The sequence below is a fragment of the Paenibacillus enshidis genome (genome assembly GCF_042136365.1).
Lineage (GTDB): Bacteria > Bacillota > Bacilli > Paenibacillales > Paenibacillaceae > Paenibacillus > Paenibacillus enshidis.
Window position 1 is genome coordinate 1 of record NZ_JBHHMI010000031.1, and the last position, 52,825, is coordinate 52,825.

The following is a 52,825-nucleotide window of genomic DNA, read 5'->3' on the forward strand; positions in this document are numbered from 1 at the left end:
GGGTACGTGAGCACCTGAAATGTTTCCGCAGGAAACATGCTTCGGAAGCATCCGCTTAGGCCCGGCTGAATTCAAGAGTCGATGTCGAGTCCGCTTCCTGACTTCCTTCGTGATCAAAAGATGACTTTTTGAACAACCTCTAAAAGAAAGAGGATGAAGCAGCAGGGTAATCCCCTATGATTCATCCTCTTTTTCACTTTCCATTCCGTTAGCCCAGTACGATCCGGTCATCGGCCAGCTTCTCACCGCTGATGCGCTCGAACTCGCCGAGCAGCCGTTCCACGGTCAGCTCCTTTTTCTGCTGCTCGTTCACATCGAGGATAATACGTCCCTTATCCATCATAATCAGCCGGTTGCCGAGGCGAATCGCCTGCTCCATATTGTGCGTGACCATTAGGGTTGTCAGTTCCATCTCGCGCACAATACTTTCCGTCAGCGTGGTGATCAGTTCCGCGCGGGCCGGGTCCAACGCAGCCGTGTGCTCGTCCAGCAGCAGAATCTGCGGCCGTGTGAAGGTGGCCATCAGCAGACTTAGCGCCTGCCGTTCTCCGCCCGAGAGCAGCCCTACCTTGGCGCCGAGCCGATTCTCCAGACCGATACCAAGACGCTGCAGCTGCTCCCTGAACAGCTTGCGCTTAGGGGCGGTGATGCCGAAACCGAAACCGCGCGCTTTGCCGCGTGTATAAGCCATCGCTAAATTTTCCTCGATGGACATGTTTGGCGCAGTGCCGGCCATCGGGTCCTGGAACACCCGTCCGATCCAGCGGCTGCGCTTGAATTCCGGCAGCTGGCTTATATTTTGGCCGTCAATGCGGACCTCGCCTGTATCCGGCTTCATCACACCCGAAATAATATTCATCAGCGTGGACTTACCAGCCCCGTTGCTGCCGATGACCGTCACGAAATCTCCGGGTTTCAATTGCAGATTGGCGCCGATGAGCGCTATTTTTTCGTCCACTGTGCCTGGATTGAACAACTTGGACACATTCTTGATATGCAGCATCAGCGTCCGCCTCCTGTGTTAGCATTTGCTGCTCCCAGCAGCTCCGCCGAGCGCTTCTTTGCCATGCTTTTCTGCTTCAGCACCCGCCGCACCGTCGGGAAGACAAGCGCGATAATGACGATAATGGCCGTAATCAGCTTCAGGTCAGACGTTTCGAACCAGTCGATGCGCAGGGCAAAGGTTACAACGATACGATAGACGATCGAGCCGAGAATAACTGCCAGCGTTGCACGGAACACCGTGCGGGCGCCAAAGATAGCTTCCCCTATAATCACCGAAGCCAGACCAATCACGATCATGCCGATGCCCATCGTAATGTCGGCAAAACCCGCCTGTTGGGCGATAAACGCACCCGACAGCGCCACCAGCCCGTTGGACAGGCTGACACCAACAATCGTGGTCGTATCCGTGTTTGCGCCAAAGCTGCGAATCATACGTTTATTATCGCCGGTTGCGCGCAACGCCAGACCCAGATCCGTTTTCATGAACAGATCCAGCAATATTTTGAAAAGAATCACAATCACCAGCATGACAAACGTAATCGACGAAATTTCCCATACCTTTCTGGGCAGCCCGGAAAACACCGTGTCCAGGCCAAGCAAAGAAATATTCGGCTTGCCGCCGAGAATGCGCAGGTTGATGGAATACAGTGCAATCATCATTAGAATCCCGGAAAGCAGTCCGTTAATTTTTCCTTTGGTGTGTAATAGTCCTGTACATGCCCCCGCCACAAGACCGCCCGCAAACGCCGCCAGACAAGCGACCCATGGCGAGGAACCGTTTGATATCATGACCGCTGCGATAGCGGCTCCAGTAGTAAAGCTCCCGTCTACAGTCAAATCGGGAAAATCTAGAATACGGAACGTAATATAAACGCCGAGCGCCATCAGCGCATACAGCAGCCCAAGCATGATCGCCCCGTCAAGCGAATTCCACACAATGGAGACCCCCTTATACAAAAAAAGATAGGGCGAATCTCTAGGAGCCGCCCTGAATTTCGTTACTCACTTTCTGTTTGGCCCGCATGAAAGGCCGTGACCTGTTATTTTTAATTATTCAATAATGTCGTTATCCGGGTCCTGCACCTTGGACTTCATAGAATCCGTCACTTCAATGCCCTGCTCTTTCGCCGCTTTCACGTTCAGGATCAAGTCAAGCTTGTCAGGGAAAGAGACAGGCATGTCCCCAGGGTTGGCTCCATCCTTCAAAATTTGGGCCGCCATTTGGCCTACCTGATACCCGTGATCATAGTATTTGAAGCCAACGGTTACCATGGCCCCCTTCTCAACCGTATCACGGTCACTGGAAAAGAAAGGAATGTCGTTGTCATTGGCCACCTGAATAATCGTATCTACGGCGCTGACCACCGTGTTGTCCAGCGTGATGAAGAACGCATCAGCCTTGCCGACAAGCGAGTCCGCAGCCTGCTTCACCTCGGAGGTGTTGGTTACAGAAGCTTTGACCAGCTTGATGCCGTGAGATGCCAAAGCCTTCTCGGCATTGTCTGCCATCACGACCGCGTTCGGCTCTCCTTCGTTGAGGATGAGGCCGACGGTTTTGACGTCAGGCAGCTCTGAGGCGACAAAATCCATCAGTTGCACGATTGCCTCCGGATTCGTATCCGAGGCTCCTGTAACGTTAGCGCCCGGCTTCTCCAGGTCACCTACGATTTTAGCACCAAGCGGATCAGTAACGGCCGCGAACAGCACCGGCTTGTCCTGAACCTGCTGTACGAGCGCCTGTGCAGGCGGTGTTGCAATGGCGAGCGCGAGGTCACTGTCGCTATCCGCAATCTTCTGGGCAATCGACAGGTTCGTTGTAGCATCCCCTTGCGCATTGTTATAATCCACCGTCAGGTTCTTACCTTCTTCAATACCGGCGTCCTTAAGGCCGGCCAGGAAGCCTCTGCGGGTTTCGTCCAGGGACGGGTGCTCCACAATTTGCGAAATAGCAACCGTATATGCTTTTCCTTCCGCGCTGCCGCCGCTCTGCTCCGTTCCCCCATCCTGTTCTCCGCCGCTGCCGTTATTGCCACAGCCTGCTACCATCAGCAGCACGCCTGCCAGCGTCAGGGACATCCACATCTTTTTCATCTTATCTAACCCCTCTCTTTAATTAACAATATGATTAAACATGATTGATTCGACGCTTCTACGCATCGTTGCTTTTATCAGACAAAGCGACAAATTAAGCAAAATGCTGCCGGGTCCGCCGGCAACATATACAGGCGTTGATTTTTTAATATTAAGCGGTAATGTCACACTCGTCAATTGGTAATAAAGCAAAAAAGCCCTGATCCAGGAAAGAAAACAGCTTCCTTAGCAATCAGGGCGTTTCTAAATATGCGCTTTTCAAATCAATATCCCGTACCTGTCCATTACCAGCCGATGGCCGCGCCATCGCAGCGGGGATCCGTGCCACCGATACGGAAGCCATGGCCATCGATCATAATCGCGTGTGCATGCCCCATGACTCCGGCAAAATCCTCAACCACCTTCACCGTATGCCCGGCAGACCGCAAGCGCCGCTGCACCTCTTCCGCGATCCGGCCCTCCAGCCTCAATTCCTGCGTGTCATCCCCCCACGTTCTGCCCCACACCCAGCGTGGTGCATGTATGGCGGTCTGCGGGTCCATGCCGTAATCGACCATACGTGTGAGCAATGCGATTTGCGTCTGGGGCTGGCCCTCTCCTCCCTGGGTGCCGTACAAAATATACGGCTTCCCGTTCCGGCAGACCATAGCCGGCATCAGCGTATGAAACGTCCGCTTGTCAGGCTCCAGCCTGTTCACATGCGACGGATCAAGGGAAAAGAATGAGCCCCGGTTCTGCAGCAGAATGCCGGTATCTCCCCCAATCACGGCCGAGCCGAATTCAAAATACAGACTCTGGATAAAAGAGACGGCATTGCCCTCTGCATCCACCACTGCCGCATACGCCGTATCATTGCCTACCGGCTCCGTATCCATCGGCAGCGACTGTTCCATATCGATACAAGCCGCCAACTCGGCGGCGTACGACTTGGACAGTAGACGCTCCAGGGGAATGGAGGAAAAGCGCGGGTCTGTCAAGTAATGGTTGCGGTCACGGAAGCTCAGCTTCAGCGCCTCTACAAGCAGATGGTAGTATTCATACGAGCCGTGTTCAATGCTGCGCAAATTAAAATGTTCAAGAATATGAAGCGCCATAATGCCGGCAAAGCCCTGCGAATTGGGCGGAACCTGGTACAGATCAAGACCGCGGTAGCTGCCTTTGATCGGCTCTGCCCATTCCCCCGTATGCCGCGCAAAATCCTCCAGTCTCAGCAGACCGCCCTGTTCCGCCAGTGAACGCACAATCTCCTGGCCAATACCGCCTGTATAAAATGCGTCCCGGCCCTCGTCTGCGAGCTGCTGCAGGCTTCTTCCCAGCGCGGATTGGATAAAGCGGCTGCCCTGCTGCGGGACCTTGCCTCCGGGCAGGTAGATGGCGGCCGTCTGCGGATAAGCCGCCAGCACATCAAGCCGCTCGGCGGTAGTGGCGTGCTGGTCAGGCGACAGCGGGAAGCCCTCCAGCGCATAGCGGATTGCGGGTTCAAGCACCTCCGCCAGCGTCATTGAGCCGTATGCCCGCAGCACAGCATCCCAGCCGTCCACCATGCCTGGCACGGTGATGACGCTGCGGGGGCCCCGCTGCGGGATGGCGGCTTCGCCTGCAAAACACGCAGCGGTGACCCGGCCACCCGAACGGCCGCTTGCATTATAGGCCCTGACCTTTCCTTCCCGACTGTTGTAAGTCAGCCAGAAGGCGTCGCCGCCCAATCCCGTCATATGGGGATAGACAACGGCAAGACAGGCGCTCACCGCCACCGCCGCGTCAAAAGCGTTGCCGCCCTGCTGCAGAATGCGTGATCCGGCCGCGCTTGCCAGATAATGAGGACTGACGACCATCGTCTGTGTGCCTGTGACCGGTGTCATGCTCATAGGCTCCCCCTTACCTCCGGAACCAGCGTGACGACCCAATCCAGCAGGCGGCGGTCCTGTCCCGGGCCCGCGATGACGGAGATACCGACAGGACAGCCCCCCGCCTCGGCGGCGGGAATCGTGATCTGCGGCAGCCCCGCCAGACCGGCAATAGAGGTCAACTGCATTGTTCTGGATCTGCGCTCCTCCAGCTGCGGCCCCTGCTGCCCAAGCGCCGGCGCCGCTCCTGTGGTGGTCGGAATGACCAGCACACCATCCTCCCGCAACAGCTCTGCCAGCGCTTGCCACACCTGCTGGCGGCGTCCTTCTGCCTTCTCAAAGTCCACCCGCTCAATCGTACTGACCCATGAGAAGCGCTGGGCGATATCCGGCCCGAATACGGGCTGCTCGCGTTTAATCCACGAACCGTGCTCCTGCCAAATCTCATAGCCCTGAATCGTTCTGAACATGGTCATCCATTCAGACAGCCCCTCTGGCGCCAACTGCACAGACTCATGACTTCCGCCTGACCCAAGCAGCAAGTTCAGATACGGAGCAAGCGCCTCCGCGCTTTCCCGGTCCGACAGTTCCCAGGCGTCTTCGGCAGTCATGACCCTGCGAAAGCCGGAAGCCCCTGGTGTGGACGACGGCAGCAGCACATCTCCCACGCTCCGCAACATCTCGGGATTACGCGTCATCCAGCCAACGGTATCAAAGCTGACGGCAAGCGGGACCACCCCCTCCACGGTCACGCTCCCGTGCGTCGGGCGCATTCCATATACGCCGCAGTAGGAAGACGGGACACGCACCGATCCCCCGGTATCCGTCCCCAGCGTAAAGTCGGCAAGCCCGGCGGCAACGGCGACCGCCGAACCGCTGGAGGACCCGCCGGGGATGCAGCCGGGAGCTTTGGGGTTCACGGGAGTCCCGTAGTGGGCATTCTCCCCGTTCAGGCTGAACATCAGCTCATCCGTATGCGTCGTGCCTGTCAGCCGTGCCCCCGCCTGCAGCAGCAGGCTCACCGCTTCTGCGTGCGCCTCAGCCGGACCATGCGTCTCCAGCCAGCGCGGATTGCCCGCACCGTTCGTGCAGCCGCGTACTGCAAACACGTCCTTGACCATAAAGCTGCTTCCGCTCAGCGTTCCCTGTCCTGCAGGCTCTACTATCACGGGACTGACGACGGCATTCCATTGATCTTTCATTGGACCCTTCATCCTTTCGCTCCTTCTCCAGGATTTTGTCCAATCATAATGCCTGAATTTGCTGGTGTACATCATATGCATCCATTTTTGGATGTCGTACTAATTCCGGGACGTCAGGTTGTTACCCAAACAGAAATTCCGCTGCCGTATTCACTTTGAAGACTGGCTTCAGCCTTAGACTCAGTCCGCGTCCGCGAATTCCCAAGCAGGATTCCAAACTATTTCCCATATATGGCCGTCAGGGTCCTGAAAATAACCTGAATATCCTCCCCAAAAAGTATCATGTGCAGAAACCTTGATCACCGCGCCCGCTTTCCGCGCTTCTTCCATGATTTGATCCACTTCTTCCTTGCTGCCGACATTATGCCCGATTGTAAACTCACCGGGACTGGCTGCCTGCAGCGAAATCCCGGCATCATGCGCAAGAGACTTGCGCGGCCAGACGGCCAGCTTCACACCTGCTTGCAAATCAAAAAAAGCAACGGCGCCATGCTCAAACTCCTGCCCGATAATCCCCTCTGTCGGTAGTCCTAATCCGTCACGGTAAAATGCTACCGCCCGCTCCAGATCATCCACTCCCAATGTAAATACAGATATGCGTGGTTTCATATACAATCCCCTTTTCATATTTAAAGCAAAGGCTGCGACTCATTCATTCTCTCCAAACAGCTCTCTAATCATTTTCTCCTTATTGTTCAGAAACTCTTTCATAATGATATAGTGATCCGTTTCCTCCAGTGCTTTGATTTCGATACCGTCCGGATGCAAATTATAAATACGGGCTCCCGGATACGCCATCAGAATCGGCGAATGTGTGGAAATGATAAACTGGGAATTCTGCCTGACCAACTCATGAATACGTGCAAGCATGGCCATCTGCCTTAACGGGGATAACGCGGCCTCCGGCTCATCCAGAATGTACAGACCGTTGCCGCCGAAGCGATTCATGAAGGCTGCAAAAAAGGACTCCCCATGCGACTGCTCATGCAGCGATTTTCCTCCGTAGGAGGCTTTAATAGACGGTCCGGCGCACGGTTCTCTGTCCATCTCGTCGATATTCGTCGCCACATTGTAATAGCTCTCTGCCCGGAAAAAGAAGCCGTCACGCGCTCTGCGCGTCCCGCGTACCAGCCGGACATACTCATGCAGCTCTGAATGTGTGGCCTGAGTTGAGAACGAAAAGTTTTTCGTTCCGCCCTCCGCATTGAACCCCCACGCAACAGCGATGGCTTCCAGCAAGGTGGACTTCCCCATTCCGTTCTCGCCTACGATATAAGTGACACCGGGGTCAAATGGCAGCTCTTTCAGATTCCGAATCGGCCCAAGATGAAACGGATACTCTGCAAAAGACGGCACACGGCTTCTATCCAGCCCGATTTTTCTCAGAAAAGGCTCCCGCCCCTGCACATACACTAACTCATCACTCCTAACGGGTTTAATTCTGCCAATCTCTAATTGCTAATTCTATTTTTTCGTCCCAATATGATAATGTATAGATTATACAATAATTTTAAACGCTTACAGCTAGGACTTCAAACTACCGGTTCGACCGGCTACAAGGAGATGATGGATATGGATTTTGATCACAGTCTGGAGAAATACGCAGAATTGGCCGTGCAAGTTGCGGTGAACCAGCAGCCTGGGCAGGAGTTGTGGATTCAGGCGCCCATCCATACCCCTGAGCTTGTCCGGCTCATTAGCCGCAAGGCTTACGAGAAGGGGGCTTCCCAGGTGCATATCGAGTGGGTTGACGAGGCGAGCACCAAGCTGATGTACGAGTTGGCTCCTGAAGAGGGACTGAGTGACTTTCCGCGCTGGAAGGCGCAGGCTTATGAGGAGATTGCGGAGAAAAACGGGGCCTTTCTGTTCATCCAATCCAGCGATCCGGAGCTGCTGCGTTCTGTTGATCCCCGGCGCATCGCCCTTCGTTCAAAGGCTGCGGGCGAAGCCTTGAAGAAGTGGGAGGATTATGAAGTCTCCTACAAAATGACCTGGTCCATTATTGCCGTCCCTTCACTCGCATGGGCACGCAAGGTTTATCCGGAACTGGAACCGGAAGACGCCGTGAACACCCTTTGGCAGGCGATATTCCGCGCCGTACGGATTGACCGCCCGGATCCCGTACAAGCTTGGCATCATCATAATGAATCCCTGCGCAAGCAGAGAGAACGGCTAACCGCCAAGCAGTACAGCAGGCTGCATTACCGTGCTCCCGGCACCGAACTGACGGTTGAGCTGCCGGGCTCCCACATCTGGCGTGGCGGAGCGGCGGATAACGAGCAAGGACATGCTTTCAATCCCAATGTGCCAACCGAGGAGGTATTTGTTACGCCGCATAAAGCAGGGACGAACGGTGTCGTTCGCAGCACCAAGCCATTGAGCTACCGCGGCAGCCTGATCAATAACTTTACACTCCGCTTCGAGCAAGGCCAGGTAGTGGATTTTGAGGCAGAGGAAGGGCACGAGGCATTGAAAAGCATGCTTGACATGGATGAAGGAGCGCGTTATCTGGGAGAAATTGCGCTTGTTCCGCATAGCTCGCCCATTTCCAGCGAAGATCTGATCTTTTATAATACCTTGTACGATGAAAATGCATCCTGCCATCTGGCGCTTGGCCGCGGCTTTGCTTCCTCCCTGGAGTACGGTCGACTGCTTTCCAACGAACAGCTGGAGGCGGCAGGAATCAACCAAAGCCTCATCCATGTCGATTTCATGATCGGGTCCGCGTCCATGGACATCGACGGAGAGACACAGGATGGACGGATAGAGCCGATTTTCCGCAACGGCGGCTGGGCGCTCCATGAAGATTAAACGGCCGAAAAATCGACCACCTCTCCGTCCTTGACCGTATACAGCTTGGCGTGATGCTGCTCCAGCATTTTCAGAAAACGTATGAACTCATGAATATTATCGGTCACCCGTGAAAGGTCAGCCGTTAACAGGGCAGCAGCTCCCGTTTCCGCAAGCTGTCTGCCCAACGGCTCCCACATCCCGCCTTCCTGCCCGTCCAGCTCATGCACGCCCGCTTGAACCCATTGCTGTGCTTCAGCATAGGAGAGACACCTTTCCGCTTCTGACACTCCGTTGCCTCCAGCTTCCTGTTCTTCCCTTACAAGAATAAGAACCTTCATGATTACCTCCCCCAGCCGTACGAGCAGCATGGTTTTACTACTACTGTATGCGGTCCGGGGACAAACATGCATCAGGGTACGTGACCAGCCAATGCTTCATATTTTACACGCCTGGTAGTCCTATGTTCCTCACATTTAATTTAGTGATTTCACATCACTCATTGCATTCCCCTGCTTCAATAATTTCACTCTTGCTAACAGTTCTGGAAAAAGATAAGATCACGGATTAAGAAAAACAAGTATGTTATCTGTATAAGTCCTTAAGCCAGGCGGTTGCAAGATTGATCCATACCTGACAGCGTTCATTCACATGTTGGGGTCCTGTGGCAGTCGTCTCATCGGCCAGGGACAGGCCGTGCACTCCCTGCGGAAAAACATGCAGCTCATAAGGAACCTGATGCTCCGTTAGCGCAGCGGCAAAATCCAGTGAATTCCGTACACTTACGACCGGATCGTCCGCCGTATGCCACAGGAAGGACGGGGGCACCGACGCGTCCACATGCAGGTGGAGCCCATACTGGTCTCTCAGCTCCTGTTCAGGATGCGGCGTACCGAAAATATTCGCAAAGGTCCGCTCCGCTTCGGTCAAGCCTTCCTCTACCGTCGAGGCGGCGCTGCGCGGCCAATCGTTAAAATGAACGACCGGATACGCAAGGATCAGCGCATTCGGCTTGAGCTTTACCGGCTCTTCCTGTAACGTCTCGTAGATAAAGGGCTTGTTCCAGAAAACACCGGAAGCCGCTGCCACATGGCCGCCGGCCGAAAATCCGCATACCGCGACCCGATCCGCATCCACCAGCCATTCCTCCGCTTTTTCCCTTACGTGAGCGATAGCCCGCGCCACATCCAGAAACGGCTGTGGAAACCGCGCGGACTCCCGGACCGAATATCTCAGCACAAAGGTATGAAAGCCCTGGGCAAGGAAACGAAGGGCGACTGGCTCGGCCTCCCGGTCGGAGGTATGGTTGTACCCGCCACCGGGACAGATAATGACCGCAGGACGCCGCCGGTCTGTACCGAACTGCCCGGAGTTATGCAGGAGGTAGGTTTGCAGATAGACATCTTCACTTTCTGGGCTAAGCTTTATTTTTTCCGTGATCATTTACGATCTGCCCCTTTCTGTATTCACTTTCAGGTATACCTATAGTCTATATTTTTCCTGGGAAATGTTCTATAGTTTGATTTACCCGTCCGGGGCACTTTACATAATGGGTAAGCTTGAGGAGGATATTGTGCAAATTCGTTTATGGAATAACAATTTGAAGGTCCGGTTAATCGGGGAAGCCTTGTTTAACATGCTCTTTTGGATGTACTTTCCGTTTATAACCGTCTATTTTGGTCAGGCTTTAGGCAATGATATCGCCGCCATTCTAATGACTGTCCCTCCGATCTTCAGCATCATCGGCGCGCTGCTTGGGGGAGCCCTGGCGGACCGGGCAGGACGGCGTCCGATCATGCTTCTTGGCGCATCGCTCCAGATGGTGATGTTCGCATGCTTTGCCATGTCGCCATCCCATTGGATCGATTATCTCGCTTTTATTGGCATTGGGCTGGGAGTGGCCATCTACAGGCCCGCAAGCGCCGCCATGGTGGCCGACCTCGTTCCGGCAGAGCACCGCCGTGAGGTATTCGCCACGTTTACGACCGCCAATAACCTTGGCGCCGTGCTTGGGCCCGCGTTGGGGGCCGTTTTCTTCTTCCATTACCGGCAGGAGCTGCTGTGGACATGCACGTTCGTCCTTCTGCTGTATTTGATCGGCATTTATTTCATGGTTCATGAAACATCGCCGCCATCCAGGATCAAAGCGGAAGCTTCAATCTCCAGTGTGTTCAAAAAGCAGTGGCAGAGCTATGGCATTATTTTTCGGGATAAGGTGTTCCTGGTGTATACGCTGGCAGGCATCTGTGCAATGGTGTCGATCCTGCAACTGGATCTCTATTTGCCGCTTTACATTATCAATGAGGTTCCCGCCCAGCCTTTTTTCCCATGGATTGCGGGTTCGCCCGCACTCACAGGTACGGATATCTTTGGGTGGGTGCTGGGCTTCAACGGACTGTTATTTGTTCTCTTCATCCTTCCAGTTACCAAATGGCTCGGCAGCTGGAAGGAGCGCAATGTGTTTATTCTGTCTTCACTGCTGTCGGGTGTAGGCACTTTCGCTCTCGGTTTGGGCAGCAACATATGGTACCTATTTTTCGTTACGGTGATCTTTACTTTCGGGGAAATGGTGCGCTCTCCGGTGACACAGAGCTTTATCAGCCGTTATGCCCCGGAGCACGCAAGAGGCCAGTATATGGCAGCCGACAGCCTGCAGCCCACCATCGGGAGGTTTTTGGCGCCAATCACCGTTTTCCTGTCCACTTGGGTGCCGCCAATGGGCGTACTCAGCTTCATTTTGTTGTTTGCACTCATCAGTGCCGCATTATATATTCAATTGTTCAGAATGTATGTGGAGCATCCGGAGCAGCAGCGTGATTAAGCTCCTTGCGTGCAAAATCGATAAAACGCTGCATGTCCTCCGCAGACGCAAACCCGGCCTGGGCCGATTGGTTGTTGCCCCCGCCTTTGCCGCCGAAGCTGCTTAGATTCTGCTTGAAAAAGGCACCGCAGGCCACATCCAGCAAGCCATTATGGGCCAGCAGGAGCTTGTTGTCCGCTTCTGTTGCCAGCAGAACGAGGATGTTCCGGCCGCCGGTCAGCTTGGCGGCAAAAGGCTGCAGCTCCTTGGCAGGCTTGTCCGCAAATACATGCACCAACACAGGTCCTTCTGCCGCTGCAAGCAGCTCCTTGATTTCATGCTCATCGAGCCGCTGCTGCAGCTCATCCACACGGGTCCGCATCCGGGCCTGCTCCTGCTCCCATTTTTCAAATCTGTCCACGATATCATGACGTCCAGTGTTGAATCTTCCTGCTACAACCTCAAGGATACGCAGACTTTCATTGTAGTCCTGAAGCGCACGAACGCCGCATTTGAAATAGATTCGGGTATTTCCCTTCTGCTTGTCCGTCTTGAGCAGCTTGATCATCCCCAGCTCACCGGTCCGGCTAACATGCGTGCCGCCACAGGCGTTGTACTCAATGCCTTCGATTTCGACGATACGAATATTTTCCGTTACCTTCGGCTGTTTCACCAGCGTGATGTCCCGCAGTTGCTCTTCTGTTACAAAATAGCTGCTGATGACGCGGTTACGGTAAATTTCCGTATTGACTTCCTGTTCGACCGCATCCATTTGTGCCCGATTCAGCTCCGGCAGCTCAATATCAATGGTGCATTCCTCCTGGCCCAGATGAAAGCTGACCGTCTTTGCGCCAAGGAGCCTGAGAATGACCGCTGACAGCAAATGCTGGCCGCTGTGCTGCTGCATATGGTCCCATCTGCGGCTCCAGTCCAGCTTGCACACGGCATTCGCCTCTTCCGGCAATCGTTCAACTTCATGGAATACCGTGTCTCCCTCACTGAACACGTCCAGTACAGGAATGCCGTTCACCGTCCCAGTGTCGCTCGGCTGGCCCCCTCCAGTGGGGTAAAATGCCGTTTCCTCCAGCACAACCAGTTTGCGCCCGTCTCGTTCAAGCTTCTGTATGATTCTGCTCTCCCATTCCGTTATGTATGCGGAGTCGTAATACAGCTTGTTAGTCATATACTTTCCTTTCCAGTCTGTTCAGGGATATATTCAATCAAATCAGACAATTCACAATTGAAGGTATCACATAGCTTAAACAGGGTTTCCAGCTTTACCGTTTCGATGTTCGTTTCCCTGTACAGTTTGTTAATTGAATTCCGGCTCAGACCCGATTTTATCATAAGCTCTGTTATATCATCTATTCGATGCTCAGCCATGAGTAGTCTCAGATTACATTTGATTACAGACATCAATTTCGCCTCCATGATACTATTTTATCTATCAAACCTAGCTTCATCAAATAGAGAGCAAACAATTAATTGTATAAGTGAGGGTGATTGTTTGAACAATAAAAAAAGAGAGGACAAACATATGACTGTGAGCTTACGTGAAAGACCAACTCTGCAAGGAAAAGACGCAGAACGCTTTTTAGCCAAAAAAAGAAGAATGAAGAATTCATGAAAAAATATGCTGCAAAAAAGTTAAGGAGTATTATGAGCGATTGTCTAAAGAGTGATTACAATTTTATTCACAAAATTAATATCCATAGCAGATCCACCACATTTCAAAAAAATTTCGTTGCGGTAATGGTGGTTCTACGGATCTTTCTCTATTCAGTGGAGGTTTTACGTAGCCACGGCAGTCTGACAAACCAGCCGCGCAAGGCATGGGGGCGTAAGCTGTAGGTCTGTATAATAAAACGTGGTGCCTTTGAAATTATTTAAATGGGACATTCTATGTATCATACACAAAGGCAGAATTCGACACCCGGATGGATTATGTACTAATACCACTGACTTCTATCGGATTCCACCTCGCGGTGGACACCCTTGACGTAAGTTAATAACTACTACAGACTGAATCCCTTTCGGGTAAGCCCCAGTCATTCACATCCTTGAATATTTTGCCCTTATTGTGGTAATGTATAAGCAAAGAGCCGAAGTGCTGGTACACTCCGACTCATCACATGATCTGACCGCGTAAAAGACGGTTGGCTTGTGACAAGGTGACGATCAGAAAAAGTAGACCGCTATCCCTGTGAAGGACGGTCTACTTTTTCTTTAAGTAGGTGAGAAGCGCTAGAATGAAACTCCCAAACGCGAATAGGATTAGGAATACATCTTTTACTTCGACCACTAGCACCACCTCCTTTCGGAGATGATTGCCAACCGTCCATTAGCCGATTTCGACCATGTTACATAAATATACCATAAAAACAAAAAAGATTGGCAGCAATTTTAAACCAAATTATTGCCCGCGATCTCAGTCGTCCGTGTAGGTTTCTGCAATCCAAGTATCTGATGAAATAAAGGAAGAGTAAGATCAAGAAGTGCCGTGGAGAAATATGAACGATGACCCATATCGTCATCCTTCAGTTGAACATATGCGAGTTCCCTGTCAGGCCACATGACCTCATGCCTGATACGCCATGCACTTTCCTTATCAATATTGCGAATATCCAACATTTCTCCCGCCCTTCACAATTCCTGTCGCTTCATTATAATAGCCGCGCCGCTCTTGTGCCAGATATGAGGACAAGGCAGGCCGTCTACAAACCACCCGCCTAAATCTGGGTTTTACAAACCTTAACGTTCCCATAACATGTTCCTCAATGTCTTCCCGCATACTTAGGGGTGCCAATTCAAAAGAGCGGGAGGCATAAAAAAACATGCTGCAGCTTCACCTATTACTGTCGGGTACCCGACAGAATCATATCGTTTTTTCTCCTATACTGGGCTTGGGTTCGTCGATGAAAGCAGCCAGGCAACGCTTGGTGTACAGAAGTGGGGGCGAATGCCGCAATGCCTGAGTTAGCGATAAAAGCTGTCTCTACCGAGCCAAAAGCGCCGCAGCGCTCCGGCGATTCGGTGTATGCCCTGCATCGCAAATACGGAACCTTGCGGAAATTCCCCAAAGGCTCTTTTGTCTTTACCAAAGGAAGCGCCCCTGTCAGCTCCTATTTCATCGAAAACGGACTGCTCAAGGTATGCCAATTTACCGAGGAAGGACGGGATGTGACCTTTTTCATCCGAAAAACCGGGGACGCCTTCGGGCTGGCGGAAATTGTCCTGGAACAAAATCATCCCTGCTATGCCCAGTGTTTGCACGACAGCCAGATTTGGATGCTTGACGCGGCCATTCTTCAGGAAAAAATCCATTCCGACCATGAGATCATGAGCGACATCCTGTATACGATGACCGACCGGCTCATTCACCATCAAAGCACGGTTGAATTGCTGATTTCCAAGCCCGTGCCGTGGCGGCTCGCCTGGCTGCTTCAGCAGTTAGGCACACCGGTTGGCGATGGCGATTCCAGAATCGATCTGGTCCTGAACCATGAAGAGATATCCAACATGATCGGCTGCAGCCGGCAGACCGTTTCGGAATTGCTGAGCAAATGGAAAGCCCAGGGCACCATCAGCTATGACCGGAAGCATATTCTGCTCCACAATGTACAAGCGATATTTGGCTCCGGCGGCATGAATTGAACCTTTTTACAAGCATCAGACAGAGAAAGTAGTGGAATCCATTGTCGAGAATTATTTTGGATACGGATATCGGAACCAATGCGGACGACGCAGTAGCGCTCGCCCTGGCTCTTAAATCACCGGAAATCCGTATTGCAGGCATCACCACCGTCTACGGGAAAGTCCGGACCCGCGCGTTAATTGCGCAAAAGGTGCTGGACCTGTGCGGAGTCAGGCATATCCCGGTATGTCCCGGCATCGAGCTGCCGCTCCTCCGCAACCGTCCCCTGCTTAGAGCGGGAATCGAGGGAAAGGGCATGCACCTGGAGGAAAGCGGCGGCAAGTTTGACAAGCATGCAGTCGATTTCATCGTGCAGACGGTGATGGAGAATCCCGGCGAAATCACGCTTGTTATGATCGGACCGCACACGAATGTCGCGACGGCCATGATCCGAGAGCCGCGCATTGCCGAGTGTGTGAAGCAGATTGTCATGATGGGCGGTGTCACCCGTCTCGCTCCTAACGGCAGCAATTTATCCCCTATCGAGCATAATATCCAGTGCGACCCGGAAGCGGCTACGGTTGTTTTTGCAAGCGGTGCGCCCATCCTGATGCTTGGGCTGGACGTGACCCGGCAGGCTGTGTTTTCCAGAGAGGAAGCGGATCTCATGGGGACAAGCGGAACTCTGCTTACAGGAACCCTTGTGCGCATGATGCATGACTTTATGGACTATATGGAGCGAGATTTTTCGTATATGTGCGACCCGCTCGCCATCGCTGTGCTGCTCGACCCTACATTAATCCGCACCAAACGGATGAACATCCAGGTCCTGTACGAACGCGGAGAATTTTCCGGGCAAACGATCGCCGAAGCAAGCGCAGCCGGGAATGTGGAGACAGCGCTTGAGTTAGACACAACCCGTTTTTTTGAACTGCTGAACCAAAGATTATTTTCACGAGATACAGCCCTGCTTTAAAAAAGCATACTCTTAACATCATAAATCTATCGAGGTGGAACGTACATGATTTCCAAACAATCGGCGAAACGCTTTGCCGCCTGGTGTACGCCTCTGCTGGCGGCAGCCGTCCTGTTTACTGGCTGTTCCCAGGGAGCCGGCACAACTGCGGACTCTGCAAGTTCGAACGGGCAAAGCTCCACTCCTTCGGCAGCAACGGAAATATCGTTTGAGGCCTATTCCAATTACGAGAAGCCGCTCACGAAGGTGGTTGAAGCTTTTGAACAGCAAAATCCGGATATCAAGGTCAAAATGAATCTCGTTCCAATCGACCAATTGACAGAAACAATTGAAATCAAGCTCAGCTCCAAAGCCAAGGATTTGGACGTGCTGTTTGCCGATACGCCGCTGGTCATGAACTATTCCGTGAAAGGTTATCTGGAGCCGCTGGACTCGCTGCTCCCAGCAGACGCCAAGGTCAAATGGACGAAATCCGCGGTGGAGACCGTGTCGTACAAGGGCGAGCTCATGGCCGCACCGATGAACAGCTCCAGCCAGGTGCTTTACTACAACAAAGATATTTTTGAAAAGAAAGGCATTCCATTCCCGGACGCGGACAAACGCATGACGTGGGAGGAAGTGCGGGATTTGGCGAAAAAGCTGACTTCAGACGACGTATACGGATTTTCCTTCGAGCAGGTAGGCAAAGCGTACCAGCTTCTGGCCCTGTCGGACAGCCTGGGCGCCAAAATGCTCAGCGACGACGGACTGGTGTCCAGCGGGTATTCGAATTCGCCGGAGGCCGTGAAGGCATTCCAATTTTACGCAGACCTGTTCAACAAGGATAAAGTCAGCCCGAAAATCAAGAAAGAGGAATCCATCGACTATTTTACATCCGGTAAAGTCGCGATGTTCGTATCCACCAACCAGAACATGCCGAAAATCCGGGATTCCGGCCTGAATTTTGGCGTTACGCTGCACCCGTATTTTGCCGGTCAAAAGGTAGCCACACCAACCGGGGCCTGGAATGTGGGCATCTCCAAATATTCCGGGAAGAAAGAAGCATCCGCCAAGTTCATTGAATTTCTGACGCTGGGCGAAGGCTCCAAAATCCTGTTTGAAGAAGGCGGCACGCTGCCGCCGCAGATCGACCTGCTCAATTCTATCGACACCGATCCGAAATATGAGCAGTTCCCTGACAACGTCATCCGCATCGCCGCCAAGGAATCGCGCGAAACAGCCGTTCCCCGCCCGAAAACGCCCGGTTACCTGGAATGGGAAACAAATATGAACAAAGCGTTTGAAGATATGAAAAATGGCGCCGACCCGCAAAAAGCGCTGGATGCCGCCGTCAACGTCATCGATAACCAATTGAAAAAATACAAGGGTGCAGCAGCAAATTGACCGCATCCGGGGGGGACGAAAGGCTGAGCCCGGTTCCCCCTTTTTTCCTTCAAGAGGAAAATCGTTAAATCTTCATGATAAAAGGAGGAAGCATGGAGCTTTCGGCTTTCGAGCTACCGATGGGTAGCCCTCAAGCCGAGCGTAATTCCTCACACGACTAACGTCGCGTGTCTCCATGCGCGGTTATGAAACTGAAAAATAATATTGGCCCCATCCTGCTCTTTCTGCTGCCTACCCTTGCCGGGCTGCTGCTGTTTAAGCTGTATCCCATTTTCAGCGCTGTCGTGCAGAGCGTATACACGACACAGTTTATTACAGGCGAAAAAAGCTTCGTCGGCTTGCAAAACTACCAGTCCCTGTTCGCTGATCCCGTCTTCTGGAATTCGCTGAAGGTGACGCTGGTATTTAATCTGATCATTAACCCGCTGCAAATTGTGCTGGCTTTCGGGCTGGCAATGCTGTTAAATACGAAAATCAAGCGCATTGCTTTCTTTCGCGGCATTCATTTCGTGCCTGTCGCCGTATCCGTCCCGACCGCCTGCGTCCTCTGGAACATTATGCTCAGTCCTGAGCAGGGTGTCGTGAATTCGATCCTGGTTGCACTGGGATTGGACCCGCAGCCATTTCTGGGCAGCAGCTCGCAGGCGCTGGGCTCCATTATCGCGATTGCGTCCTGGAAGGGCGTCGGCTATTGGGCGCTGTTCCTGCTGGCCGGGCTGCAGGAGATTCCCGCTTCGCTGCTGGAGGCTTCGTCCCTGGACGGAGCAAGCCGCTGGAAGCAATTTGTCCATGTAGTGGTTCCGCTCATGAAGCGCCCGCTGACCTTTATTGTCGTGGCCGTGACGACGGCGAATTTCCTGCTGTTTTCACCGATGTACATTTTGACCAAGGGCGGACCTGAAAACAGCACGAACGTGCTGATGCTTGAAAGCTTCAACAACGCTTTTCTATATTCCGATATGGGCAGATCGTCCGCGATGATGGTTATTTTGCTACTGATTACGCTGACCGTTGTCGCCCTGCAGTTCAAGTTGCTGCGGACCTCCCATTAGAAAGGATTTCGACGTGAACCGATTGACCCGTTCTCATCTGCTGCTGTATGCTGTACACATCGCTGTGGCGCTGCTGGTGCTGCTGCCGCTGGCGTTTGCTTTTGTTTCGTCGTTCCGTCCGCTGGAGGACATTTATAAATATATGTCGCCGATTACGTGGAAAACGTTTTGGCCGTCCAATTTTACATTGGACGCTTATCAGTCACTGTTTGCGGAGCGAGGGTTCGGACGAATTTTTCTGAATACCTTTTTTGTCGGGGCAGTCAACGTTCTTGGCGGGCTTTTGCTTGGCTCCATGGCGGCGTTTGCTTTCGTGTATTTCGAATTTCGCGGAAAAACGCTGCTGTTTCTGCTGGTGCTGATTACCTTCATGATTCCGTTTGAGGTCATTTCCATCCCGCTGTACAGTCTTGTCAACAGTCTGGGCTGGGTGGACACCTATGCAGGCATCATTATTCCCGGCATCGCCAACGGGCTGGTCATCTTCCTGTTCCGCCAGTTTTTTCTGGAGCTGCCGACGTCCCTCGTGGAATCAGCCCGTATGGACGGGGCCTCCTGGCTGCGGGTGTATGCGAATATCGTCATGCCACTCTGCAAACCCGTGACCGTCAGTGCCAGTCTGCTTATTTTCATTCAGCAGTGGGAATCCTTCCTGTGGCCACTCATCGTGACACGCTCCAAGGAGTATAAAGTGATTCAGGTCGCGCTGAGCGACTTCGTCACCGAATACGCGACCTACTGGAACGAAATGTTCGCCGCCGTCATTCTGTCCATCCTGATCCCCGTCGTGCTGCTGCTTCCGCTGCAGCGCTATTATGTGCAGGGCATTGCCAATACGGGCTCGAAGGAGTAACGGGCGAGATATGGGTTGTGCCCGATTGATTCACCGTTTTAGCAGAAAAGTCCATGTTCCGTTGCTATGAAGCAACAAGACATGGACTTTTTCAGTATATTCGGGAATGAACCTACTTTTTAGCATTTAATAATTATGGCATAAATTTCACTTGTACAGGAACCAAAGAATCCGTTACCGTTCCGTTCCCCAACTGACCATAGTTGTTCCGGCCAAAGCTCCATACGGTGCCGTCTTCCTGAACTACCTCGCTATAGTACAGCCCTGCAGCTATTGTCGCTCCTTTGCTAATTCCCGGTACTTGGACAGCCTTGCTCATCGATGTCGTATTTCCCGTTCCCAACTGGCCGTAAGAGTTATTCCCCCAACTCCATACACTGCCATCCGCTTTGAGTGCCAGGTTATGGCTATACCCACTGGATATTTCAACAATACCACTGAGTCCAGGAATTTGGATCGGTGCGCTTCGAGTTGTCGTCGTGCCATCTCCTAACTGGTAGGAATTGTTATACCCCCAGCCCCATACCGTACCATCCGATTTGAGCGCAATCGCATGGTTGTATCCCGAAACCACTGCCACAATCCCCTCCATACCGCTAATCTGTTTCGGAGGGGAATAACTCATATCCCACACGCTTCCATCACTCTTCAGTGCAAAGATACCATAACCGCCTGCACTTACTTGGACTACTCCATCAATTCCACTTTTCTTCGCCAAAGACTGTGCATTACTAGTTTTAGAAATCCACAACGTCCCATCCTGCTTTGTTATATAGTTCGTATCCCCATAGGCTTCTATATCTACTGCTTCTTTAGCAAGCTGAACAGGTGATTTGTTGCCTTTATGACCCCAACCCCATACGGTGCCATCCGACTTTAAGGCCAATGTATGGCTCCCTCCTGTTGCCACATCAACAATTTGGCTTATGCCCGGTACTTGTATAGCTCCGGTTTGGTTCGTCGTCGTGCCATCTCCCAACTGACCATTGCCGTTATATCCCCAGCTCCATACACTTCCGTCTGATTTAGCGTACACTGTATGGCTTTCTTCACCATCAATAACCGATTTAACTTGGGCTGCGCTATTAACTTCCAGCCATTTAGCTTCGCTCCATGCCGACCATGCATGACCGTCTTTGACACGTACCTGCACCTGCAATTTCTGACCTGTAGGCAGGGCCTGACTCACGGTCCAACGGTTACTCACTGTGTTGCTGTTCGATGCAACTTCTCCTGAATCTACCAGTACCTCGCCATTCTCATTCAAAACTTGGACCTGGTAATGGCTGAAGACAGTCCCAATCTCCAAATCTGTCTGCTTCCATCCCACAGATGGTTGCGTTACTTTTGCTACGGACGGAGAAGTTTGGGTTCCCATTGGATAATTCAGGCTTACCATAGGTGCCGTATTTTCTTTCATCTGCACGGGTACCCATGAATCCGTTACAGTTCCGTTCCCCAATTGACCGGAGTTGTTCCGACCAAAGCTCCATACATTACCATCTTCCTGGACAACTTCGCTATAATACTGTCCTGCACCTATTGTCACTCCGTTGCTGATTCTCGACACTTGGACAGCCTTGTTCATCGATGTCGTATTTCCCGTTCCCAGCTGGCCATAGGAGTTATCCCCCCAACCCCATACACTGCCATCCACTTTGAGCGCCAGGTTATGGCTATATCCGCTGGATATTTCAACAATGTCACTGAGTCCAGGGATTTGGATCGGTGTGCTTCGGGTTGTTGACGTTCCATCTCCCAGTTGCCCGTAAGAGTTATATCCCCAGCTCCATACCGTACCATCCGATTTGAGCGCAATCGCATGCTTGTATCCCGAAGCCACTGCTACGATCCCCTCCACACCGCTAATCTGTTTCGGAGGGGAATAACTCATATCCCACACACTTCCATCACTCTTCAGTGCAAATACACCATAACCACCTGCACTTACTTGTACAATCCCATCGATTCCATTTTTCTTCTCCAAGGACTGTGCATTACTGGTTTTAGAAATCCATAACGTCCCATCCTGCTTTGTTATATAGTTCGTATCACCATAGGCTTCTATATCTAATGCTTCTTTAGCAAGCTGAATAGGTGACTTGGCAGGAGGGGAACCCGCCTGATTATTGTCTTTATGGCCCCACCCCCATACGGTACCGTCCGACATTAAGGCTAGTGTATGATTGCCTCCTGCCGCCACATCGACGACTTCGCTCATACCCGGCACCTGAACTGCTCCAGTTTGGCTGGTTATCGACACATCCCCCAACTGACCATTGCCATTATATCCCCAAGTCCATACACTTCCGTCTGCTTTGGCATACACTGTATGGTTTTCTTCACCGTCAATAACCGCTTTGATTTTAGCTATACCGTTGACTTCCAACCACTTGGCTTCGCTCCAGGCCGACCATGTGTGGCCGTCCTTGACGCGTACCTGTACCTGCAGTTTTTGGCCGACTGGCAGCGCCTTGCTCATCGTCCAGCGGTTCGTCGCCGTCGTGCCGTTTGACGCCACTTCGCCCGAATCCACCACAATCTCGCCGGTCTCATTCATCACCTGAACCTGGTAATGGCTGAATACTGTGCTCGCTTCCAAATCCGCCTGCTTCCATTCCACAGATGGTTGCGTTACTTTCGCTACGGATGGGGAGGATTGAGTTCCTAATGGATAATTCAGGCTTACCACAGGTGCCGTATTTTCTTTCATCTGCACAGGTACCCATGAATCTGTTACGGTTCCGTTCCCCAATTGGCCGGAGTTGTTCCGGCCAAAGCTCCATACGGTGCCGTCTTCCTGAACTACCTCGCTATAATACTGTCCTGCGCCTATCGTCACTCCTTTGCCGATTCCCGGCACTTGGACAGCCTTGTTCATCGATGTCGTATTCCCCGTGCCTAGTTGGCCGTAAGAGTTATTCCCCCAACTCCATACACTGCCATCCGCTTTGAGTGCCAGGTTATGGCTATACCCACTGGATATTTCAACAATGCCACTGAGTCCAGGAATTTGGATCGGTGTGCTTCGGGTTGTTGACGTTCCATCTCCCAGTTGCCCGTAAGAGTTATACCCCCACCCCCATACCGTGCCATCCGATTTGAGCGCAATCGCATGGCTACTTCCTGATGCCATCGACACAATTCCCTCCACACCGCTAATCTGTGTTGAAGTGGAGGAATTCACATTCCACACACTTCCATCACTCTTCAGTGCAAAGACGCCATAATCGCCTGCACTTACTTGGACTACTCCATCAATTCCACTTTTCTTCGCCAAAGACTGTGCATTACTAGTTTTAGAAATCCACAACGTCCCATCCTGCTTTGTTATATAGTTCGTATCCCTATAAGCTTCTATATCTACTGCTTCTTTAGCAAGCTGAACAGGTGATCTGTTGTCTTTATGACCCCAACCCCATACGGTGCCATCCGACTTTAAGGCCAATGTATGGCTCCCTCCTGTTGCCACATCAACAATTTGGCTTATGCCCGGTACTTGTATAGCTCCGGTTTGGTTCGTCGTCGTGCCATCTCCCAACTGACCATTGCCGTTATATCCCCAGTTCCATACACTTCCGTCTGATTTAGCGTACACTGTATGGCTTTCTTCACCATCAATAACCGATTTAACTTGGGCTGCGCTATTAACTTCCAGCCATTTAGCTTCGCTCCATGCCGACCATGCATGACCGTCTTTGACACGTACCTGCACCTGCAATTTCTGACCTGTAGGCAGGGCCTGACTCACGGTCCAACGGTTACTCACCGTCGTACTGCTTGATGCCACTTCACCCGAATCCAATACGATTTCGCCAGTCTCATTCATCACCTGCACTTGGTACTGGCTGAACACGGTACTCGCTTGTGCATCTGTTTGTCTCCATTCCACAGACGGCTGCGTTACTTTCGCTACGGATGGAGAAGCCTGGGCTCCCATTGGATAATTCAAACTTACCACAGGTGCCGTATTTTCCTTCATTTCCACAGGCACCGAGGAGTCCGTTACCGTTCCATTCCCCAATTGTCCGTAATCGTTCCGTCCAAAGCTCCACACAGTACCATTTTCCTCTACGACCTCGCTATAGTATTGTCCTGCAGATATCGCTACTCCTCTGCTGATTCCCGGCACTTGGACTGCTTTACTCATCGATGTTGTGCTTCCCAATCCTAGCTGGCCGTAGTAGTTATATCCCCAACCCCACACTGTACCATCTGATTTGAGTGCCAAATTGTGATAACGCCCGCTGGATATTTCGATAATGCCACTTAACCCAGGAATTTGTATGGGCGTACTTCTGGTAGTTGGCGTTCCATCTCCCAATTGATAGTATCCGTTATTTCCCCAGCCCCATACCGTACCATCCGATTTGAGCGCAATCGCATAGTTGTATCCCGAAGCCACTGCTACGATCCCCTCCACACCGCTAATCTGTTTCGGAGGGGAATAACTCATATCCCACACACTTCCATCACTCTTCAGTGCAAATACACCATAACCACCTGCACTTACTTGTACAATCCCATCGATTCCATTTTTCTTCTCCAGGGACTGTGCATTATTGATTTTAGAAATCCATAACGTCCCATCCTGCTTCGTTATATAGTTCGTATCACCATAGGCTTCTATATCCACTACTTCTTTAGCAAGCTGAATAGGTGACTTGGCAGGAGGGGAACCCGCCTGATTATTGTCTTTATGACCCCACCCCCATACGGTACCATCCGACTTTAGGGCTAACGTATGCTTTCCTCCTGTCGCTACCTCGACAACTTCGCTCATGCCCGGTACCTGAACCGCTCCGGTTTGGCTGATTAGCGTTCCATTTCCCAACTGACCATTGCCATTATATCCCCAAGTCCATACACTTCCGTCTGCTTTGGCATACACTGTATGGTTTTCTTCACCGTCAATAACCGCTTTGATTTTAGCTATACCGTTGACTTCCAACCACTTGGCTTCGCTCCAGGCCGACCATGTGTGGCCGTCCTTGACGCGTACCTGTACCTGCAGTTTTTGGCCCACCGGCAACGCCTTGCTCACCGTCCAGCGGTTGGTCGCCGTCGTACTGTTTGACGCCACTTCGCCCGAATCCACTACGATTTCGCCAGCCTCATTCATTACCTGCACCTGGTAATGGCTGAATACTGTACCAGTGACTAATGCCTTCTGAGTCCACTCAATACTAGGTAAAGGACTCAACACCGATGATGGTGCTTCCTGCGATCCTGAAGGGTAGGTCAGTTGGACATCCATATTATCTCTTATTTCCATCCAACTCGGTGTACTCCACTCTGACCAGCCATTCTGATCCTTAGCACGTACCTTAACCTTTAATTTGGTATTCCGTGGTAGCTCTTTATCTACCGTCCATTGATTTTCTGCGCCTGTTCTTTCCGTCTGAATTTCGCCACTATCCGCTACTACACCATCAGCCTCATCCATAAACTGAACTTGGAAATATTCAAATTTATTTGTACTCGTTTGCTTCCAAGTTACCGTTGGTTGCGAAAGAGTCATGATCGTTGGAGATGTGCTTAATCCGTCTGGATAGGTTAGGCTAACCTGCGCTTGCTCTTGCACTACTATCCAAGTCGGTTGACTCCATGCTGACATCCATCCATTTTCATCTTGTACTCGTACCATAACCTTTAACGGAACATTAAACGGTAAGACTTTGTTTGATTTCCACTTACCTTTACTATCCGTTGTTGTTTGGCTTACAGTCCCTGAATCACTGATTACTTTCCCCGCGCTATCCGCTATACTCACCTGAAACGCGGTAACTTTGGATGACTCAGAAACGATCTGAGTCCATTCAATGCTTGGTTCCCGGTTCGTGGTAATCGTAGGTGCATCTTGAGTACCGGAAGGATAGCTCACGCTAACTTCATTAGGCTTTAACACCTTGAGCCACTTGCCTTCGCTCCATGCTGACCAAAGCAGACCATCATTGACACGAACTCTCACTTGTATAGCCTGTTCCATTGGCAACTTCTCAGTAATATTGAAACTGGAGTCTTTATATTTACTCTCTTGCTCGATCTCTCCAGAATCATAGATCACCTCACCAAGCTTATTTAAAGCCTGTACCTGGAAGGCGCTGAACACTGTCCATGACGAATCGTCAGTTTGTCCCCATTCAATCCGGGGAGTTGAATTTGTTTGTAATGTCGGCTGCAATTCACTGCCCGTTGGATAAGTAATATTCGCAACTGGTGCCATATTTTCTTTGAATTTAAGTTTCACTGGCACAGCACTATTATTATATGTTCCGTCTCCCAGCTGACCTGATCTGTTGAGTCCCCAGGACCAAACTGTTCCGTCCTTCGCTAACGCATTAGCATGCGCATAACCCGCAGAGATGGTTACTATATTATCCAGACGTTCAATTCGCTGCGGAACAGAACTGGACGAAAGCGTTCCGGTTCCTAATTTTCCATCTTCTCCGTCTCCCCATGTCCAAACCTTTCCTTCAGCGGTCAGTGCTAAACTGAAGCCGTCCCCGGCCGCAATCGCAACAACATGAGAAAGACCCGGCACTACACTTGGAACATCTGAGCTTGTTTTACTTCCTGTTCCTAATTGCCCGGAAGAGTTGTCTCCCCAGCTTAAGACCGTTCCATCTCTTCTCAACACAAGAGCATGGTCCGCTCCTACAGCTGCCCCCACAATACTTTGAAGTGATTTCACTTGAGAAGCTGATTCATTTTTTATGCTCCATACCGTTCCATCTTGCTTTACAGCAAGCGTTGCAAAGCGCCCCACCGAGATCGAATTAAACTTAGCCTCACTAATCTCCCATATATTTCTTTTATCTAAATCGTTTGCCCAAAAATGTAAGTCCCCCTCCTGTGTTATCACATAGCCAGAATGACTATCAGGCTCTCCGACGGCATACACAGCATCGTTAACATTCCAATACAATTGTCTCGGCTCATGCGTACCATCTCCCCATGACCAAACAGTGCCATCTTTGTTTACCGCCCTGATCTTTTCATAACTGGCAGTAACATTTGCCAATCCTTTTATTGGAACATAGTTAGCCTCAGGCTCTTTACCGCCATTCCATGTCCCCAGACTTCCATTATCACCATTTCCCCAAGCGAACACCTGCCCCGATTGGTTGAGAAGTATGGAAAAGTCTAATCCGCTTGCCAACATTGCATTCGTATGTGATACAGGGACTTCAAACCCATCCCAGGTCAAAGCAATCTCATTACTTTGGGTCGACACGTTCCCACTTTCATCAACGGCAACTACGTAAAATGAATAATCCTTCCCTGCCTCCAAATCTTGAACAAGGAACTCATTTGTAGTAGAAGAGCCTATTAACTCTTTGTTCATATAAATCAGGTATTCGCTTACTTCAAAATTGTCCTTCGATGCCGTCCATTCCAATTGCATGGTCGAAGCTGTCCGATCTTTAATCTTAAGACTTGAAGGAGCTGTCGGCGGAATTACGTCCAAGAACTCATCCCCATCAAATTGGAGCTGAATCGGCCGTGATTCAAACGGTGTGTCATCGGTAATACTATCAGGATTATCAACAGTTCCCCAATACCAATATTCCTCGTCCTTTGTAACAACAGTTGCAACATGTTTATTTGCATGCACAGCATCAACACGAGACATCACTATTTGGGGAGTAAACTGTTCAGTTGTTTCCCCTATGCCAAGTTGACCATAATTATTTTTGCCCCATGACCACAGTGTATCATCGTCTTTCTTGGCTAAAACATACTCTGGTTCGCTAGCAGGCGCCGCTATTAATTCCACTACGTGGTTGAAGTTCTCCATGCGGGCTGCCACGTCATAATCATTTCTCCAGTTTTTTTTGTCTATAACTCTACCAATTAAACTGGAACCGCGTCCTCCTCCCCAAGAGTACATCTTGCCGCCGTCCACTGAAGCAAAACCTACACCTTCCAGCGCAAAAATCTTATCCACTCTTAATAGTGACACATATGAAAAAACTGTATTCTTTTCATTGTTAGCTACGAATGTGGATTGCCCCTCCCCTGTGCTCGTCTTCACTGTAGGGTCACCAAGCTGACCTCCGTAATTATATCCCCATGATTTGATGGCGGCATGGTATCCTTTTTCCGTCTGGGGATCATAGGTACTACCAGTCAAGGCTAGACTATAACTACTTGCTGCAGCAATAGCGGTAAAGTCGCCCTCAGCATTTAAATTGGTTGAAACCGGCGTCGAACTGAATCTTACAATATGATTATCTCCCCATGTATAGACTTTTCCATTTATCAGAGCTAATGAGTGAAATGCACCAAGCGATATATCGGTTGCACCATACAGACTCGGAACCAGTTGTGGTTGCTCGAAATTCCCGTCGCTGTCCAATTTCACATCGTTACCCCAAGCCCAAACTGCCCCATCTTCTTTCTGAGCAAAAATTTGCTCATCCCGAATGAAAAATTTATCGGATGCAGACAGATTTTCTATCAGAATAGGTGTAGGGCTATTAACTGGAGCTCCTCCCCAAGCCCATACTGTTCCGTCTTTCTTGCCAGCGATGGTGAACTTCCTGCTTGTTTTAATAAAAGTAACGTCTGAAATCATGTTTATTTTTCTGGGTCTTTTATTGCTCAATGTCGTGCCATTACCAAGCTGCCCGTATTCATTTTTCCCCCAAGTCCACACTGAACCATCGGGTTTTAACAAAACAAAGAAGTTATCTCCAATCGTAAAATCAGGCCGACTCGGTGTTTCAAAAATATAGGGTTTACTCTCTTCAGACTCGTTACCTGCCGCATCATAAGAGCGGAACTTAAATACAAATACTGTGTTAGGTTTTAACCCCACCATAGAAATGGATGGTTTTGTGGTCTCAGTGAGTAACGTTCCTTGAAGATCGTATATGTTATATCCAGCTACCCCAATATTGTCCGAAGCCCCCGACCAGACTAAATCAACCCGGTTATGTCTCAAAATCGTATGTTTAATTTCAGTTGGAGGCTTTGGCGGTGTTGCATCATATCGCGAATATTTTTGAACTACCGGGCTATAGTTCCCGGCCTGGTCAAATGAACGGAAAAAGAAAGGCGTTTCTCCTTCACTCCAATAAGAAAATGGTGCGAAGTATTCTGCCCAATTCGTCTCGTTTCCGACGCTATATTCATAACGCAACTTTTCCGGTTCATTCTGTTCTATGTACCTTTGAATTGCGATGGTTGTCGGCTCAGCTAGCCAGTCTTCAGCCATGTCAACCACAGGGGCAACCGGGGCTGTTTGGTCAACTTGAATTTCAGCGCTGGATTCCTCACTCATATTCCCCGCATAGTCTACTGATCGAGCATAGACAATCTGCTCTTCCTGGGATACGACGAACGGACCTGTGTAGGTTTGCCAGGATCCATTGTTTATTTTGTACTCCGTCTTCCGCACCCCGCTGCTATCGTCTGCTCCATCCACGACGGTCACCGTTATGCTATCCTTGGTCCAGCCCATAGGATCGGTCAGAATGGATGGAGCATCCGAAGCCTCGGAGTCAATCATGACTTTGATCTTACGATCTTTCTCCTTATTGCCGAGCACATCAATAGCACGATAATAAATCAAGGTGCCCGACTCCTTCGTGACAGGAAACGGCTCTGAATAGGTGTTCCAATTAAGTCCCTTATCGTAGCTATACTCTATTTTCTCAACTCCAGAGTAGGCATCTTCCGAAGTTAGGCGAATTTTTGTTTCACCATTATAATAACCACTTTCCGTTTGATTGCCCAAAATCTCGGCTGTTGTGATTGGGGCAGAATCATCCGCTTTCACCTTTAAGGTGACCGAACCGCCAGTACCCTCCGATTCGCTGGCCCGATAGTTAATCGCGTAGGCACTTCCAGGACTCAGTTCAAGCGGATCATTGTATGAATTCCATGTCTTGCCTCCATCCATACTGTACTCCGTTGCATTGGTAAAAGTCACCTTAACCGGCCCATAATAATAACCGTTTTCTCCTTGATGACCGTCAATATTCACACCTGCAGCAGCCTGAGCTGCTACGGATGGAACATGGAACGGAATTTGGGTAATGAGTAATACTACGATCATTAATAGGTTGAAATATTTTCTCAAAATCACTACCTCCGGTGTTATCCTCAAATTACTCGCTTCGCTCCACTTCATGCCATTTCGAGTCCAATAGAATCGGCGGGATATAAATGAGCTCGGCAAGCTCATAGTCAAGGTTGTAGGTTAGTCGTCCCACCAGCAACTCCTTATTCGCATTCTTTTGCATTTTCCAATGAGCGCTGGCTACGGCTTTCCCTTCGTCCAGAAGCTTCATCGCTTCATCCCAACTCATTTCCGGACCTTTATTTTGCTCCAGTTCTACCAGATAATTCTCGTACCGCTGCTTCATTGCAATTTCGTCTTCTTTCGTGAACTCCGAGTCCCAAACTAGGTCAAAGCTCAGTATTTTAAGACCAGCCTCCAACACAGCATTACGAAACTCGTCAGAAACATAGATACGGGACCCGACTAATTCTGGTACTTTAAATATGTGTCTCTTTTCACTCCCCATAATCATTTCCTCATGAAGGTACATATTTTCATATGAAAAAATCTTATTTGACTCAATGATCGGGACAGAATTCGTTTTATCTACACAATCCAAGACATTGATTACATTACAGAAATAAAAATTGTATTTATCGTCCTGTAAAGGGAGTATTTCAACCAAGTTACCTATTAAGGGCTCAAGGGTTGAAACTGCCCTCTCACTAAGCACAAGTACCCCGGGAGAAAAACTTGGAAAATCAATATATTTACCTTTATCCTTTTCATACACAACAGTTAGTGGTTTCCATTTTTGTTTGATTTCTTTTGCATAAAAAATGTTATCTAGTAATTGATCTACTTCTTGGTTTAGCCTATCTTCCACTGTAATATGCAACGTTTTATGACCGGAATTTATTTCCCAAATTTTCATTTCTCAACACCCTCCGGTGCGGTCCTATAGTTACTCGCTCCGCTCCACTTCATGCCATTTCAGATCCAAAAGAATCGGTGGGATATAAATTAACTGCGCAAATTCATAATTCAGGTCATAGGTTAACTGACCAACCAGCAATTCTTTATCCGCATTCTTTTGCAATTTCCAATGACCACTGGCTACTGCTTTCCCCTCGTCAAGAAGTTTCATGGCTTCATTCCAACTCATTTCTGTGCCTTTGTTTTGCTCCAATTCTGCAAGATAATCTTCGTATCGCTGCTGCTCTGCAATCTCATCTTCCTTCGTAAACTCCGAATCCCAGACCTGTATGAAATCCAGCCCCTTTAGACCAGCTTCTAAAACAGCATCACGGAACTCATCGGAAACATATACTCGTGTTCTTACCAATTCAGGGATTTTAAAAATATGTCTTCTCTCTGTTTGAAGCAAATCTTCTTTAAAATACAAGCTGTGGTAAGATATTATTTTATCAAGCATGATTTCAGGAACGGATTTCTCATGATCAACACAATCAAGAATGTTGATCACGTTACAAAAATAGAAATTATATTTATCGTCTATTAAGGGTAAAAATTCAACTAATCCATCAATTAAAGGTTCCAGAACTGATACTGCGCGATCATTGAAAACATTCATAGCAGGAGCATATCTAGGGAAGTCAATAGACTTCCCCTTATCAGCTTTGTAGAGTACTCTTAGTGGCCTCCATTCTTGTTGCATGGATTGCCCTCTTGAGATATTACCTAGCATTTCATCAATTTGTGGATTTGTTTCATCTTCAATATCAACCATTAATGGTTTATAACCTGAGCTAAGCTGCCATATTTTCATTATTGATGCCTCCATTAGTTTAATGCTTTTTTCAAACTCAACTCACCGGATAGTAACTTCTCTCTTATATCTTGTAGCACTGCTAAGGTCCCTTCTTTGTCTCCCTCAAATTCTTTTAATCTGTTATACACGTAATCATAGTACTTTACAGCATGTCCTCCATTATGATTTGCAACTTTCCCACCCCAAACGTACAAGTTCTGATCTACAACGTCATCAAATTCAATCATATCTCCCGTTCCCTTTTTTCCAGTCGGCAAGAAGACTCCATTTGCTGCAACGTTCACATCAGTAATACCTACTTTAGCAAGTAATGCACGCGCTCTAGGGTCTGATACTGCCACAATATGATGAGCAGCCCAATATCTAATATCGGGTGTGAGTATGGTAGGTTTCTTAACACCTGCTTTTTCCAACTCGGCAGCCAGAATGGTACTATTACCTCCCTTTGTTCTTTGGGTTAGCTTTGTAGTAGCGGTCTTAGCTATTTTATCATAAGCATCAAGATTACAAACTGAGTTATGAGTCCATATACCCAGGTTGGTTACATAATAGGTATGGAAATCCGCGACTGTAAAATTGTAAACTGTTGCATCAGTCTGTTCAATATCGATCTGTTCAATGGTTATATATTTATTTTCAGTTGTAACCAGTTGATCGCCAATTTCCAGTTCTTCAGCCAGTTTCCAGCCTTTATCCTTGATCCAAAACGGATGGTTATCCGTGGCAGATATCGTTTCACCACCAGCTTGGATATGATAAAGCTCATTTACCGGCTTATCAAAGGTGTAAGTAACCGGTTTGTATGCCTGCTCTCCTGTTTCTTCATTTTTGGATAACACCCTGTCGCCAACTTGAATCTCTTCAATGGGCTTCATGCCTTTATCGGTTAGAACAGGAGTACCTTCAGCAAAGCAGTTACATGGGGACTTCGCCGTGACGTCAGCCACCCTTAATACACCGACAATTTTCTTGCCGCCCTTAACGCCTTCACCTACAAACGGAATAAACCCAATGCCAGATACTATTGCATCATCTATATCCCCTTTAATTAAATTGACCGCCACACTAACGCCATCAGCGGGAATTCCTAAAATAGGTATCATGCCTGCTGCGTCGCTTATTTTGAGCAATTGAGTTAGTGCATCATCCTCCGGTGAATAAAAAAGCTTCTCCATCTCTTCTGTGATTCTTTGTCTGCCTGATTTACCATATATTTTATTGGCCCACTCTTGGTACGCACGTGGAGGTGAAATATCCGGTCTTTCATTCACATCTTTCGGTGTAAGTATATATTTCTGGTAATAATCCTTACATCTCTGACATTTATGTGTGTTTTCACTGGTTACTTTGAATTTTTTGTTGTACTCATACTCCGGAGGCAGCGGAATGATATTCAAGGGATTTAACGAACTATTAAAGACCTCTACCTCTAACCTGTTCTCCTGGCTATAACGCTTTTTCCCTTCTGGATAGATGTAGATATAGTAGAGTCCGTCTTCAGCGTAAAATTTGTTCTTAAATTCTCTGGCGTAGTTACCAAGATTTTCGGTGACCTTTCCAGTCCATTTATAGGGATAGGTTCCCCTTTTGACGTTTTGTATCGTTTCTCGGTGGACCCGATAGATAGAATCCGGTCTAGGCCCGGTAGCTATGAAAATTTCAACAACCAGATCGGCATTGTCAACTTTATTTTTGTAATTGAACTGAGGGATATATCTATTTTTTGCACCAGGCGTTGCATCAAAGCTTTTTCTATACCCTGCATCCTCTGTTTCTGAAGATATGGTAAACTCATCGTCCGAAGATTCGGTGACCGTGTCATCTACATACTGTACCAGTTCAACATCGTTAATAAAGAGAGTCATCGCATATTCAAAACTCTCAAAATTGTTAGCAGACCTGGTTCCCCAAGTTCCAACCAAACTATTCTGAACCCTTAAATAATAGGTGCCTGCGGGTAGACCAAAATTCCGTTCCCCGTCTGAACTGAAGTAACCATAAATATTCCCCGAGCTATCCTCAATTTGGCCGATCCCCTCAGACAAATGGATGTCCACTTGTTCGCCTGAATCCAAAATAACTTTGTAATAATCGACGTCATAGAGTGAACTGGCGCTAAACTCCTGACCACGTCCATCTTCCGTATATTGTTCGTCCCATTCAAGATATTGAGCTGTCTGTCTCGTGGATTGAAAGGCCTCTTCCACAGCCAAACTGGTTTGCAGGCCAATACCCGGATCACGATTGCTGATTTTCAAGTAGTACGTCCGGCCCTCGTTCAAGGTGTACTCTATCTTGGAATAAAGCTCCCCATAGGGTGCATTGCCTTGTACATCATCGTTGGATGCCATCAGCTTTGTCATGGAGTCGTCAGAATAGAGCTCCAGCATCGTGTCTTGAATTCTGCCTCGATTGCCAAACGTATAGAATCGGTATTTCCCGGTTGTCTCCGGGGTGAACGCATAATATCCCTGCTGGCTCGCTTCTGTCACGACCTCCGCGGCTTCACGATTCCGCAATTCTGCAAACGAAGCTTCTTGCTGGGTTATCATCAAGCGGGCTTTGAGAACCCCGTAACTGCCAACCTTGATATAATATGGCGTGCCTCCGGTGAGCTGCAGTTCTACTGTTGAAAATTCGGATGTCTCGTTATCATCGTTAAAACCGCCAGGCACTTTTTTGTTCATCGCGGTATTGCTGTATACCGTTAGCGTCGTATCGTTCCGATTGCTTGAAGAACCTTTATAATAAGAAGTGGTTATTTGGTAACGGCCATCGCTGCCAGGTACAAATACATAATAAGTGCTGTCCCCTTCTGCCTCGTTAATATCTTTCTTTTCATTTAATTGGATATACGGAACATCCGAGCTTAACACTTGTGCCTCTATCCGAACCTGCTTATTCGTTGTCTCGTAACCCGATAATTTAATGTAATAGGTTTCTCCGCCATTCAGCGGAAGCTTCAGCTCAGAAAACACAGATCCCTTCACATCATCACTATGCAAAATGGCGTCTGTATCTCTTCCACCCTCATATATCCAAAGCTGCGTGTCCGTTTGCGCTCCTGCACTGCTGGTGAATATTTTATAGCTGCCGGTAGCCGCCGGACGGAAAACAAACCATTGGGCCTGCCCTACTTTAATCGTCGGTGTCTGAGATACATTCACGATCAGCTCATTGATCGTCGTGCTGACCGTCGTCGATGCAAATGGGCTTGTTCCCGCCTTATAAACCGCAGCTACACTAACCGTATACTGGGTTTCTGATTGAAGACCGTTAATGGAATAGGTGGTATCCTGAGTTTGACCTACGGTAGCTCCATTCAACTGTACGATGTACGAAAGAGCGTTCGGCATAGCATCCCAGGTCAGCTTGATATCTTCTGCAGTGGCTACTGCTTGCAATCCCGTTGGTTTCAGCAAGGTGTCGTCGATCGGGATGACTGCACCTTTAACAACCGTAATTTTAAATTCCTTGTCATCCTGTGTTCCCTTGGCATTCGGAAAAGAGTACCTGATCACATACTCTCCTGGCTCCGTCTCTCCACTCGTCTGCCATGTGTACGGAATGTCTTTATTCAGTTCTGGATTTTCAAAAACGTAATGTTCCAGAATATTGGTAGGGGCCTTCTTGGGATATACATCAATATTCACCTTTTGATGCATATTCTCTCCGTTTAACCCGCCATTTAGCTTCAGAGATACCGTAGCTTTTTGACCCTGTGTGATCTGTTGTCCGTCCCCGACAAAATCATACGCTGTCAGCGTATACTCTCCTCCCCCCGCTGACGGAGGCAAAGTCTCCCCTTCTGCTCCTTCTTCAGGGTATTCTTCGTCAAAGGGTGGAATTGGTTTATCAGTAACACCCAGCGCTTTGGCAACATTGACCAAGCCATTTCCATAATCGTGAATCTCTCCCAATGGAGTAGCTGTACTATACAGTTTGTATGTAACATCCTCTACAGAGAGTGAAGGTTCCTTTGACCATATCAGCGCAGCCGATCCCGAGACATAGGCAGCAGCTGATGAAGTTCCTGACAGGGTTTTATAGCTGTTGTCCGTATAAGTACTCAATGTCACGCTACCCGGTGCTGCAATGTCCAGTTCATTGCCTGTGCTGGAGAAAGTAGCACGTTTGTGCGACTGATTCACCGCGCCTACAGCAACCACTTCAGGATACAAGGCCGGATAGCCTACTGTATTTTCGCCTTTACCGTAGTTGCCAGCCGCTGCAATGATAAGAATGCCATGTTTTTTTGCCAACTGAATGGCCTCATGCAGTGACTCACTATAGTCGTTGCTGACAAAGCTCATATTAATCACTTGAATATTGTTCTCGATAGCCCATTTGAGACCATCAATAATCGTACTCGCATATCCCTTGCCGTTGGAGCCAATAACCTTAACCGAGTACAGTTCGACATTGTTGGTCACGCCGCGAATACCATAATGATTGCGCAAGGCCGCGATAGTGCCCGCCATATGGGTACCATGTCCTTGCAAGTCTTCGACGATGGGTTCATTCTCCACAAAGGAGACCTTTTCAGTTACAGCCAGGTCCGAGTGAGCAGAGATGCCTGTATCGAATACAGCTACCTTAATTTTGGCATCTTCAGGTGCTTCGGTGATCAGGTTGGCACCGGTGGAATATACTCCCCAGGGGATTAATTCATTCTTCGCCGAGGAATCAGGTTCCGTTGACTCCTTATCCCCTTCTTGTTCTTTCTCCTCGACCGGGGCTTGATCTTCCTCGATGGTTGCAAGCACCATGGGCTGGTCAATTTCAATTTTGGTTGCGGTTCTGTCTTTAATCAGCTCATTGACCTCAGACATTGTTAAATCCATGACATATGTATTATCCAGAAGCTCTAACTTCTGTATCTCATCTATTCCCGTGGTTTCCATGGAATCGATCAGGTTGGCACCCTTATGGTTCAGTTCTACAATATATCGTTGTGTTGAATATACATCTCCGGTTACTGTGGGATCTTGCTCTTCTTCCTCAAAGATGTCTTCTCCGACATCGCCATAGACATCACTTGTAACTGTAGATGCGGCTGATTCAGCTTCGACTGGCGAAATCCCCTGCTCTTCAGCCAGACTGGCATAAAATGTAGCAGGAAAGCTGCCGCTTACGATCACAAGGATCATAAGAATAACTAGGACTTTCTTCATAACTAACCTCCGATTGAATTTGTCTATATTTCTTTTATATCGGAGATATTTTAAAAAATATTAGTAAATTAGTCTCATAAATCATAATTTTTTCCGTATACATGATCAATTAGAACCACTAACAATGTCCTATCAAACAATATGAAGAAGATTCTACTGAATTGAACACATGATTTCTGCAGTAAAACTGTAAAGTGCCAGCCGAAATTTTCTGGCTGACCCAATAAACATGCAAAGCTATTTTCACAAACCACGTCTCTGCAATGGTTCCTTACGCAAATGAATTACACAGTTCTCAAACAGGCCCGTTGCCCGAATGATGGATCCAGTACCTCTGAAGACTTTATGAAAATATCACATGGGCAACCGAATATAAAAACGGGCCCCGCTGTTATCGCTTTGCGCCCACACCTCGCCGTCATGGGCCTCCACCAGCTTTTTCACAATCGCTAGTCCCATGCCGCTTCCGCCTGTCTGCCTATTCCTCGACTTATCCCCACGGTAAAACCTTTCAAAAATATACGGCAGATCCTCCGCTGAAATCCCTGATCCCGTATCGCTAATGACGAGGTAAACCGCCCCTTTTTCCTTACGTTCCCGGACGCTGACAGCCCCCCCGGCAGGCGTATGGTGAAGGGCGTTGGTCAGCAGATTCACGAGAATCTGCTTCATCCGGTCCACATCCATAAGCAACCTGACATCTGAAATGCCCTCGTACCGGAGCCGCACCCCTTTCTCAAGAAAAGTGGCTTCCATCAGTGCAGCAGCCTTTCCGACAACGATCCGCAGACTCTCTTCTTTCCGTGAAAGCTGGAATTCCGGCGAATCCATTACATTCAACTCCTCCAGCTCACTGACGAGTTGGATCAAACGCTCCACTTCTTCCAGACAGGAGTGAATCCGCGCGGGCGTTGGCTCCCAGACCCCGTCCTGCAAGGCCCTCATGTGGCTCTTTAGCGTCGTCAGCGGCGTGCGCAGCTCATGAGCGATGTCCTGGGACATGGACATGCGCAGCGACTGCTGTTTCTGTAGTTGTTTGGACAGCCGATTCAGGGAGGCCCCAAGCTCCGCGATTTCATCCCTGCCTTCCGTGTTGACACGTACGTCCAGACTGCCCCTGCTGATCCATTCGGCAGCCTGTTTCATATGGACCAGCGGGCGGGAGATGCGTTTCGCAAAATAAACGCCGATAATGAACGCCAGCAGCAGGGAAAACAAACCTGTCAGCAGGATCGACTGAAGGAGGGCGCTCTCCAAATGATCCATCAATGGAGACAGTCTTTTACCTGCCAGTGAGACCTGATCCATATACATCGAGATATGATAATGAGCGGCAAACATGCTGATCACGGCAAAAATGGCAACGATGCCTGCGGCCATGCCAACGATAGTCACGGCCAGCCGGATATACAGCCGGTTAAACATCAGCCCTCACCGCCAAACCGGTAGCCAAAGCCGTACACCGTAAGAATGTAGCGCGGATTGCGGGGATCTTGCTCGATCTTTTGCCGTACATTTTTGACATGCTGATCGATAATGCGGATATCCCCATCAAACCCGAGACCCATCACCCTGTCGACCAGCTCCTCCCGCGGAAAGCGGCGCTGCGGATATTTGGCGAGCAGAAGCAACAGCTTATACTCACTTGGTGTAAGGCTGAGCGGCTCCGAATAGTGGTATACCTGATTTTTCAGCGAATCGATGCGGAGATGCCCGTTATTAAAAGAGATGACGTCCGCCAATAGCTGCGAATCATCTGTCCGGCGCAAGATCGCCTGTACTCTGGCAACCACCTCATTCGGGTCAAAGGGTTTGATCATATAGTCATCGGCCCCGATGGACAACCCGCTGATACGGTCCGCCTGGGCTATTTTTGCGGTCAGCATGAGAATCGGTACGGAACTGAATTTGCGCACCTCCCGGCAGACGGTCTCCCCTTCCATGCCGGGCAGCATCAGATCCAAGATGAGCAGATCAACCCGCTGGCTGCGCAGTACAGCCAACGCTTCCTCACCGCTCGCACATTCCAGTACGTGAAAATGCTCCTTCTGCAAATAAGAAGCCAGTACCTCGCGAATTTTCTGTTCATCATCTACCACCAAAACGGTTTTCAAGGCATGTCCCTCCGTCGCCCAAGTTATACCGGAATTATACCACTCCGAATATGTATGAATCCCCTTGCCTATTAATTTCACCATTTCTGTTTAACCTAAACTTGTGAATATCTTTTGAAGACCGCTGGAAAATGAAAAAGCACCGGAAGCAATCCCTCCAGTGCTTTAAGCGTTAACGTATTTGGAATGTCCGGATCACCCGGATCGATATGATATCTGTATTCAACGGGTCAACGGGTTTAAATGTCATGCTGTATAAATCATACAGTCTCACCTCAACGCCGTATTCTTTGAACTTGTCAGAAAAATCTCCAATCGTAGGCCTTGTCCCCGTTTCGCAAGTAATTCGGCACTCCTCAAGCTTGATTTCTCTACTTTTGTATACAAATTCCACATCCGATTGATAAATACTGCTCACCCTGTTATTTCTCCCTCCGAATTTAAGGTAGCTCAGCCGCCATAGATCCCTAATTGCATCCTTAGGCCTGCAGCTTTGCGTCCTTGCCTTTCGGCAAGTTTGCCCTTGACATAAATGGTGGATCCTCCACTTAAAATAATATAATATATTTTTTCTGTTTTTTCGACATCTTACCGCAAAAAACGCTATTCATCACTCTTGTTTACTTTTTCTATTGTAGTGTTATCATAGATTGTAGTTCCTTAATGGATATGTACATTTCTGAAAGAACCTATACACGTTCAGATTCTATAAAAACCAAAGTATCCCACTTATCATTCATTTTTCAGGAGGTAAACATATGGCTTACAATATCCCAGTCGAAGCAACGCTTGAGGTGATGGGCGGCAAATGGAAGGCAGTCATTTTGTGTCATCTGGATAAAGGCGATAAACGGACCAGCGAGTTGAAAAGACTGATGCCTAGTATTACGCAGAAGATGCTCACACAGCAGCTGCGGGAGCTGGAAGAGGATGGACTTGTGAAAAGGCAAATCTTCGAGCAGGTTCCGCCCAAGGTGGTGTATTCCCTGACCGACTACGGCTGGTCCCTGAAGCCTGTCCTGGATGCCATGTGCGCATGGGGCGAAAAGCATATTGAACAAGACGGTCAAGCAGTCGAGGTTTAATGCCGCTGCTTCGGAACATGCACTTAAATCATCTGCACACGGAAGAGCCGGATTCCTGTAACTCAGGACTCCGGCTTTTTCCGTGATCTGCGTCTTCTTTCCTCCCGCTCCCTTCCTAGTAGGTACCTGGAAGTACCTATAGTACTTCAAAGTACGTACTATTCTTTTTCACGCGAAGCATCCATAATAGCATTTGCCGGCCGGCTAAAATATAAAAATAGGAGTGGAACTGAACATGTCGTCGGACAATAAACGCAGTACTCTGTCGCTGCTGGCTTTGGCCATCAGTGCCTTTGCGATTGGGACAACGGAGTTCATCAGCGTGGGATTGCTTCCCCTTATCGCTGAAGACTTGAATATATCTGTAACCATGACCGGATTAACGGTCACTTTATATGCGTTGGGCGTTACGTTCGGCGCTCCGGTATTAACCTCTTTAACTTCAGGAATACCAAGAAAAACGCTGCTGATCTGGATTATGATCGTGTTCATTGCCGGCAATTCACTTGCAGCCTTCTCTAGTGGAATCGGCATACTGCTTGCGGCACGGGTCATTTCTGCTTTCTCGCACGGCGTATTTATGTCCATCGGTTCAACCATTGCGGCTGACCTTGTGCCGGAAAATCGGCGGGCAAGCGCCATCGCCATCATGTTTTCCGGCTTGACCGTGGCCACGATTACCGGGGTGCCCTTCGGTACGTTTCTCGGACAGCAACTGGGCTGGCGTGCAGCCTTTATAACCATAGCAGTGATCGGTATTATGGCCCTGATCGCCAACTTGATTCTCGTTCCAGGCAATCTGCGGAAGGGGGGCAAAACTCCGGTACGGGATCAGATCAAGCTGATTACCAACGGACGGCTGCTGCTTGCTTTTCTGATTACGGCTCTCGGATACGGAGGCACCTTTGTCGTCTTTACCTACCTGTCTCCCCTGCTGCATGATATTACCGGCTTTGGAGAGACAACCGTAGCTTTCATTCTGCTTCTGTACGGCCTTGCGATTGCCATCGGCAACATCATCGGCGGCAAGGCCGCCAACCGCAAGCCGCTTTCGGCGCTGCTGTATATGTTTATTATTCAGGCGGTGGTCCTGTTTATTCTGTTCTTCACGGCCCCATTTAAAGTGGCCGGCCTGATTACGATTCTTTTGATGGGCCTGTTCGCCTTCATGAATGTGCCCGGTCTTCAGGTGTACGTCGTGAACCTTGCCCAGCGTTTTGTGCCGCAAGCCGTGGATGTCGCTTCCGCAATCAATATCGCGGCCTTTAACGGTGGGATCGCTCTTGGCGCTTACTTGGGCGGCATCATCGTGGACGGTCCGGGACTTATCCACACTTCATGGATCGGCGGTCTAATGGTGGTCGGGGCTGTAATTTTGACAGGCTGGAGCCTGCTGCTCGCCAGAAAAGACAAAGACGCCCCCACCGGGGAAGCTGTATAATGTATTTATCCAAGGACTGTTTCTTCCTGCTGAGGAGCAGTCCTTTTGAATACGAGCCCCTGTGAAAGGAGAATGGCGTATTTTTGCTACCAAGGATATTTTGAGCGTATGGAGAAAATTCGATCATTTCCCGATGGAAACCTTAACAAAAGCATGGTACTTTCAAAAGAATTCCGGGATAAAGCAAAGAGAAGTAGCTCAAATGAAGGAGCATCACGAGCAGTATGGTATTACAGGCAATTGCTTTGACCTCGCTTTGTGGCTGCTGCATGAGTTTGAAAAAGAGGGAATTGAAGCCTATCCGATCGGCCATGATTTGGGTACACCGAATGCACATGTTGCCATCATTGCGAAAAATGAGGAAGGGCACCGCTATCTTTGCGATTTGGGAGATCAGTGGCTCAATCCGGTGCTGGTAGATGCCGATAGCGAAGATTATACTGATGAGAGATTAACAGGCTTCTTTCCTGCGGCAGAGATACAAGTGCAATCGGCTGGAGATTTATTCACCGTTCTATACCATAGGCCAAACGGAAAGAGCAGCGAGCAAAGCTTTCATCTTGCCTCTATCCCAATCCATGAGTTTTGGCAAGCAGCCGAAATCTCGCAAAATACAATTAAGAAGAGGCCTTTATTGGAATGCAGAGTTCCCTATAAGCATGAAACCGCCCATTGGGAATTTTATGACTGGGAAAGCTTTCTGAGCACAACCGAAGGATTATTCAACGAGCCTGAAGCAGAATCTATAGAACAATGGTGTACTAGAATCCACCAGAAAACGGGTTATGACACAAAGTTCCTCTCCGAGGCATTGAACATATACAAAAAAATGTGAAAACCGCCTACTGCAGGCGGTTTGGGTGTTATTATGCCTTGTCCCGATCTGACTGCAAATTTCGCAAAAGCTCAAAGATTTGCCCTCTGTGATGCGCCTCATGCTCGACCAAATGATAAATAACCCATTCCGGAGTTACGTCATAGGCTTCAAGCTGCCTTGGGGTTCTCCAGTCCGTTATGTCCATGCCTTTAAAATGAAAGAGCAGCCTGTCGCGGACCGCTTGCAGACGGTGAAGATGCTGTTCCATGGTATGGCCTTCAACATGGACCAGAGAACCGTTCTCCAACCTGTCATCCTGCAGAAAAAGAGTACGGATTTCCGGTTCATATTCGCTGGCTTCAAGCACCTCGATATACAGCCAATCCGCCTCAATAAGCGCAATATGATATAGCAGCGACCCGATGCTGTGCCGTCCTTCCAATTGCCGATCCAGCAGATCAGGGCTTATGCCATTCAACTTTTCCAAAATGGTTCTGCGCACGTCCTCCAGACACCAAAGCCATCTCCCGATTTCGGGCTCATAGCCAGGCAGGGCTGTCATCTGTAGTGATTTTTTGACCACACCATCACTCTCCTTTGCTTTCAATATTCTAGATGGGGGATGCTTTTCCTCTTGCTTGACTTGACCAGAGACCCAAAGCATATTTTCCAGAGCGCAGGGTCAAGCTGTATTTTCACAAAAAAGGGAAGAGTCCTGAACAATTTATGAAACCTTTTGTACCAGGCTGTCCTGGCGGCCAAACTTCAACTACAATGATAGTATCCGGCAGGTTCTGAACAAAGACTGCTCAAACGCACAGAAAGGGGAATTCCATGAAGTACGTTAATGGAGAAGCGTCTGTCATTCTTACAGCAGCACAACAGGAAACCGGGCCAACAGAGTCCGGAACCACAACGGAGCAGACAACGGACTATGTATATCATGAGCCGGAAAGAACTTATATGGGCCTGATCATTGGCATTATCCTGATCCTCGTTATTGTAGGGGCCCGCATCGCGTTCTCGGTCTGGGCCAAAAAAAATAAATAATCCGAATTGCCTCCTTCCTCTTCAAATTCCGATATTATTCGTAATTTCTACGCCTTTTCGGTATAATGAAAAGTATCGGTTGAACTTGAGGAAGGTGAATGATTGTGGAACCCGAACTGAGAAACGAGGAAGATTGGAATAACGACTGCCATCAGCCCAGGGAAGTTCTTGATGGCATAAAAAATAAACTGGTTGATTTACAAACGGCTGCTGATATGGCCGAAATCTTCAAAGCGCTGGGCGATCCGACCCGGATCAGGCTGATCTACGCCCTGATTGAGCGGGAGCTGTGTGTGCATGATCTGTGTGTACTGCTGGATATGGGGCAGTCCGCCGTCTCGCACCAGCTTCGCTATTTGCGCAATTTACGCATCGTCAAACGCCGGAAGGTGGGAAAAACGGTGTTCTACTCACTTGACGATACCCATGTAGAGCAAATTTTTCTGCAAACCCATCAGCATATTACCCATCAGTAAAAAAACACAGCATCAATCGGTGCATATTGGCTCCGGGTTGACGCTGTGTTTCGTTTTTTCAGGCAAATTTTACGCTAATTCCTTCGTTCGCAGCACCCTCATGGCATTCAGCACGGCCAGCAGCGTAACCCCGACATCGGAGAATACGGCCTCCCACATCGTAGCAATGCCGAAGGCTCCCAGCAGGAGAAATACGGCTTTGACCCCCAGGGCAAACAAAATATTCTGCCATACAATGCGGCGTGTGCGTCTGGCGATATGGATCGCGGATAACAGCTTGGAAGGCTCGTCGGTCATAATAACGATGTCCGCAGCCTCAATCGCCGCATCCGAGCCCAGACCGCCCATGGCAATCCCGACATCGGCCCGCGCAAGTACGGGAGTATCATTCATGCCGTCACCGATAAAGGCAATTTTGTCCCTGCGTGCTTTTTGCCGGTCCAGCTTCTCAATCTCCTCTACCTTATGCTGCGGCAGGAGCTCGGCGTGCACTTCGTCCAGACCAAGCTTCCGGCCTACGGCCTCACCAACAGCTTTCGCATCACCGGTAAGCATGATCGTCTTTTTCATGCCCAGCTCTTTCAAGGAGCGGATGGTCTGTTCCGCATCCTCCTTAATCTCGTCCGCAATGACGATATACCCCGCATAGCTCCCATCGATAGCTACGTGCACGACCGTTCCCGGTTCTTCAGGTGTCTCGAAAGGAATCTGCTCCCGGTTCATGAGCTTGGCATTGCCGGCCAGAATCTGTTTTCCTTCAAACCGCACCTGAATGCCGTGGCCCGCGATTTCGTTATATTCCTGAACATCAGCCGCCTGCAGCTCTTGCCCGTAAGCTGCGCGAATGGATTCGGCAATCGGGTGATTGGAATGGAGCTCGGCATAAGCAGCGCTGCGGAGCAGCTCCTCCCGGGTTGCCCCGTTAGCTGGATAAATCCCGGTCACGGTAAAGGCCCCTTTCGTAAGGGTGCCTGTTTTATCGAATACGACATATTTTACATCATTCAGGGCTTCAAGATAGTTGCTGCCCTTCACGAGCACACCTTGCCTGGAGGCCGCCCCGATCCCGCCGAAAAATCCGAGCGGAATGGACACCACCAACGCGCAAGGGCAGGAAATAACGAGAAACACCAGAGCACGGTAGACCCATTCGGAAAACGTGGCACCACTGATCAGCAATGGCGGCACGACGGCCAGCAGGGTGGCGACAATGACGACAACCGGCGTATAATAGCGTGCGAATTTCGTAATAAACTGCTCCGTCGGCGCCTTCTTGCTGCTTGCATTTTGTACCAGCTCCAAAATTTTGGAAACGGTGGATTCACCGTAGCTTTTAGCAACTTCAACGGTCAATACTCCGTTTTTGTTAACAAAGCCGCTTAATACCTCATCCCCGGGCTCGACCTCGCGCGGCACGGATTCGCCTGTTAAAGCCGAGGTGTCCATGGCGGTTCTGCCCTCCAGCACTTTGCCGTCGAGCGGGACCCGCTCGCCAGGCTTCACTATGATGAGATCACCGACACGAACCTCTTCCGGGGCCACCCGCTTCGTCTCAATTCCCATCTGCAGGTTGGCATAATCAGGCCGGATATCCATCAGGCTGCTGATGGACTTGCGCGACCGGCTCACAGCTATGCTCTGGAACAGCTCACCTACCTGATAGAACAGCATGACGGCCACGCCTTCGGGATACTGCTGAATGGCAAAGGCGCCGATGGTGGCGATGGACATCAGAAAATGCTCGTCGAACACCTGACCTCTGAGGATATTTTTAACAGCTCTGAGGACAATGTCACCGCCAACAATAAGATAAGCGACGGCGAACAGCGCAAACTCCGCTACTCCCGTAACAGGTGACAATAACCCGACTCCTGTAAGAAGGGCACCTGCAATCAAGCGAATGATCATGCGTTTCGTATTGCCCGCCCCATGATCATGGCTGTGCCCGTGACTGTGGTCGTGAGCATGATCGTGGTTATGACCATTCTGTGCAGCCACATGGCTTATGGCCGCTTTCGCAGCAGCTCCGTTCCCCTTCTCCACGACCTGAATATGAGGCTCCAACTGATTCACTTTTTTCCTGGCTGCTGTGACGACATCCTGATCATGCGTTTTGTCCACTTCCATCGTAAGTGTCTTGCTTACAAAGTTAACAGAACAGTCCATAACCCCGTCCAGCTTCTTCACACCGTTCTCAATCTTCATGGCGCAATTCGCACAGTCCAGGCCTTCCAGTATAAGCTCCCGTTTCACCTTTTCAACCGCTGTACCCATGAGGCTCCTCCCCTTCCTGGCAGCCAAATAACTATATATGAATAATTGTTCATGTGTTTTGAATTTATTATATGTAGTGAAGGAGAGGATTGTCAATGCAGTATTCCCAATCTGTGCAAAGTGCATGACCGGATAGCAAAAGAGGACAAACCTGAAAATAACTTCAGGCTTGTCCTCTTTCATTTCGTCAACGCGCTTCGCTCACCATTTGGGCATAGCTTGTCTGGCTGATGACGCGGCGGGCAGTTACATATCTGTTCTGATAATAAGACTCCGACAGGCTGCTGACAGTAACACCCTGGCTGCTTGAGGAATGGGCAAACTGATTGTTCCCCAAATAGATGCCGGCATGGGAAATGCCGCGTCCGCTTGTGTTAAAAAACACCAGGTCTCCCGCCCGGAGATCTTCTTTGGCGACTGCTATACCTGCGTTAGCCTGCTGTTGGGAAGTGCGGGGCAAGTCCAAACTAAACTTGTTGAATATGTACAGAATAAAACCGGAACAATCGAATCCTGCAGTTGTGGTGCCCCCATATTTGTATGGAGTGCCTGCAACCTGACTAACATAGCTGTTGATTTGTGCTTCGCTGGCATGTGTAGTGGCAGCCCCGGATGTAAACAGTACGGCAGCTCCAAAAATCGACAATATCGCTTTTTTCAAAAAAATGTTCTCCCTTCAACGCCTACGGAGTTAGCTGAGGGTTAGGTAGAAGGTTCCCTTTACTCTTTTATGTACAAGAATAATTCACCCGGAATGGTTCCCCCGTTTTCAAACACAATGAAATTCGGCAAATATTAAAATTTTGTAACCTTAATCAGAGTAATATACCCGAATGCTCTTTGTCAATGGAAGAAATACCCTTATAGATCGAAGATAAAATGGCTATATATCACTAAAAAAAGAAGTCCATAAAAGTAACACAAAAGAAACAAAAATGTAAACACGTAATGCATAGTTAGCTGAATCGAGAAACATATTACACGCAGGTTGGAGGAAAACACCGTCAAGATGGCATGTAAAAAACCGGTCGTGGCAGTTCCTTCAACCGGTTGAATGCTTCCATATTATTATCGGAGTCGGACTTCTTTCGGAGGCGTGTTAATCTTATGTTAATATAGATTTAACAAGCGACGGGAGTTGATCTTGATGAAAAGATATCCCCTTTGGTACAACGTAATTGTAGGAGCTGTACTGATCGCACTGATCTGCGCACTATTTTTTGTGGAATATAACATAACACCCTATGCCTTGTTCGTCCTGTTTATAGCCATGGCTTCCCGGGATTGGAAGACCGACCGCCGCTACTCCATTTTGTATCTTGTTTTGGCGGGGGTATACATTATTTTGATGCTGTAGCCTTTTGAACCTGTTGGCGCTCCGTAAAATAATAGATCAGTGCCATGGCTGGCAGGGCAATGCCTATGACGGACGCCGCCTTCCAGCCCCCCAGGTCATAAGCCCATCCGCCCGCTGCAGAGCCCAGGGCTCCACCTGCAAAAAAGATAGCCATAAACAAGCCGTTCAACCGGCTGCGCACCTCGGCTCCAAGGGCAAAAATCGCACGCTGGCTGAGAACCAGATTAGCCGACACGCCCATGTCTAAAAGAATCGCAGAAAAGACTAATATGGTTACGGTAAGCACCGAACGGGTATGAACCATGAAAGGCAGAGCCAGTGAAATGATGACTGCAGCCAAAGCAAGCCCTGTTGCCGGCCGAATCCAACCCCGGTCCGCAAGACGGCCGGCAATCGGTGCCGCGATCGCGCCAGATACTCCCGCTAAGGCAAACAGTGCCACTTCCGTTTGCGAAAAATGAAATGCAGGCCCTGTCAGTAAGAGCGAAACCGTCGTCCAGAACAAGCTGAAGGTCCCAAATACAGCAGCATGATAAATGGCCCGGCGCCGCAGGATTGGCGTAGTTTTCAGCAGATGCCACATCGATCCGATGAGCCTGGAGTAAGATTCGTTTGTCACCGGCTTTCTGGCAGGAAGCGCCTTGGCCAGAACCAGAGCCAGCACAAGAATCAGTACGGCGGATAAGACGAATACAGAACGCCAGCCCAGCAGATCAGCGACCATGCTGGACAGCGGACGTGCAAGCATAATGCCGAGCAGCAAGCCGCTCATCACATTTCCCACGACACGCCCGCGGGTTTCGTCAGGGGCAAGATGGGCCGCATAAGGCACCAAAATCTGCGCTGCCACCGATCCGATCCCGATCATTGCGGCCGCAAGAAGAAACAGTGCGGCGCTTGGAGCCACCGCCAGGGTAAGCAGAGACAGTGTAGTGAGCAGCAGGGCACCTACAACCAACCTCCTGTTTTCAACAATATCCCCCAATGGGACGATAAATAGCAGGCCGATGCCGTAGCCAATCTGCGTCAGGGTAACGATCAAGCCCGCCGCTCCCGAAGATAGTCCGATGGACGAGCTGATTTCCCCGACCAAAGGCTGGGCATAATATAAATTAGCCACAATGATGCCGCACGAGATGGCCAGAAAAAGTGTCAGCCACGTCGGAACGGTTTTCACAACCGATTGATTTCCTATTGAACTCATAAAAAGGGCCCCTTTACATTTTGATTTCATTTTACAGGAATGAATGTTCCAGAAAACTCAAAAAAATTTAGCTACAGCATTTCAATTACCGCAGCTATCATGTCTTCGGCCGCTCGCCTGTCACTTGTGGATCTGGCCACAACGTTGATGCCGTGATTCAGGTGAAGCAGTAGGGACGCAAGCACTTTGATATCCTTGTCAGGGCTGATTTCGCCGCTCTGCTGGCCTTTTTGCAAAAGCTCATAAAACAATCGTTCGAGCTCATTCAGACTTTCCCGCGTCAATTGATGAAACTCTTCGTGCGGAGAATCCACAGAAACGATCGTGTTTGTAACCAGACAGCCTTTAGGATAGGTTTCGTCATATGCGCCTGCAATATGCAGGTCAAAATACTGGCGGACTCCCTCTTTTACAGATGTGGCTTGCCGCAGAAGGGTCCGCTTTTTCTCCCAAACCTTCTTATAATACTTAAAGGCCTGCACATAAAGCGTTTCTTTGTCCACAAACGTTTCATACATGCTCGATCTGCTGATGCCCATCGCTTTGACCAAATCGGGTATGCTCGTCGCTTCATAGCCCTTTTCCCAGAAAACGAGCATCGCTTTATGCAGCACCTGTTCATAGTCAAATTCTTTGGTGCGTCCCATGATCATCCCTTCCTTCTCTTCGCTAACAACAGTATACATTTTCCGAAATGATCAGTCCAGTATTTTTTTCAGAAAATGGACGAGGGCTGTCAGCCGCTCTGCTAATGCGTGCTTATCCCTACCTATAAAAATGACATTAAGAAAGAACAGGGGCAAGCTTATCCCTGTTCTTTGGAGACCCATGCTCGCTAATTGGCTGAGTTATGCTGCCACTTGAAGAACAGCGGAGCATATCGAATGGCTTCCTTATCCTTCATTAAATTATTGGACGTGGTTAACTCCTCCGGTATACCATCTTATCTTGAAAAGAAATAGCTTTTCCCCTCTTCCGCTCTAATATCGAGGGGAGCAAGCCCCGGTGCCTCTATCCGGCAGCAGGGTCCGTCCGCCGTACACTCAACGACCACCTCCGTAACGAGAGACCCCGACCATTTGAAGCTGATTGTGAACCCTCCCCGCGCGCGAAGCCCTTTGACTTCTCCTTCGCTCCACTTCCGGGGCAGGGCGGGAAGCAGCCGGATCACGCCGGTGTGGCTTTGCAGCAGCATCTCGGCAATACCCGCAGCACCTCCGAAATTGCCGTCAATCTGAAACGGCGGATGGTTATCGAACAGGTTGGGCAGAGTGGAGTGATCAAGCAGTGCCATTACATTTTCATACGCCTTCTCCCCATCCTGCAGCCGTGCCCAGAAATTAATAATCCAGGCCCGGCTCCAGCCGGTATGTCCGCCGCCACTGGCCAATCTCCGTTCCAGCGTCACACGGGCGGCTGCCGTCAGCTCCGGGGAAGGCTTGGTTGTAAAGGCGTCGCCGGGATAGAGAGCAAATAAATGCGAGATATGGCGATGTCCCGGCTCAGCCTCCTCATAATCCTCCATCCACTCCTGGATTTGGCCGTGCCTGCCGATTTTCGGCTTGGGCAGACGCTCCAAAGCCCCGACCAGCTCTGCGCTGAACTCCTGATCTCTCCCCAGAATTTCCGCGCTTTGGATACAGGCCGTGAACAAGGCATCCATAATCTGAAAATCCATGGAGGCCCCGGCACAGAGAACTCCCGTCTCCCCACCAGGCAGAATATAGCGGTTCTCAGGTGAGACGGACGGGCAGGTGATCAGCCGGCCTCCCTGATCCGCAATCAGATAATCCAGCAGGAACACCGCAGCCTCCTTCATCGTATCGTAAGCCTGCTCAAGGAAACGCTTGTCCTGACCGAAGCGGTAATGCTCCCACAGATGCAGGCACAGCCAGGCCGCTCCCATGGGCCAAAAGGATGCAGGCAGATAGGTGTCCTGGGGGGCGGTATCTGCCCATATATCCGTGTTGTGGTGGGCAGTAAATCCCCGGCAGTCGTACATGACCCTGGCCGTAACCCTTCCCGGCTCTCTCATCCGCTCGATCAACTCAAACAAAGGCTCATGGCATTCGGCCAGATTGCAGAGCTCGGCAGGCCAGTAGTTCATCTGGGTGTTAATATTGATTGTGAATTTACTGTCCCACGGAGGAAGAAAGCTGTCATTCCAGATTCCCTGCAAATTGGCAGGCAGTGATCCCGGACGGCTGCAAGAAAGCAGCAAATATCTGCCGTAATGGAAATAGAGAGCAACCAGCCCATGATCCTCTTCGCCCTGGCGGACAAGCTCCAGTCGAACGTCTGTAGGAAGATGACCCTTATCCGGGTTCGCCGGCAGTGTCAGATTGACCCGTCCGTACAGGCTTCGGTAATCGGAGACATGCCGTTCCAGCAGTTCGGAGTAAAGCAGACCGGTCAATCCGCTCAAATGCTGTTTACAATACTGCTCGGGGTCCTCATATCGGAACGTGGTTCCTGCAGCAAGCAGCAGGGTAACTGAGTCGGCTCCTTCCACCAGCAGATGCTCGCCGATGGTCCGGCTGCTCCCGCCTTCGCAGACCGCCTTCAGAACGGCGCAAAATGCGCTTCCGTCCTGTCCGCCGCATTCTCCTTTCATTACAAGTCCGCTCTGCTCCCATTTCTCCGTCTTCTCCAGATATCTCCACTGCTCACGATCAAACCGGGCTTTCAATGAGACTGCCCGCTTCTTGTCCGCCGTAAGACGAATGACGATGGCCTGGTCAGGATAGCTTGCGAAAATTTCCCTCGTATATGTCACTTCCCCTATGCGATAACGGATTTTGCACACGCCCTGCTCCAGATCAAGTTCACGGACGTATCCGGTGCAGGGCTGGTCATGCTCCCTGAAGGTCAGCAACAGATCGCCCAGCGGCAAATAATGCCGCTGGCATTCCGGCAGTCCCGGCAGCGTCAGGGAAGCCAGCTCCTCCGCCTCCCGCAGCCGTCCTTGCATAATCATGTCACGCAGCTGCGGCAAATGGGGAAGCGCATCACGGTTGTTGCGGTCACGCGGCCCTCCGTACCATACCGTATCTTCGTTCAACTGGAGCTTTTCAACGTCCGTGCCTCCGAAAATCATTGCCCCCAGTCGCCCGTTGCCCACCGGCAGCGCCTCATTCCATTCCGCCGCCGGCCGGTTGTACCACAATCGGTGCGTCTGTTCCATACCCACCAAACCTCTCCTCTCCAATTAGAATCTCTTTTTACATGCCCGTAAAACGTCTTAGTATTGCCGCCGAAGAATCGGGAGAATTCCCCCACGCTCACATTCGGGTAGCGCTTTCAAAAAACGGTCCAGTAATGCTGGTTGAGCGTTCATACCCTTATTGTACAACCCAAAATATGTTAATGTAATAGCTTTATCCATAGTTTTTATAATTTATTTTTAGACTTCGCTAATATGGAATACAAAGTGCATGAAGCGTTTTTGCATCATGCACTTTTTCAAAGAAAATATGTAATTGTATTATAGAAAAGCCGGTGGCTTGAATTCTACTACGTATTCGTCGTTTTTTACGATAAAAATACTGTTCTGCTCCAGAATCAGTCTATAGCAATGAGCGCTGTGGGCCGTTTGCTTCACAGTATAGCTCCAGGTTCCGCTAACCTTCTGCAAGATTCTCCACAGAATCTCATCCACCAGTTCAGCCTTCAGTATGGGATTATTCCGGTTGACCTGGCAGCGGATCAGCAAATTCAGATTATTCCGGTTTAGAACTTGAGACTCAAGCGGCCCGTATCGCTCGGACAGGATGGCGCTCAGGTTCTCGTTAATCTCACCGCCGCTTCCTTCGGCTATTCGCAAATGCTCCTCTAAAAGCTGCTGGTGAAACTCCATATCCAGTTGACCAATTTCCTTTTTCTGAGCAAACACGGCAGATAGTTTCCTTTCTCTTCGTATCAGAGTACCAGATAAATACATGGCATATAAGTGCTGATTAATTATCAGACGAACAAAGCGGTGAAATAGTTCCACTCTTCCTGAATTTTCAATAAACAAACGGATGATAAAAAGGTGAGGGCCATCGCTTTTCGCAAGCAATGGCCCTCACCTGTTTTCCGTTTTGCTTCAAGAGTTTTCTCGATAAAACCTGTCGTAACTCGTGGGAAGGTTTTATGAAAAATAATCCCCTTCTTCGAGATCAGCGATCAGTCCGGGCTGCATCGGTTTCCAGCCCAGAAGCTCCCGTGTTGCCAGACTCCCCTGCGCAGTGTTGAACGCGCCTGCGATGTCGAATGCCGCAATGGGGCCAAGAAAGCCGAAATGGGCGGCAGCTTCTTCAGGTGTGATGCTGGCCGTTGGCACGTTCAATTGCCGCCCGATGACCTCGGCGATCTCGCGGAACGGAATGCCTACTTCACCGACGCCAAGCAGCCG

39 protein-coding genes, 1 pseudogene and 2 riboswitches are annotated in these 52,825 nt (G+C 49.6%); of the genes and pseudogenes, 13 read left to right on the plus strand and 27 right to left on the minus strand.

Translation table 11 applies throughout. The features are described from left to right. Window positions 1-208: 208 nt before the first annotated feature. The 7 genes from ACE41H_RS21865 to ACE41H_RS21895 form a co-directional block, all read right to left on the minus strand. Window positions 209-1,003: an ABC transporter ATP-binding protein gene (locus tag ACE41H_RS21865; RefSeq protein ID WP_375357680.1), complete on the minus strand. Its 795-nt coding sequence runs from the start codon at window positions 1,001-1,003 to the stop codon at window positions 209-211. Next, window positions 1,003-1,914, minus strand: coding sequence for an ABC transporter permease (locus ACE41H_RS21870; RefSeq protein ID WP_375357717.1), 912 nt, complete (start codon window positions 1,912-1,914; stop codon window positions 1,003-1,005). Before ACE41H_RS21870 ends, ACE41H_RS21865 begins: the two co-directional genes overlap by 1 nt. A 141-nt stretch (window positions 1,915-2,055) precedes the next feature. Next, window positions 2,056-3,096 carry an ABC transporter substrate-binding protein gene (locus ACE41H_RS21875; protein ID WP_375357682.1) on the minus strand — a complete coding sequence of 347 codons (1,041 nt, stop codon included), beginning with the start codon at window positions 3,094-3,096 and terminating at the stop codon, window positions 2,056-2,058. A 284-nt stretch (window positions 3,097-3,380) separates the two neighbouring features. Next, window positions 3,381-4,964 (minus strand): gamma-glutamyltransferase, encoded by a 1,584-nt coding sequence (ggt, locus tag ACE41H_RS21880; RefSeq protein ID WP_375357683.1) that lies wholly within the window; start codon window positions 4,962-4,964, stop codon window positions 3,381-3,383. Next, window positions 4,961-6,145 (minus strand): amidase, encoded by a 1,185-nt coding sequence (locus tag ACE41H_RS21885; protein ID WP_375357684.1) that lies wholly within the window; start codon window positions 6,143-6,145, stop codon window positions 4,961-4,963. The genes ggt and ACE41H_RS21885 overlap by 4 nt, the downstream gene beginning before the upstream one ends. A 180-nt stretch (window positions 6,146-6,325) precedes the next feature. Continuing rightward, entirely contained in the window at window positions 6,326-6,754 is a 429-nt protein-coding gene (locus tag ACE41H_RS21890) for a VOC family protein (RefSeq protein ID WP_375357685.1), read from the minus strand. A 39-nt stretch (window positions 6,755-6,793) separates the two neighbouring features. Further along, window positions 6,794-7,558 (minus strand): AAA family ATPase, encoded by a 765-nt coding sequence (locus ACE41H_RS21895; protein WP_375357686.1) that lies wholly within the window; start codon window positions 7,556-7,558, stop codon window positions 6,794-6,796. Window positions 7,559-7,717: 159 nt separating this feature from the next. Here ACE41H_RS21895 and ACE41H_RS21900 point away from each other — a divergent pair, with 159 nt between their 5' ends. Beyond that, a complete protein-coding gene (locus ACE41H_RS21900) occupies window positions 7,718-8,956 on the plus strand; it encodes an aminopeptidase (RefSeq protein WP_375357687.1) in 1,239 nt (412 codons plus the stop codon). Here ACE41H_RS21900 and ACE41H_RS21905 read toward each other — a convergent pair. Beyond that, window positions 8,953-9,276 (minus strand): hypothetical protein, encoded by a 324-nt coding sequence (locus ACE41H_RS21905; RefSeq protein WP_375357688.1) that lies wholly within the window; start codon window positions 9,274-9,276, stop codon window positions 8,953-8,955. The genes ACE41H_RS21900 and ACE41H_RS21905 overlap by 4 nt on opposite strands. A gap of 244 nt (window positions 9,277-9,520) precedes the next feature. Continuing rightward, window positions 9,521-10,378, minus strand: coding sequence for an alpha/beta hydrolase (locus tag ACE41H_RS21910; protein WP_375357689.1), 858 nt, complete (start codon window positions 10,376-10,378; stop codon window positions 9,521-9,523). Between the two features lie 130 nt (window positions 10,379-10,508). On the opposite strand from ACE41H_RS21910, the gene ACE41H_RS21915 reads away from it, so the two are divergent. Then, complete coding sequence (locus tag ACE41H_RS21915) at window positions 10,509-11,756, plus strand: MDR family MFS transporter (RefSeq protein WP_375357690.1); 1,248 nt, start codon at window positions 10,509-10,511, stop codon at window positions 11,754-11,756. On the opposite strand, the gene ACE41H_RS21920 is transcribed toward ACE41H_RS21915, so the two are convergent. From ACE41H_RS21920 to ACE41H_RS21930, 3 genes are all read right to left on the minus strand, one after another. Further along, window positions 11,716-12,918, minus strand: a complete 1,203-nt coding sequence (locus ACE41H_RS21920) for an alanyl-tRNA editing protein (RefSeq protein ID WP_375357691.1) — start codon at window positions 12,916-12,918, stop codon at window positions 11,716-11,718. The genes ACE41H_RS21915 and ACE41H_RS21920 overlap by 41 nt on opposite strands. Beyond that, complete coding sequence (locus tag ACE41H_RS21925) at window positions 12,915-13,151, minus strand: helix-turn-helix domain-containing protein (RefSeq protein WP_375357692.1); 237 nt, start codon at window positions 13,149-13,151, stop codon at window positions 12,915-12,917. The genes ACE41H_RS21920 and ACE41H_RS21925 overlap by 4 nt, the downstream gene beginning before the upstream one ends. A gap of 799 nt (window positions 13,152-13,950) precedes the next feature. Further along, window positions 13,951-14,046, minus strand: coding sequence for a putative holin-like toxin (locus tag ACE41H_RS21930; RefSeq protein WP_375357693.1), 96 nt, complete (start codon window positions 14,044-14,046; stop codon window positions 13,951-13,953). A gap of 656 nt (window positions 14,047-14,702) precedes the next feature. Here ACE41H_RS21930 and ACE41H_RS21935 point away from each other — a divergent pair. The 5 genes from ACE41H_RS21935 (at window position 14,703) to ACE41H_RS21955 (ending at window position 19,633) form a co-directional block, all read left to right on the plus strand. Continuing rightward, window positions 14,703-15,389 (plus strand): Crp/Fnr family transcriptional regulator, encoded by a 687-nt coding sequence (locus ACE41H_RS21935; RefSeq protein ID WP_375357694.1) that lies wholly within the window; start codon window positions 14,703-14,705, stop codon window positions 15,387-15,389. Between the two features lie 41 nt (window positions 15,390-15,430). Beyond that, complete coding sequence (locus ACE41H_RS21940; RefSeq protein ID WP_375357695.1) at window positions 15,431-16,345, plus strand: nucleoside hydrolase; 915 nt, start codon at window positions 15,431-15,433, stop codon at window positions 16,343-16,345. Window positions 16,346-16,390: 45 nt separating this feature from the next. Continuing rightward, the gene (locus ACE41H_RS21945) at window positions 16,391-17,728 is read left to right on the plus strand and encodes a sugar ABC transporter substrate-binding protein (protein WP_375357696.1); all 1,338 of its coding nucleotides are present in this window, start codon (window positions 16,391-16,393) and stop codon (window positions 17,726-17,728) included. A gap of 185 nt (window positions 17,729-17,913) precedes the next feature. Continuing rightward, a complete protein-coding gene (locus tag ACE41H_RS21950; RefSeq protein WP_375357697.1) occupies window positions 17,914-18,780 on the plus strand; it encodes a carbohydrate ABC transporter permease in 867 nt (288 codons plus the stop codon). Window positions 18,781-18,793: 13 nt separating this feature from the next. Continuing rightward, window positions 18,794-19,633 (plus strand): carbohydrate ABC transporter permease, encoded by an 840-nt coding sequence (locus ACE41H_RS21955; protein WP_375357698.1) that lies wholly within the window; start codon window positions 18,794-18,796, stop codon window positions 19,631-19,633. A gap of 133 nt (window positions 19,634-19,766) precedes the next feature. Here ACE41H_RS21955 and ACE41H_RS21960 read toward each other — a convergent pair whose 3' ends face one another. The 7 genes from ACE41H_RS21960 to ACE41H_RS21990 all read right to left on the minus strand — a co-directional run bounded on the left by ACE41H_RS21960 (window position 19,767) and on the right by ACE41H_RS21990 (window position 39,143). After that, a complete protein-coding gene (locus ACE41H_RS21960; RefSeq protein WP_375357699.1) occupies window positions 19,767-29,723 on the minus strand; it encodes an RCC1 domain-containing protein in 9,957 nt (3,318 codons plus the stop codon). Between the two features lie 28 nt (window positions 29,724-29,751). Continuing rightward, complete coding sequence (locus ACE41H_RS21965) at window positions 29,752-30,579, minus strand: imm11 family protein (RefSeq protein WP_375357700.1); 828 nt, start codon at window positions 30,577-30,579, stop codon at window positions 29,752-29,754. Window positions 30,580-30,609: 30 nt separating this feature from the next. Next, window positions 30,610-31,434, minus strand: a complete 825-nt coding sequence (locus tag ACE41H_RS21970) for an imm11 family protein (RefSeq protein WP_375357701.1) — start codon at window positions 31,432-31,434, stop codon at window positions 30,610-30,612. A 14-nt stretch (window positions 31,435-31,448) separates the two neighbouring features. Continuing rightward, the gene (locus ACE41H_RS21975) at window positions 31,449-36,611 is read right to left on the minus strand and encodes a S8 family serine peptidase (protein ID WP_375357702.1); all 5,163 of its coding nucleotides are present in this window, start codon (window positions 36,609-36,611) and stop codon (window positions 31,449-31,451) included. 354 nt (window positions 36,612-36,965) lie between these two features. Further along, a complete protein-coding gene (locus ACE41H_RS21980) occupies window positions 36,966-38,036 on the minus strand; it encodes a sensor histidine kinase (RefSeq protein WP_375357703.1) in 1,071 nt (356 codons plus the stop codon). Continuing rightward, window positions 38,036-38,725: a response regulator gene (locus ACE41H_RS21985; RefSeq protein ID WP_375357704.1), complete on the minus strand. Its 690-nt coding sequence runs from the start codon at window positions 38,723-38,725 to the stop codon at window positions 38,036-38,038. Before ACE41H_RS21985 ends, ACE41H_RS21980 begins: the two co-directional genes overlap by 1 nt. A gap of 172 nt (window positions 38,726-38,897) precedes the next feature. Beyond that, window positions 38,898-39,143, minus strand: coding sequence for a hypothetical protein (locus tag ACE41H_RS21990; RefSeq protein WP_375357705.1), 246 nt, complete (start codon window positions 39,141-39,143; stop codon window positions 38,898-38,900). Between the two features lie 23 nt (window positions 39,144-39,166). After that, window positions 39,167-39,257: riboswitch (cyclic di-GMP riboswitch) on the minus strand. A 226-nt stretch (window positions 39,258-39,483) separates the two neighbouring features. On the opposite strand from ACE41H_RS21990, the gene ACE41H_RS21995 reads away from it, so the two are divergent. The 3 genes from ACE41H_RS21995 to ACE41H_RS22005 all read left to right on the plus strand — a co-directional run bounded on the left by ACE41H_RS21995 (window position 39,484) and on the right by ACE41H_RS22005 (window position 42,086). After that, window positions 39,484-39,810, plus strand: a complete 327-nt coding sequence (locus tag ACE41H_RS21995; protein ID WP_375357706.1) for a winged helix-turn-helix transcriptional regulator — start codon at window positions 39,484-39,486, stop codon at window positions 39,808-39,810. Window positions 39,811-40,045: 235 nt separating this feature from the next. Continuing rightward, a complete protein-coding gene (locus tag ACE41H_RS22000) occupies window positions 40,046-41,251 on the plus strand; it encodes an MFS transporter (RefSeq protein ID WP_375357707.1) in 1,206 nt (401 codons plus the stop codon). 79 nt (window positions 41,252-41,330) lie between these two features. Then, window positions 41,331-42,086 (plus strand): hypothetical protein, encoded by a 756-nt coding sequence (locus ACE41H_RS22005; protein ID WP_375357718.1) that lies wholly within the window; start codon window positions 41,331-41,333, stop codon window positions 42,084-42,086. A 31-nt stretch (window positions 42,087-42,117) separates the two neighbouring features. Here ACE41H_RS22005 and ACE41H_RS22010 read toward each other — a convergent pair whose 3' ends face one another. Then, window positions 42,118-42,651, minus strand: a complete 534-nt coding sequence (locus tag ACE41H_RS22010; RefSeq protein ID WP_375357708.1) for a DinB family protein — start codon at window positions 42,649-42,651, stop codon at window positions 42,118-42,120. 251 nt (window positions 42,652-42,902) lie between these two features. On the opposite strand from ACE41H_RS22010, the gene ACE41H_RS22015 reads away from it, so the two are divergent. Then, entirely contained in the window at window positions 42,903-43,118 is a 216-nt protein-coding gene (locus tag ACE41H_RS22015) for a hypothetical protein (RefSeq protein WP_375357709.1), read from the plus strand. A 104-nt stretch (window positions 43,119-43,222) separates the two neighbouring features. After that, window positions 43,223-43,594: an ArsR/SmtB family transcription factor gene (locus ACE41H_RS22020; RefSeq protein ID WP_375357710.1), complete on the plus strand. Its 372-nt coding sequence runs from the start codon at window positions 43,223-43,225 to the stop codon at window positions 43,592-43,594. Between the two features lie 69 nt (window positions 43,595-43,663). Here ACE41H_RS22020 and ACE41H_RS22025 read toward each other — a convergent pair whose 3' ends face one another. Then, window positions 43,664-45,868 carry a heavy metal translocating P-type ATPase gene (locus tag ACE41H_RS22025; protein ID WP_375357711.1) on the minus strand — a complete coding sequence of 735 codons (2,205 nt, stop codon included), beginning with the start codon at window positions 45,866-45,868 and terminating at the stop codon, window positions 43,664-43,666. 187 nt (window positions 45,869-46,055) lie between these two features. Next, window positions 46,056-46,529, minus strand: a complete 474-nt coding sequence (locus ACE41H_RS22030; protein ID WP_375357712.1) for a C40 family peptidase — start codon at window positions 46,527-46,529, stop codon at window positions 46,056-46,058. 4 nt (window positions 46,530-46,533) lie between these two features. After that, a riboswitch (cyclic di-AMP (ydaO/yuaA leader) is annotated at window positions 46,534-46,669 on the minus strand. A 346-nt stretch (window positions 46,670-47,015) separates the two neighbouring features. On the opposite strand from ACE41H_RS22030, the gene ACE41H_RS22035 reads away from it, so the two are divergent. After that, window positions 47,016-47,225 (plus strand): hypothetical protein, encoded by a 210-nt coding sequence (locus ACE41H_RS22035; RefSeq protein WP_375357713.1) that lies wholly within the window; start codon window positions 47,016-47,018, stop codon window positions 47,223-47,225. Here ACE41H_RS22035 and ACE41H_RS22040 read toward each other — a convergent pair. From ACE41H_RS22040 to ACE41H_RS22060, 5 genes and pseudogenes are all read right to left on the minus strand, one after another. Further along, window positions 47,209-48,429, minus strand: coding sequence for an MFS transporter (locus ACE41H_RS22040; RefSeq protein WP_375357714.1), 1,221 nt, complete (start codon window positions 48,427-48,429; stop codon window positions 47,209-47,211). The genes ACE41H_RS22035 and ACE41H_RS22040 overlap by 17 nt on opposite strands. 71 nt (window positions 48,430-48,500) lie before the next feature. After that, entirely contained in the window at window positions 48,501-49,076 is a 576-nt protein-coding gene (locus ACE41H_RS22045; protein WP_375357715.1) for a TetR/AcrR family transcriptional regulator, read from the minus strand. 296 nt (window positions 49,077-49,372) lie between these two features. Further along, window positions 49,373-51,613 carry a glycoside hydrolase family 95 protein gene (locus ACE41H_RS22050; protein ID WP_375357719.1) on the minus strand — a complete coding sequence of 747 codons (2,241 nt, stop codon included), beginning with the start codon at window positions 51,611-51,613 and terminating at the stop codon, window positions 49,373-49,375. A gap of 300 nt (window positions 51,614-51,913) precedes the next feature. Next, window positions 51,914-52,321 (minus strand): hypothetical protein, encoded by a 408-nt coding sequence (locus tag ACE41H_RS22055; protein WP_375357716.1) that lies wholly within the window; start codon window positions 52,319-52,321, stop codon window positions 51,914-51,916. 240 nt (window positions 52,322-52,561) lie between these two features. Then, window positions 52,562-52,825, minus strand: a pseudogene (locus tag ACE41H_RS22060) (3-beta hydroxysteroid dehydrogenase); the annotation flags it as partial.

What these genes read in the sequence shown, in the direction of transcription:
- ACE41H_RS21865 (WP_375357680.1), bottom strand. Translation starts at nt 1,003, where the DNA reads ATGCTGCATATCAAGAATGTGTCCAAGTTGTTCAATCCAGGCACAGTG.
- ACE41H_RS21870 (WP_375357717.1), bottom strand. Translation starts at nt 1,914, where the DNA reads ATGCTTGGGCTGCTGTATGCGCTGATGGCGCTCGGCGTTTATATTACG.
- ACE41H_RS21875 (WP_375357682.1), bottom strand. Translation starts at nt 3,096, where the DNA reads ATGAAAAAGATGTGGATGTCCCTGACGCTGGCAGGCGTGCTGCTGATG.
- ggt (WP_375357683.1), bottom strand. Translation starts at nt 4,964, where the DNA reads ATGAGCATGACACCGGTCACAGGCACACAGACGATGGTCGTCAGTCCT.
- ACE41H_RS21885 (WP_375357684.1), bottom strand. Translation starts at nt 6,145, where the DNA reads ATGAAAGATCAATGGAATGCCGTCGTCAGTCCCGTGATAGTAGAGCCT.
- ACE41H_RS21890 (WP_375357685.1), bottom strand. Translation starts at nt 6,754, where the DNA reads ATGAAACCACGCATATCTGTATTTACATTGGGAGTGGATGATCTGGAG.
- ACE41H_RS21900 (WP_375357687.1), top strand. Translation starts at nt 7,718, where the DNA reads ATGGATTTTGATCACAGTCTGGAGAAATACGCAGAATTGGCCGTGCAA.
- ACE41H_RS21905 (WP_375357688.1), bottom strand. Translation starts at nt 9,276, where the DNA reads ATGAAGGTTCTTATTCTTGTAAGGGAAGAACAGGAAGCTGGAGGCAAC.
- ACE41H_RS21910 (WP_375357689.1), bottom strand. Translation starts at nt 10,378, where the DNA reads ATGATCACGGAAAAAATAAAGCTTAGCCCAGAAAGTGAAGATGTCTAT.
- ACE41H_RS21920 (WP_375357691.1), bottom strand. Translation starts at nt 12,918, where the DNA reads ATGACTAACAAGCTGTATTACGACTCCGCATACATAACGGAATGGGAG.
- ACE41H_RS21925 (WP_375357692.1), bottom strand. Translation starts at nt 13,151, where the DNA reads ATGTCTGTAATCAAATGTAATCTGAGACTACTCATGGCTGAGCATCGA.
- ACE41H_RS21935 (WP_375357694.1), top strand. Translation starts at nt 14,703, where the DNA reads ATGCCTGAGTTAGCGATAAAAGCTGTCTCTACCGAGCCAAAAGCGCCG.
- ACE41H_RS21945 (WP_375357696.1), top strand. Translation starts at nt 16,391, where the DNA reads ATGATTTCCAAACAATCGGCGAAACGCTTTGCCGCCTGGTGTACGCCT.
- ACE41H_RS21950 (WP_375357697.1), top strand. Translation starts at nt 17,914, where the DNA reads ATGAAACTGAAAAATAATATTGGCCCCATCCTGCTCTTTCTGCTGCCT.
- ACE41H_RS21965 (WP_375357700.1), bottom strand. Translation starts at nt 30,579, where the DNA reads ATGAAAATTTGGGAAATAAATTCCGGTCATAAAACGTTGCATATTACA.
- ACE41H_RS21970 (WP_375357701.1), bottom strand. Translation starts at nt 31,434, where the DNA reads ATGAAAATATGGCAGCTTAGCTCAGGTTATAAACCATTAATGGTTGAT.
- ACE41H_RS21975 (WP_375357702.1), bottom strand. Translation starts at nt 36,611, where the DNA reads ATGAAGAAAGTCCTAGTTATTCTTATGATCCTTGTGATCGTAAGCGGC.
- ACE41H_RS21980 (WP_375357703.1), bottom strand. Translation starts at nt 38,036, where the DNA reads ATGTTTAACCGGCTGTATATCCGGCTGGCCGTGACTATCGTTGGCATG.
- ACE41H_RS21995 (WP_375357706.1), top strand. Translation starts at nt 39,484, where the DNA reads ATGGCTTACAATATCCCAGTCGAAGCAACGCTTGAGGTGATGGGCGGC.
- ACE41H_RS22000 (WP_375357707.1), top strand. Translation starts at nt 40,046, where the DNA reads ATGTCGTCGGACAATAAACGCAGTACTCTGTCGCTGCTGGCTTTGGCC.
- ACE41H_RS22015 (WP_375357709.1), top strand. Translation starts at nt 42,903, where the DNA reads ATGAAGTACGTTAATGGAGAAGCGTCTGTCATTCTTACAGCAGCACAA.
- ACE41H_RS22025 (WP_375357711.1), bottom strand. Translation starts at nt 45,868, where the DNA reads ATGGGTACAGCGGTTGAAAAGGTGAAACGGGAGCTTATACTGGAAGGC.
- ACE41H_RS22035 (WP_375357713.1), top strand. Translation starts at nt 47,016, where the DNA reads ATGAAAAGATATCCCCTTTGGTACAACGTAATTGTAGGAGCTGTACTG.
- ACE41H_RS22040 (WP_375357714.1), bottom strand. Translation starts at nt 48,429, where the DNA reads ATGAGTTCAATAGGAAATCAATCGGTTGTGAAAACCGTTCCGACGTGG.
- ACE41H_RS22045 (WP_375357715.1), bottom strand. Translation starts at nt 49,076, where the DNA reads ATGGGACGCACCAAAGAATTTGACTATGAACAGGTGCTGCATAAAGCG.
- ACE41H_RS22050 (WP_375357719.1), bottom strand. Translation starts at nt 51,613, where the DNA reads ATGGAACAGACGCACCGATTGTGGTACAACCGGCCGGCGGCGGAATGG.